The sequence below is a fragment of the Bacillus sp. UNC322MFChir4.1 genome, assembly GCF_000746135.1.
In the GTDB taxonomy this organism is placed as follows: domain Bacteria; phylum Bacillota; class Bacilli; order Bacillales; family Bacillaceae_G; genus Bacillus_A.
Genome location: NZ_KN050814.1, coordinates 1 through 57,671, shown reverse-complemented (window position 1 = coordinate 57,671; position 57,671 = coordinate 1). Strand labels below are relative to the sequence as shown.

Genomic DNA, 57,671 nt, shown 5'->3' with positions numbered 1-57,671 from the left:
AATTCAACGTAACCTTTCTTGCCAGGCGAGAATGCTTTTGGCTCCGCTGCATCATGAATGGAAAGGTCAGTATCTAAAACTTCTGCGATACGTTGTGCGGATACAGAAGCACGTGGAACCATAATCGATACAAAAGAGATCATTAAGAAGGCCATGATAATTTGCATTGTATATTGCATAAATGCCATCATATCACCAACTTGCATATGTCCCATATCTACTTGGTGTGATCCAACCCAAATAATGAGTAACATCACAGCATTCATGATAAACATCATCATTGGCATCATAAATGACATTAAACGGCTTACAAATAAATTTGTTTTTGTTAAATCTTGATTTCCTTTTTCAAATTTCTTTTCTTCATGTTTTTGATTGTTAAACGCACGAATGACAAGCATACCTGTTAACGATTCACGCGTGATTAAGTTAATTTTATCGACTAACTTTTGAATCATTTTAAATTTAGGGATGGCCACGCTAAATAAACCAATGACTAAGCTTAAAATTGCGATAACCGCAACGCCGATAATCCATCCCATGGAAAGGTCAGTACTTAGTACTTTAATGATGCCGCCTATACCTAAAATTGGTGCATAGAAGACGATTCGAAGCATCATCACCATCAGTGTTTGCACTTGCTGGATATCATTTGTACTTCTTGTGATTAACGAGGCAGTAGAAAACTTATCAAACTCAGCATTCGAGAAATTTGTCACTTTCCGGAACACTTTCTTTCGCAAATCTCTGCCAAGCCCAGCTGATACTTTTGCTGCCAGTAAACTCACGATCACGGTAGCTGCCATACTTACTAATGATAAAAGCAGCATTTTCCCGCCAGAAGTAAGAATATAATTGGATTGAAGTTTATCTGTATCGATACCAATCTTTTTATATTCATTCTCAATGAATGAAACAGCCGCCTGTGTTACCATGCTGCCTGGCATCTTTTTAAACTTTTCATCCGCTTTTTCTTTCATCGCATCGATTTGATCTTGAGGGAGTTTCGCAATGACTGTGAAAGGATCTGTATTTGGCGGAAGCTTCATTTCTGTTTTGCTGTCATTACCGCCTTTTTCAATTCCTTGTGTTATTAACATCGGTTTCCCAAAGATATCATTCAGTTCACTGATTGTATTTTTATCCGTTGTATGTAGCTTATAAAGTGGTTCTTTATCAAGCTTTGGATAATCTTTTAAGTCATTTTTCAGTTCACTTCGGGAAAGATTGTTCTTATCTAACAGAACATAGTTGTCAGTTACTGTTTTCTTCTCTTTGTCATTCATAAAGAGCGTAAGTTTATCCATCTCACTTTTACGAATAACTTCAGGTACTGCGTTTTCGACACCTTTTTGTTGAATCCCTACATTGACAATGTTAGACATGTAGTCTGGCAGTGATAGATCGCATACTGCCTGCACAGTTAAAAGACATACAACCGCAATGATGGAAGTAACAAATGGTTTTAAATGTTTGATGATCTTTAACATTCAATGCATCTCTCCATTTTCCGTTTCTAATTTTGAATTTTTTCTTTTTTCTTCAGTTTACTCGCTCTTTATCTATTTTCGAACACAGATTAATTTTATGACTACATTAAGAGGTAATGCAAATTTTAGAGCTTAAAATATAAAGATAAATTGAAAACTTGAGGAGAGAGGATTTGGTCATGCGTGTTGATTAACGAAAAATAGATAGTTCTCTCTCGCCGTGCAAGTTCACTGAAAAGGGATGAGAAAGAAGTTGGTGAAGAACCCCCACTGATTAAGGTTTCACTTTATAACGACAATTTCATACGTGATGTATCTCACAACATAAATGGCTATATAACTTTACAATGAGGATATAAATTGATAGGAGGGTTTAATTGTGATTAACCGTGATTTTAACAAAAATCCATTTATTGTGATATGGGAGTTAACGAGAGCATGCCAATTAAAATGTCTTCATTGTCGTGCGGAAGCTCAGTATCATCGTCATCCTCTTGAGCTAACATTTGAAGAAGGTAAAAAATTAATTGATGATATATATGAAATGAATAATCCGATGCTTGTTTTTACTGGGGGTGATCCGTTAATGCGCCCGGACGTATATGATATTGCGGATTATGCGATAAAAAAAGGTGTTCGAGTATCTATGACACCAAGTGCTACTCCAAATGTTACGAAAGAAACAATTCAAAAAGCAGAAGAAGTAGGGCTTGCAAGATGGGCATTTAGTTTAGATGGGCCAACAGCTGAAATACATGATCATTTTAGGGGAACAGAGGGATCATTTGAATTAACAATGAATGCGATTCGTTATTTGCATGAATTGAAAATTCCTATTCAAATTAATACGGTTATTTCTACTTATAATGTGAATGTACTTGAAGATATGGCAAAGTTAGTAGAGGAATTAGAGTGTGTGCTTTGGAGTGTATTTTTCTTAGTTCCAACTGGGCGCGGCAAGGAAACAGATATGATTTCACCAGCCGAGCATGAAAGAGTATTCCAATGGCTATATCAATTAAGTAAAAAGGTTTCTTTTGATATTAAAACAACGGCTGCTCAGCACTACAGACGCGTTGTTATTCAACAAAAAATGAGAGAGAATAAAAAAGCAAATCAGGCTATTCAATATCAAGATGTATTGATGAATGGAATGACGGGGCAAATTGATGGACTTGGTCGTGCTCCAAAAGGGGTAAATGATGGAAATGGCTTTGTATTTATCTCTCATATTGGAGATGTGTATCCAAGTGGGTTATTACCTATCAAAGCCGGGAATGTTCGAACAACACCACTAGCTGATATTTATCGAAACTCTCCGATCTTCCAAGACTTGCGTAACCCGGACAAGTATAAAGGAAAGTGTGGGGTTTGTGAGTTCCGATATGTTTGCGGAGGATCTCGTTCTAGAGCCTTTGCGATGACTGGAGATTACATGGAAAGTGAACCTTTCTGTGTATACATTCCAAAAGCATTACGAAAACAGAAACAAAACGTATAAAAATGGGACATGAGTACTTTTTACTCACGTCCCATTTTTTGAATGAGCATTTAGAGGGAAGTAAAACATATTGAAATCCTATTAATAGCCCCTTATAAACCCCTACCAAGCCCCTTGCAAGTAATAAATCATTACAAAAACAAAAGAATTACTGCTACAAGAATCTTAAAAAAACAAAAACAAAAAAACTACTACAAGAATTTAAAAAATAAAAACAAAAGAACTACTACTACAAGAATTTCAAAAAAAATAAAAATCAAATTACCAAATTCCCGCTTTTCTCCTTATATATAGTAAGGAACAGCATTTTAAAAACGGGAGGAATATAGATGGCGGTATATCGAAATGTGCAGGTGAATTTTTGGCAAGATGAGTTTGTGCTCGACTTAACGCCGGAGGAACGCTATTTTTACATATATTTGCTGACATGTTCGAAAACGACGCAGTGCGGAATGTATCCGTTGCCACAGCGTTTAGCAGAGATGGAAACGGGCTACAACAGGGAGACTGTTGATAAATTGTTGCAGCGGTTTATCGAATATGGAAAGATCTTATACGATGCGAAAACGAAGGAGTTATATATCATAAATTGGCTTCGTTATAACCCAATTACAAATCCGAACGTTGAGAAATGTGTACTTCGGGAGTTAAAGACTGTGAAAAGTAAACAATTTGTTCAGATGTTTCTTCAAAAGTGCTTGGAGGAAGAGATGAATATTCCGCTGTTGGTAGCGCATTTCGGTATTCCGGTTGAAACGCCAGAAGAAGAGCCTGAAAGCTGCGGGGCAGAGAAGGAAATAGAACCGGGCACGAATGTATTTGCGTTTTATGAACAAAACTTTGGCAGCTTGTCACCGTATACGGCTGAGGAACTGACTGCGTGGATAGAAGATTTGTCAGAGGAACTCGTCATAAAAGCACTCCAAATTGCCCATGAAAACAATAAGCGGACGCTTGCGTATGTGAAGGGAATTTTGCGAGATTGGCACGGAAAGGGATTTACGAGAGTCAGCGAAGTAGAGGAGGCGGCGGTGAAGTTTCGGAAGAAAGGGTCGTCCATTGTTTTGGAGACTGAGCAGTTTCTAGAGGAATGCGAGGAGTGGAAGAAAAACGTGCCATCTGAAGATGAACTGCAGAAGTTCTTAACAGAAAAGGGGTGGCGTCCATGAGCATTCAAAACGTCGAAGCGGAACAAACGGTATTGGGTTCACTCCTCCTTGATGGAGAGCTTATTAAAGAGTGCAGGTTGACGGAACACCACTTTTCTACTGCTTTGCATCAAGCGATATTTAAGCTAATACGGGAAGTAGAGGAAGACGGCCAGCCGCTTGATCTCGTTACGCTCGTTTCGAAAATAGATCCTTCTTTTTTAGCGCAAATTGGCGGGATTGAGTACTTTGTTAACATCATCGAAAGTGTACCGACGACTGCCAACTTCACTTATTACGAGGGGCTAGTTCGAAGTGCCTGGAAAATGCGCCGTGCAGGAATGGTCGGGCACAGTATGAGTGAACGACTTTTGGCGGAGAAGGATGAGAAAATCATCGGCGAGGCGATTACGGCTCTTTGTGAACTAGAAGAGGAAGAGTGTACGTTAGATTTTGACTTAAAGGATACGCTAGTTGGCTTATATGAAGAGTTTCACCAAGACGTAGAAGAACTAACAGGTATTGAAACTGGTTTTTCCGCTTTAAACAAGATGACGTGTGGTCTGCAAGATGGTGAATTTGTTGTAATTGGAGCGCGGCCTTCGATGGGGAAAACAGCGTTCGCTTTAAACATTGCCTTTCATGCAGCTAGATCGGGCGTTGCAGTTGGATTGTTTTCTTTAGAGATGAGTGACAAGCAACTGTTAAAACGGATGGTTTCCTGCGCCGGCGGAGTATCAGGGAAGAGGCTGAAAAATCCGAAGCATCGTTTCACGATCGAAGACTGGGAAAAAACGAGTTATGCCTTCGCGGAAATTGGCGATCTCTCGCTAGAGATTTATGATAAAGCAGGTGTGACAACACAGGAAATTTGGGTGCAGGTTCGCAAGCTAAAAAGAAAGCATCCTAATAAAAAACTGCTCGTCATTATAGATTACTTACAGCTCATTACAGGCGATGCGAAATATAGAGGAAATAGGTTTCAAGAAATGAGCGAAATCTCCCGCAAACTGAAGTTGCTAGCTCGCGATTTAAACGTGTGCGTCGTAGCACTGTCGCAGCTATCCCGCGCGGTTGAGTCGCGCCAAGATAAACGTCCGCTTTTATCTGACTTAAGAGAAACAGGACAAATTGAACAAGATGCCGACATCATAATGTTCATGTACCGAGACGATTATTATGATAAGGAAACAGAGCATAGAGATGTGACAGAAATTCATGTGGCGAAGCATCGGAACGGGCCAGTTGGGGTAGTGAAACTTTGGTTTTTGAAGGAGTATGGGCGATTTGTAGAGTGATGTATCTATTGAAGGAACACGAAGTTATTGATATGCGATGATTTTGGTCGTCTATCCCGCTATTCGCGGGCAGTAAGACTCCCGCCTCAAAATTCAGCGAAAGCAAAGAATGTAGGTGGGGGATAAACTGCTGGCATGCGCCCGATTGGTGATAGAAGTTTCACTTTATATTTTACTATTTTTTGTGTTATTTACTTTTGTATTAAATGCTGTTACTATATTGATATCATTTTCATAGCTTAATGCATACTCTTTTGGAAGCGCTTAATTGAAAAATTATATGCATTTCAAATGTATGATCTGTTGTAAATGTATCTAAATACAAGCAGTTTCTCTGTCACATGTTATTGGAGAAGAGGAATTGCTTTTTATCGTTAAAACTATGAAAAAATGAATGTATGATGTGAGGAGGTATCGTTGTGAAAAACAGTTTTGTTTTTCACAAGAATATATATGGGGAATGTTGGATTATTACTTTCTGGTGCAGCGCTCTTTTTAAATAGCTTTGTGATGCTAGGAAAAGCGGACGAAAAGAGTGTAGGTGTTTTTAATTTATTTGTAGGTGTACTGCAAATTATTATTCCTTTCTATTTAATTGTAGTATCTGATCAAAGTAATTGGACAGTTTATTTATATGCAGCTACTTTTTTATTTGGTTTCACTTATTTATATGTAGGAATTACTTTCATTGCAGGATTGAAGGGTGATGGATTAGGCTGGTTTTCTCTTTGGGTAGCGATTATTGCAATACTCTACATGATTGTAGCTATTATACATTTTCATGATATCGTTAATGCGTTAACTTGGTTGATGTGGGCATTTCTATGGTTCTTATTTTTTATTTCGAATGCACAGAAAAAGAACATCAATTATTATGTTGGAAAAATAGCTTTTGTACAGTCATGGGTTACACTAACTGGCCCTGCTCTTCTTTCCCTTATAGGTGTATGGGAAACTTCTTATGTATATAACTTATGGATATGTATATCTATTCTTTCGATTATATATTTCTGTGTTTGTACATTTAAGTTGAAAGGGAATGTAAATGCTGTTCATAAAAATATAGATACGCACACCGTTGAAAAGTGTGGAAACACGAAGTGAAGTTAATTTATTAAGCTAGGATTGATCACAATCCTAGTTTAGCTGAATAAGAGAATGGAGCATCATCAAAAATGATTTTGATGATGCTTTTTTTGTAGAAATAAAACTTTTGAGCGGCCTCGTTTTTGGCATGAAAATAAAGTGAAACTTTAATCAGTGGGAGTATTACTGCCCACGAGTAGCGGGATAAAGAATGGTCTTTATGTCCGAAAGATGAAATAGATCATTCTTGCTAACTACAGAATAATGATCATGGAGTCCATACGAAAAATCCCTCGATACTATAGAAAGTATTGAGGGATTTTGATTGATAAAGAGGGGGGAGTTGCTAAAATTTGCAAGATGCTAGTTTTTCAAGCTAATACCTCAATTATAGATGTGTGTGATCGTTTATAAGATTATCATAATGTAGAAGCTGTAGGGTGTTGTATTTTTTCTTTGTTAGATGAAAAAAATAAACGTTTAAAATGTTTGTTTTGTGAGATTATTTTATAGGTAGTGTATAATATCCTCTCTGCTTAGAGGTTGCCCAAAAGTTTCACTTTTCGATATGATTCAGCTCAGCGAATCGACTACTTACATGTCGAATATCGTCGAGTGGTCTTTAAAACGTGTCGAAGCGCCGATATATTGCAAAGAGTGGTCGATAACGAAAAAGAGATGATTAACAACGAGCAGATTGCATGAAATAGAGAATAGAAATACTTATTTCATTATTTCGCTTTGCGTTGCTTGTCCACTTACGATTGGTGTATATCGTAATATATTTCTTAATTATTAAATTGATTATCACCAGCAAAAAAAGTAAAATAATAGTAGAGATGTAATGAAAGGGGAATTGAAATTCTACATGTGGCAAATCTTGTAATGATTACGAAATGAAATGAATAGCGTGCTTTTCCTATCTATACGGGTGGAGTGTGTCTATTTATTGAGATGATAATCATACAAGGGATGCATGGTGTGGAGTGATCATTCCATTTACTAGGCGGATACCTGTGTGTATCGGCTTTTTATTTGTTATGAGAATAATACATCTCTACTTATACATATCATCGTGTCCCTATTTAATAGGGGGAATATGAAATGACACATTTACAAAATAAAGTTGCACTTATAACAGGAGTAAGTAGTCCAAGAGGGATTGGCGCGGCTATATGCCGCGAATTCGCTTCTCAAGGTATCGATATTTTCTTTACGCATTGGCAGTCTGAAATTGGTTGGCCAGAGACATTTGAAAAAGAGATTTTGGAATTAGGAGTTCGCTGTGACAGCTTAGAAATGGATCTGTCAGATGCAAATGCTGCCTTTGCAATAATGGATACTGTTTCAAAGCAGTTTGGTTCTCTTTCGATTTTAGTGAATAATGCAGCATATTCAACGAGTGATGGATATGAAGAGTTAGATGCTCATACACTTGATAACCATTATGCTGTTAATATGAGGTCGACTTTTCTTCTTTGTACGGAATTTGCTCGTCGTTTTGAGAAATCGAATAGAGGCGAAGGAAGAATTATTAATATGACATCTGGACAAGAGCTCGGGCCAATGATTGGGGAATTGGCCTATGCTGCAACGAAAGGAGCAATTGTTGCTTTTACGAAGTCGTTATCGGCAGAACTTGCACCTTTAGGGATTACGGTTAATGCGGTAAACCCAGGACCAACAGATTCAACGTGGATGACGGATGAAATTAGAAAACATCTGTTACCTAAATTTTTAATGGGACGCATTGGTATGCCGGAAGATGCAGCGCGCATCGTGGCATTTCTTGCTAGTTGTGATGCAAGGTGGGTCACGGGTCAAGTGATTAACTCAGAAGGTGGGTTTTTGCGAAGTTAAATGAAGTAACATTGATAAGTGTATTTATATTAATGTTAAATAAGAAAAGACATCCAAAAGGATGTCTTTTCTTATTTTTTAGATCTACATATTAATTGGGTTTGATAGAGTTGGGTTTTTACTGTAAAGATTGAAGAAAAAAATGTGTTATAACTCTATGTCATTGTAACATTATTTTAGAAGAGGTATTTATGCAATTTTACATACATGGAATGTTTAATATGGTGATTCTTAACTCGAAAATTTAATTACTCGAAAATTCTCTCCTTGTATATTTCTAATATCTAAAGCTTCTCTATCGTTAGTATGTCCTGTTAAATAAACAGTTTCTGAATCCTTTTTTACTACAAACATTGCATGATAATAACTTCCGCCTGATTTTTTTTGAAGTTGTATAACATCCCCAACTTCAATATCCCTCATAATATTTAATTTATCTGGAGTAATTACTCTTTGAGTTTTACTCCAAAAAGTATAAAAATCTTCGACGTTTATCCATGTACTAGATTCAGTAAAAATATTATCACCTTGTTTTTTGCTGTACCAGTAATTTTTATTTGTATCAATTCCTGAAGGTTTTATAGTTGATGGAAGTGTTTCTTGTATTCCGCCAGCTTTTAGAATTTGAGAGACATAATTCATACAATCGTTTGGATCCCATTTTGCATACTCAGGATTCCTCTTGTTCCACCAGTTATTCACATAATCTAATGCATTTTTTATATTAATTTGTTGAGTTCCGATTAAATTATCAGTCACTAATTCATCTTGGTTTTTTTGATAGTTATCTGTTGTTGATGCTAAAGCAATTGTATTGTCTAGTGTATTTTGAGTAACCAAAATGCCCAAAAATAATGTTGTGCATATAATTTTTTTCTTAAATTTCATACAAACCTCTCCTTACTATTGTTTTTTGAATTTAATTATATTGTTTTGGTGATATCGCGTACATTTTACATAAATTAAGAGATTCCTTTGTTTTATTTTTTTAATAGGGTATTTATGTTAATCCGAAATAAATCTTATTAAACTCGGATTATTTTTATACACTATCAAAAACCTAATATTGTAAAAATTTCCACAAACTAATGAAGAAACCTTTTAAAAAAAATTGAGAAACATTTGTTATAAATAAGAAACCATTTCATGCTATTATGATTCCTCCTAAACATTATTTGGCAGTCTAGGGATCTGTGGCGGTATCCCATACCCATCAACCCTCAAATACAAAAAACGTTATCCTTTCTAATAGTTTAGCTTGTTTAGAAAGAATAACGTTTTTTTAATTCATCACAAATAAATGCTGCGTTATTGGCGACTGTCGCTGAGTCAAATCGTCTTGTTTACGAATACAGTATTATCATGGTACAATATGGATATTAACGACGGAAAGGATGATGGGTGGACGATGATTAACTAATCTTATTTTTACATGTTGAAATTTGATATTTCAATTAATAAAAAATAGGATTAGTCTGCCCATTTTCCATAAGAACGTATTGCTATTCCATACAATAGCTTATTTGGGTATAAATAATATAACGACTAATCCTGCCAAATATAATTGGGAGGATTTTTTTGTTCTCCTTTTATCGGAAGGGATCGATAGTATGAAGGAACTTTTAAAATTAAAAGATGTTTATGTAGAAATAATGGAACATTCTTTGTTAGAACAAATGAAAGTTACAGTGAAGCAAGGAGATGTTATTGGAGTTATAGGGCGAAACGGTGCTGGGAAATCAACTGTTTTGCAATTGATAAATGGAAAAATAGAACCGACAAAAGGGCAGCTAGAATGGCAACAGATGAATGTAACGATGGCATATGTTGAACAAGAGAAAGAGGTCTTTACATCTAATGAAGTAACGACAGTAGAAGCGGAACTTCTTGCGAAATGGGACGTACCAACGAACGATTTTCATACGTTAAGTGGTGGCGAAAAACTGAAAATTCGACTTGCGAAAGGATTTGCGCAAAATTCAACCCTTTTAATGTTAGATGAACCGACAAATCACTTAGACGAACATGGTACAGAACTTTTGATTGAACAGATAAAAAGCTATCGTGGAACAATCATTGTTGTATCACATGATCGGTATTTCTTAGATGTTGTTGCGACGAAAATTTGGTCGATAGAAGATAGACAGTTAATTGAGCATAAGGGGAATTACACGAGTTATATGAAATTTCGAGAACAAAAAAGGCTTACGCAGCAGCGCGAATATGAAAAGCAACAAAAAAACATTGAACGTATAGAATCGCAAATAAAAGAATTAACATCATGGTCACAAAAAGCACATGCACAGTCAACGAAACAAGAGGGATATAAAGAATATTATCGTGTTAAGGCGAAGCGAACGGATGCACAAGTGAAGTCAAAACAAAAACGTCTGGAAAAGGAGCTTGAAAAAGAGAAAATAGAGCGTGTTAAGCCAGACCAAGTTGTAGAGTTTTCCATTCAAACGAATAAAAAGGTAGGGAAGCGTTTTTTAGAAGTGAAGCAATTAGGAAAATGTCTTGAGGGAAGAACATTATTTGAGAAAGTGAATTTCACAATTCAACATGGCGAGAAAATAGCAATCGTTGGTCCGAATGGCTGCGGGAAAACAACGTTATTGAAGATGATTATGGGGCATGAAGTGGCCCGAGGAGAAGTATGGGTTTCACCATCTGCAAACATTGGTTATTTAACACAAGAAGTATTTGATTTACCACTTGAAAAAAGACCAGAACAATTATTTTATAAAGAGACTTTTGAAGAAAGAGGAAAAGTCCAAAATTTAATGAGACATTTAGGGTTTACATCTTCACAATGGAAAGAGCCAATTAAGCACATGAGTATGGGTGAGCGTGTAAAGTGTAAGCTCATGAAGTATATTTTAGATGAAAAAGATGTGCTGATTTTAGATGAACCGACCAATCATCTTGATTTACCTTCCCGCGAACAGCTTGAAGCTACATTAGCAGATTATAATGGCACATTGCTTATTGTTTCGCATGATCGGTACTTCCTTGAAAAAACGACTAACAGTAAACTAGTGTTTTCAAACAATCATATACAAAAGCAATTGAAAGAACCATCTCAAAAAATAGATAATCTCACCGAATTACGTTTAAAGCTTGAAACAGAAAGACAAGAAGTTTTAGGGAAACTTAGCTTTTTAACTCCTAAAGATGAAGCGTACACGGAGCTTGATAAAAGATTCAATGAACTTACAAAGCAAATAAAGGAGCTTTAATACTCGGATAAGAATGTATGAGTTGCTTAGAAAAAAGAAAAGCTGCTTTCTCTTAGTGTAGAGGAAAGCAGCTTTTCTTTTTCATTTGCTTCGTACGTCATCGTGATCTTTATCAACAATCATTTCTCTTCATTATAAAAGCATGAGTTCAATACCAAACTCATGCCTAGGAATTAGTCAAATTTCAAGAATTAAGACAGATAGAAGTGTTGCTACCAAAACTAAGCCAATCGTTAAAGCTTTAGTAACTGCAATAAACGCTGATATAGATTTATTGGAAAAGAATATCAGGGCTTATCTCATTTGAAAAGGGAAAATTAGTTTCATTTATCTTAACCTCATCAATCAATTCTCGAAAATGACAGGATTTTTGCAGCGAAATAGAAAAAAATAGGGACAGCCGAGATGCGTATCTCGGTTGTCCCTATTTCTATACTGCGGTAACTATTCAGCCGTACATTTCATTTTTCAGCACATAGATTGCTGCCATGAAGATAAAAACGCCCTACACACCTTGCTACCTTTTTTTTGTTTTCAAACTTTGCGCGTGGCAGGAAAAGGCACTGACCGCTCCTATACATAGCCAGTCTCTCTTGACCACTTAAAAAATGCTTTTCCGTCTTTTTTCATAGAGTGACTGAATAGTTACATACTGCGCGGAGTTTGTCCGCTATTTAACAATCAGAACATGAGGAAAGTAATTGATAATCTATATAACTAGGATCATAGTAAATGAATTGGTTTCCTCCTAAATTTAACCATCCATTTTGTTCGTAATATACTTTATAAGCTTCATTTTGATATAATGTACGAATCACATTACCATTCAAAGAAGGTTGATCTCTTAAATTCACATTATCACCTGTAATTGTAGCAACACCTATATAGTTGCAATAACAAATATAGCTAGGATCATAATAAACAAATTCATTTCCTCCTAAGTTTAACCATCCATTTTGTTCGTAATATACTTTATAGGATTCATTACGATTTAATTTTCCAATGACATTGCCACTCAAAGAAGGTTGATCTCTTAAATTTACATTATCACCTGCGATTGTAGCGACTCCTATAAATGCGCTGCTAGGTCCGTTGTTATTATTACCGGTATCCAAATCTACATAGGATATATTCAAATCGACATCCCCGTTAATGCCTTCTATACTTCCGGTATCTGTGTATTGCCAAATATCACAATCCATTCCAGGGCCGCTTGTACTATAACGTGCAACCCATAACAAGGTGTTTTGTAAACGTGAAATGTTTAGGCTATTTTTGAAGAAATATAGATTGCTATAAACGCCAGTACTAGAATACCCCGCATTTTTTAATTCTGTTAAAAATGCATTCACAGCATCTGTTAACGTATTCGGATCTAAATTTCCATCATTGACTTCTACATCGACAAATACAGGGGCAGTTAACGTGACGCTCTGTAAATTTTTAATAAAGAAAGCAGCCTCTTGTCTTGCATCATTAATAGAGATTGCTCGAAAAAAGTGGTAAGCTCCTGTCAGAATACCAACATTGTTCGCACCGTTTATATTGTATTGAAAAGTTGGATCTACAAAATTGCTACCTTGCTCAGAGCCTTCTGTTACTTTTGCAATCATAAAGGTTACTTGATTCGGATCATTCTTTACTTGATTCCAATCAATTCTACCTTCATGGTGACTCACGTCAATTCCAAATGACATAATATAACACTCCAAAAAAAATATTTAATCTTTTGAGGGATTATACTATTTTATATTCTGAATATCTTAAAATGTTAATAAATATGTAAGGGAATTTGTATTATTTCTCATTTAAATTATGATAGGATTCGACTAAGACATATGTATTGCAGTCGAACCCTATGACCATCAAGCTCATGTTATAAACAAAAATCTTGTTTTCATTTGGATAGAAAAATGCTTGCTTTTATCATTTGAGAGATTATTTGTTTCGTAAGCTGTTCTTTATATTTACCAAACAGGTTTTACGCTCGATGATAATTTCCCTTCATTTGCTTCATACACTAATTTTGTTAAATCTTCTTTGAGCATTTGCATTCGTTCAGCACCTATGTTTTCAATCCAGCGCCCCTCAATTTTATCTAGTATCTCATCTTTTGCTTTTACTGCTAACCAACCTCGTTCGGTTAAAACAATAATTTTCCCTCTTTTATCTGTGGGATGACTCTGACGCATTACATAACCACCTTTTTCAAGATGATCGACCATTTTACTCACAGCTTGCTTTGTAATTCCTAAGTATTCAGCTAGTTCTATCCCTGTTGCTCCGTCAGGGATGATGCGTTTAAACATAAAACCATGTGCAGGTCTAATATCTCCAAAACCTAATTCATTCATTCTGTTATTTAGTTCATCAATCAATGTACTAAAGGATAATGACAAAAGTGATGTAAGATCTAATTCACGAATTACTTGATGATTCATCTATAATTCCTCCTTAAATAAGGTCAATTAAGTTGACTTTATTTGAATTTTATTGTACTATGCGTAATGTGGTCAATCAAGTTGACTATATTTTAAGAGAAATGGGATATCCTTTTTAACATATTTCGAAAAGAATTCCCCTTCCTCAAGGAATGAGAAGGGTGAAGCCCAATGAGTAGGGAGGGGATGAATTTTGGTTGGCGTAAGCCAAAAGGTTGAAAAAGGCATTTCCTCAAATTAGATAGAATGTATGTAAAGAATGCTTTTGATCTCAAGGTTATTGTTTGCTGGCTGTGGGCAGTTCGCTATTAGAAATGCTAAAACAATACATCGAAACTTAAGGACAAAACTAACGGGGGGTGATGACAATGTTGTTGAATCAAAAATATGAAATCTTCCCAACAGAAGCACAAAAAGAAGTGTTAGACCGTTGGTTGCAATATTGTCGTCAAACCTATAATTCTGCCTTGCTAGACAAAGAACGGAAATATAAGCAAAACAAAGAAAATTACGATCGTTATGATATGCAAAGACAACTTACATTGGACAAGAAGGCGTATCCTTTTCTAAAAGAAATGCCTTCTCAGCCTTTGCAAGAAGTGTTTGCACGTCTGAAAAAAGCCTTTGATCATTTCTTTCGTAAAGATGCAAAGTATCCAAAACAGAAAAAGTATAAAGACTACAATAGTATGACATTTTCGCAATTTGGATTCAAACCAAACGGAAAGCATCGTTATGCGATGTCTTTTTCTGATCACGGTAAGTTATACAATAAAAAATTGGGAGAAATAGAGATCCTACTTCATAGACCGCTTGAAGGAGCAATTAAGCAACTGATTCTCAAACGTCAAGGAAAAAGATGGTACGCTATTTTCAGTGTCGAAAGACAAGTGGTACCATCTGATATCGATACTAATCGTGCGATAGGAATTGACGTGGGATTACATAAGTATGCCGTTCTTTCTAATGGTTCAGAGTTTGAAAACCCTAGATTTCTCCGTGAAAAAGAAAAGCAACTACAGAAAGCACAGCGAAAACTTTCTAAGAAGAAAAAAGGTTCTGCTAACTTCATAAAACAAGCCCGGCGTGTTCGCAAGCTACATGAAAAAGTAGCGAACCAGCGCAGAGATTTTCTTCATAAACTCAGTTACAATCTAGCGAAAGAGTATTCCGTTATCGTTGTAGAAAATTTGAACATTCGTAACATGGTTAGAAATAGGAAGTTATCGAAGTCTATTTCTGATGCTGGGTGGGGAATGTTTCGAAACATGCTTGCTTACAAATGCGAAAATCATGGCGGTGTACTCATTAAGGTAGAACCAAAGTATACTTCACAAGACTGTTCTGTTTGTGGGAATCGTGTGAAGAAGTCTCTCTCTATTCGAACTCACATTTGTACAAAATGTGGAACGGTATTGGATAGAGACTATAATGCGAGCTGGAACATCTTACAAAAAGGATTAGAAGAATTGCTTGCCACAAACTAGAGTCTACAAACTGTAGGGCAAGGTTATGTCCGAACAGTATAATCTACGCCTGTGGAGACTGTGTAAGACGCAGTGGGACCCCCTACTATGCAACGGTCTATGAAACAGGAAGCCCCTTCTTCAATCAGACCGTAAGGTGGATAAGGAGGGGTTATTCACCGAGTCAACATAGAACAACGTAAGAGTGAATAACAGGAGGAAAACAGAATGACAACAGTTTTATTTGTAAAAGCAAACAATCGTCCAGCGAACCAAGCGGTGAGTGTGAAATTATACGAGGCTTTTTTAGCGAGCTATAAAGAATCACATCCAAATGATACAGTGGTAGAGCTTGATTTATACAATGAGGAATTGCCGTATGTAGGCGTAGATATGATTAACGGTACATTTAAGGCGGGGAGAGGACTTGATTTAACAGAAAAGGAAGCAAAAGCAGTAGCTGTTGCTGATAAATATTTAGATCAATTCCTTGCAGCTGATAAAGTTGTATTTGGTTTCCCATTATGGAATTTAACAATCCCAGCTGTACTACACACATATATTGATTACTTAAACCGCGCGGGCAAAACATTTAAATATACGCCAGAAGGTCCAGTAGGTCTGATTGGAGATAAGAAAATTGCATTATTAAACGCAAGTGGCGGTGTATATTCGAAAGGACCAGCAGCTGAAATGGAAATGGCTGTTAAATATGTAGCAAGTATGATGGGCTTCTTCGGTGCAAAAGATATCGAGAAAGTAGTGATTGAAGGCCACAACCAATTTCCTGATAAGGCAGAAGAAATTATTGCTGCAGGGCTTGAAAAGGCTGTTAAAGTAGCAAGTACGTTCTAATTAACAAAACACTATGGCAGTACCACCAGGTGGTACTGCTTTTTTATTCGCTTATCTGTAAAATATGAAACGATAGAAAGAAGGATTACATTATAATGGAACGTTTATGGACAAAAAACTATATAATGCTGACAATTACAGCGTTATTACTATTTAGTGGCTTTTATTTACTCATGCCAACACTACCTATGTTTATTAAACAATTAGGTGGAAGTGAATCTCAAGTTGGATTTATTATTGGAGTGTTTACCATATCGGCAGTCATTTTACGTCCGATTGTTGGAGGATTAATGGATCGATATGGCAGGCGTGTATTTATAATAAGCGGACTATTATTTTTTGCAATGACAATGTATTTTTACGATTGGATAACAGGAGTTATATTTTTAGTGGTATTACGTATCCTCCATGGAATGAGCTGGGCAATTGCTACAACTTCGATCGGAACGGCTGTGACTGATGTTATTCCACCATCTCGTCGCGGAGAAGGAATGGGATGGTATGGACTTGCAATGACTTTAGGCATGGCTTTAGGACCAATATTAGGTCTTTGGGTAGCAAAATCATTTTCATTTCATTATCTATTTCTTCTATGTACAGCATTAGCACTTATTGCATTCATACTTGCATTTGGTACGAAAATTCCAGTAGTTCAAAGTACAGAAAAAAAACCAATATCATTTTTTGAAAAAACTGTTTTGCCAATCGCTGTTGTTACATTTTTTCTATCCCTTACTTTTGGTGGCATTACAACATTTTTACCACTGTTTGCGGCAAAAATTCAAGTTAATGCTGGTACTTTTTTCTTAGTGTATGCTGTTACACTTACAGTAATTAGACCACTTGCCGGGAAGATATCCGATAAACATGGAGAAGGAGTTATTATTGTTCCTGCACTTTGTACACTGATAGTCGCACTATTCGTCCTAACAATGACAAAAGGGCTTGTTGGACTCGTTATTACAGCTATTTTGTACGGAATTGGATTTGGAGCAGCGCAACCTGCTCTTCAAATAGTAACGTTACGATTAGCTTCACCAGAGAAAAGAGGAGTAGCGAACGCTACATTTTTTACTGCTTTTGATTTAGGAATTGGTTTAGGATCTATTATTCTAGGATTTGTTTCACAAATCATGGGATATCAAATGCTATTTACTGTTTGTGCTGTATCTGGGTTTATTAGTCTGCTAATTTTTATTTTGTTTGTAAAAAAGACATTACTATAATGTTTTAATTTATGAAAAAGCCCATTAGAAAATGGGCTTTTTTCTTAGAGGTTAATGTTAACTAACCACTAAGACGGTTTGATGGAACATTTATTGTAACACGATAGTGGTTATCTGAAAATGGAAATAACATATGCAATATTGCATTTTATCCAAATATTTCTTCATGCTATATTAATAGAGAACCTGTGGGGGGGGAAGAGTGTATGCAAAAACTTTTTAAGGGGAGTTTAGTGGCATTAGCGATGGTAACGTGTATGTCTCTAGTACGTAACGAGGTCGCAAAGAATCCCGAAGAAGAAACTGAAGAAGTGGATTTAATGTCTATCTTGCCTTTTGAGTATTAATAAAAAAGAAACAATCGCTTATAACAAAAGTGATTGTTTCTTTTTTATTGATTATATATATCTGAGATAATTGAATATGAATTTATTATGAAAAAGCCTCATTAATCCACGTTTAGCGTAATTAACGTATCCACTCTTCAAGGATCATTACGGTTTTATTTGTTGCATCCATCTCTATTTTCATACCAAGTGGAACGGTTAACATCGGGTGTGTATGGCAACAATCAAAGTCCGCAATAAAGGGTATGTTAATGCCGTCCAAAACTTCTAATAAAATCTCATATGGTTTTTTGTTTGTACCACTATCATGAAATTGCTCATGTTTTCCAAGAATCAAACCAGAAATTTTATGAAATACGCCATTGAGTTTTAGTAATGAAAAACTTCTTTCAATAGTAGCAGCATCTTTTGTCGTATCCTCGATAAAAAGGATATCTCCGCCTTTTATTTCTGGCATATACTCGCTGCCCCAAATGCCAGTTAAAGTATCTAAATTTCCTCCAATTAACCTTCCTGTTGCTTTTCCGCTATTTACACAAATCCAATCATTCTTTATACGTTGTTTTTCCTTCGTTTTTTCTTCCCAATTGATAAACTCATCCGTCCAATACGGCGGCTTTTTAATCGCATATGGTAATGTTTGTTTCTCTTCTAACATGTCACTAAAATATTCGTATGTAAAGTGAACAAATGGTTCAAACTCACCAAATGAAGGGATTAATGCAGGGCCATAAAATGTATGGATTCCCGTTTTGGCGTATATCCCAAGTAAGATTGCAGTAACATCGGAATAACCGATCATGATTTTCGGGTTTTTTATAAAAGCTTCATAATCAATATAAGGCAATATTGAATTAGAATTCATCCCACCAATGGTTGACATGATACATTTGATGTTAGGGTTTCGTATTAACTCGTTCAGTTCTTCTGCCCGTTCTTTAATGCTTCCAGAGCGATAGTTGTCATGTTTTCCAGTTAAATTTCCTTCTATTATTTTGAACCCCTTGTTCTCTAGGAATTTTTTTGCTCGCTCAAATCTTTTCGGTGCAGTATAAGTTGCGGGTGATGAAGGGGAGTAAATCCCAATTAAATCTCCTTTTTGTAATCTGCTAAGTTTCATAGTTTTCTCTCTCCCCTAAAAAGTGTTTTCTGTACAACGGTTCCTTCTTTTTGGCTATTTTTTGAAAATTCCTTTTTATCCAATGTATAATAAATGAAAAAGTGCTGCAATATGAGATTCGTAACTATTCCGAGATCATCAAGCCAATGATTAAAGGATTGGCTGAAAGTGGCGATTTATTTTTCAAACTTTATTTGCAAAGTAAAGTAGAAATCACTGATTCTCACGTTTCACCGCTGCTATCAGATCAGTTAAGCAACATGCCGCCAACATTAATTGTAACTGCCGAATTTGATTATTTAAAAGTAGAGTGCGAAGCATACGCAGCAAAACTTGCACGAAGCGGCGTTCCTACAAAGCTGATTCAATACAACGGTACAAACCATGTATTTATGGACAAAATCGGTTTATATCCGCAAGCAGAAGATTTGATGAGTGAAATTGCGAAAGAAATGAAAAGAGTGTTTGTTTAATTAGAAAGAAGCTGGCTTCAAAAGGCACATAAATTCCTTTTGAAGCCAGTCTGTTTTGTTATCGACCGTTCTTTGCAATATATCGGCGCTTCGAAACGATTTAAAGACCATTCGACGATATTCGACACATGAATAGCACTAGATCATACCGAAAAGAAGAAGAGAAATTATGGGATCATGATCTCTCTTCTTTTTTATGTTTCCATTGTTTATGACAGTCAAAACATTGAGAAAAGGCGTTATCGCTACATTGTTCTGGATCACGTTCACATGGGTTAAAGCTAGGATTAGGTAGAACCTCGTACGGTCTCATCATATCGTAATCTTCATGTTCAAGAATGTGGCAGTGCCACGGATAGATTCCTGTAAATGGACCAAAACGTGCAATAATTCGGGTTACTTCTCCGGGATTAGCACGAACCGTATCTTTCCATCCTCTCTCGTTTGGATCGGGTGGTATAGGCGGTCCGACTTTGAGATTAGAACCATTTGGATCGCCAGTAAATACGGCGCGATTCAAAATTTGAAAATGGACAAGGTGCAAGTGAATTGGGTGAGTGTCTGGTGTCGTATTGTACAGCTCCCAAATCTCTATCGTTCCATTATACGGTGTTTCTGTAATTGGTTCACTCCACTCCATGTTATTTAATAATGGCATAGGGCGCCCAAAATTATCGGTAGCTTCAAGTAAAGTGTTTTTTCGTGTTATTACAGCATACTGCGGGTTCAGGTGTTCCAAACAACTCAACTTTTTTGGAATTTTGCTTTTGTCAGTTCTGCAGCATGTTTGTTTCACGCGAAATTGCATAATCTGCCTCAAATCTTCAGAGGGACTTTCGCCGTCAGGGAATGGGGTTGGTGCGTCATTTGTTAAAATAATACTCTGACCGTTATGGTTTGAAAAATCAACAATGACATCGGCGCGTTCCGCAGGTGCAAGGATGATTTCGGATACTTGGACTGGTTGTTCCAAAAATCCTCCATCCGTACCAATTTGGATAAACTTTTGCCCAGAGCTCAGCCGCACACGATAAAAACGAGAATTGGAGCCGTTTAGGATGCGGAACCGGTATTTACGTGGCTCCACCTCAAGATAAGGCCATACTTTTCCGTTTACTAAAATTGTGTTGCCGAAAAATTCAGGTGTGACTGACGGATTTGGTAATGTAGGGTCGATTGGCGGAGGTGGCTGCGGTGCTGGTGGTGCCATATTTCCTGGTTGGGATGGATAGAATAGTTCACCATTGGCATAGAACGAACGATCTTGGATGACGAGTGGAATTTCAAATTTTCCACTCGGAAGATTCAATTGTTTCTCTTCTTCATCTCTGAGAAGATAGAAGCCTGCAAGACCGGCATAAACGTTCAAACGGGTGATTCCAAGGGCGTGATCATGATACCAAAGTGTTGCCGGACGTTGACAGTTTGGATAATAGTAGACTTCAGTCACAAATTTCGGCCCAACATTTCTAAAATCTCTTGTGAACCATGCTTCAGGATATCCGTCATCTTCTGGACGAACCCGAGCGCCATGTAAATGGACAACGGTCCTAACAGAAGGCATGGACGATTGCGCACCATGAACCGTTTGGTCGACAGGCAGCAGGTGTTCAAAGGGCAATTTATTTTTCCATTTCACAAGAATAGGGTGATTTCTTTCTACTTCGAATGTAGGGCCCGGGTACATACCGTTGTACCCCCAGACGGTAGTTGGCGACAAATCACGATGTAATTTTTGTTTGACTTGCTTCATTGTTACTTCATAGAATGGGATTCCATTATAGCTACTTTCTGGTTTTAAGACAGGAGGAATGGGTAAGGCATCGACAAATTTTTTTAAAGACAATTCAGTGCCTCCTTTTAAACAATTAAATGTTGTATGTCATATATCATATGAATTTCATTTATGATGGTATAGACGAATTTCTAATAGGCTGAAGTGATAAAAACCGTACCACAATAAGGGATACGGTTTTTGTTCTTTCAAAATCCTTGTATTGTCTACTTCCTACAACCCACATATCCCCAGAACGAAGGTGATTATACAATTCTGAAAAGACACCGAACTCATAGTAATGGCGATCAATACCATTTTCTTTGATCACATGTTTGAACCATTTCGATTTAAGAAAATCCATCGGAGCTGTTTCAGGAATTTTTCTTTTTCCTATTAGGTTTATTTCTTTTAATATTTCTAGAGCTTGAAATAAAGTATGGCTCGCCTTAGAGGCTTTAAAATCTGGGTGCAAATTTGCGAAAGTGTCCATAATGATTATCCAGTAGTTCTAAATAATCAAACTCTGCTGGTCTAGCTAATTCTTCTGCCTGTTCTACTGATTGTACAAATTGTTCCTATGAAATGATAGATTGTAATGATTCAAAAGGGCCTTGTTCTAATTCTTTTGCTTGGTACTTACTAGTTCGTTGCACAAAACCAACATCTCTAGCAAGATCTCGTAAGATGTTTGGGGGATAAGAGGCTTTGAATTTCTTGAGCAAATAGCTGTAATTCATCAGATACAGAAATAGACATACAAAAACGCCATCCTTTCCTATGATTCTACAAAAAGAATAGCGTATTTTTTCATTTTAGGGGATATTTTGTTTTGTTAGCTTGATAGTGATGGGCATGCGTGTCAGGCCTTATAGAATATTATTCGAACATTTTGTGAAAAACAACAAAAAACACCACAAACTACTAGGAGTAGGTATTAATTTCCTGGTGTCCATTCGAAACGCTATGTTACACTAAGGGAGCTTTAACGATCCATTCTAAAAACAGTAATGAAATGGGGTATTTACTTGAACTTTCCACAGTTAAAAATCGGTCATATGATGCCAAAGGTTCCAATTATGCAGGGAGGTATGGGCGTAGGTATTTCATTAAGCAAACTTGCATCTGCTGTTGCAAATGCTGGAGGAATTGGAATTATATCAGGAACTGGAATTTCTATCGACGAAATGAGACTACATATAAGGAAGGCGAAGGAAAAGGTCCAGAATGCCGGCTATATTGGAGTAAACGTTCTTTTCGCGATGAATGATTTTGCTGAAAAAATGAAAGCGGCCATTGAAGAAAAAGTTGATTTCATCATATCAGGTGCTGGGATTTCAAGAGATATGTATACTTGGGGCAAAAAGGCCGGCATACCAGTTATTTCAATTGTTTCTTCAGCAAAGCTTGCTAAATTATCTGAACGTCTGGGTGCATCTGCAGTTGTTGTAGAAGGTCATGAAGCCGGGGGACACCTCGGAACCGAAAGACCTTTATTCGATATATTACCTGAAGTAGTTGCAGCGGTTAAAATCCCGGTAATTGCTGCTGGAGGAATTATGACCGGAAAAGATCTTGCTCGTGCCTTAAGTATGGGGGCCTCTGGAGTACAGATGGGGACGAGATTTGTTGCAAGTGATGAGTGTGACGCACCCTTATCATTTAAAGAAAAGTATGTACATGCTCGAACGAAAGATACTATGCTGCTCAAAACAACTGTAGGTCTCCAAGGTCGTGCAATTAAGAATAACTTCACTGAGCTGATAGCTGATGATAAAAAGATAAAAATAAAGAAGTGCATGAATTGCCTAAAAAATTGTTCTTATCGTTTTTGTACGCTAGATTCTTTGATAACATCAATGGATGGTGATTGTGAGAATGGTCTTGTTTTTGCTGGCGCAAGAGTGCATGAAATCAAGGAAATTCTACCAGTTAAAACAATCATCAACAATATCATGACAGAATATAAAGCCTGTATGTAAGTAAGAATTAATGTCGATCCTCTTATATTCATCTGAAGAAGGTACTAGAAAATCTTATAACAAATGCTATAAAATATTCACCGAATTCAATGAATATAAATATCGATTTAGTAGAAGAGCAAGATCAATATGTTTTTAGCATAGAAAATGAAGGTGCTCATATACCAGATGAGGATGTAAAGAATATTTTTAAAGAGTTTTACAGGGTTGATAAATTAAGAAATAAAAAAACAGGTGGAAATGGTTTAGGCTTGGTAATAGTAAAAGTTATATTGGAAGCCCACCATATTCAATATGATATAGAGAATAATAAAAAAGGCGTAAAATTTACAATTTATTTACCTGGAAATGAGTGAATTATTTTAGTATTAATTATAATGAACCGTATCACAAGTGATAGCAAAGCGGAAGTTTGAGTTAGACGTCGTAGAAGAGTGGTTTTAAGAGTCATGAAAACAAGCCTAACGTATTTAGTTAAGCTTGTTTTTTGTATAATGTATTAAAGATTTCTAATATAATTATGTACAAGAAGAAAGTAATTAATTAAAGTGGCATATTAAGTAGTAAAAATTAAGTAGCGCGGAGAATCATATTATATGATATTAACGATATTTTTCCGTATAAATAATAATTAGTACTATATTTTTAATATTAAAGAGCAATCGCATGAGTGGTTACTCTTTTATTTAGAATTTTTAAATGCGGTAAATAACTTGTTGAAGGGTTATTTAGGTTCTATAATTTTTGCAGATAAGGGGAATGATAATTTGTTTAGTACGAGGGAGTATGGCATTATATTATGGTTAAGCATTATCATTATTTTTGCTCTATTTAAAAATGGAAAGCAGATTGGGCTTAGTTTGTTGATTGCTTACTTATTTCTCATAGTTTATTTGTTATTTTATTTAAAAATAATGGAATTAGAAATGATAAAGGATTATGTTATTTGGATATCCTCAGCCTTTTTTCCTGCGATGTATAAAGTTGTTATACATCGGAATGTTAGTATATTTAAAATGTTTAAGGACTTATTCAAATTTAGTATATTCTATATGTTTATTATAAGCGAGTACACCTTTAACTTTTGGTTAGAGTCAATAATAATAGTCCCGATTTCTTTTATATTAATACTTATATCATCTTTTATAGATATTGAAAATAAAGCAGAATATAAGCAGCTTAAGAAAGTAATAAATGTTTTATTGGCACTTCTAGGATTTATTATCCTATATTATGCTATGATTTCATTTATCGGTTCTATTAAAGATGTAGAAAAGATCATTTTTTGGAAAAAATTATTTTTTGAAATTATTATATTCTGTTTACATATACCTATTTTATACTTTAGTCAGATTGTTTCGGTCACCGAGCAAATTATATTAAAAACGAATTTAATATGGGATTCTAAAAAGAAGAATAAGGCAATGATTTTGCTATTATTAAAATCTAGATTTAAGAAAGAAAGATTAAATGATTTTTATGAAATAATCTTAGCCAATAATCGTGTGAATAATATGAGAGAGTTAAAAGAATTAATTAATAATTAAGTTTCATGCTATGCAAAGTCCATTTAAATATTTGTAGAATGTATGCTATTTCTCTTCAGGATATGTAATGACTATCAAAAGATGCCAAAACTATGGGCTATAAGCTTGTTTCCAGTTCTGATTATCATCCAGCTAATTTTAGTCCTGTTTGGACAACGACCGGATAGCCTTATTCGTGTGTTCCTTGAAACAAGTTCTTTCAACTATTCGAATATCCCTGCGCCAAAACCAGAAATAGTGCCAGGTGACGGGCATTATTTGTGTACGGTCTCTGCTAAAGGACATAAAAAATTGGTCAAGCCAGTCAGGGCAGGTATCAGAGGTGGGGCAAGAATTCCTGTGAACCGCCAGCTATTAATTGCCAATGCATTTGAGAACATTCTTGAACAATATGTTCCAAACTTGCATAGAGCCATTCGTAACTTCTATGACAAGTATGGCTACCCAATCAGCAGGCACATCAATTCAAAATGGTCCGCAGAAATCGTCTATCTTATAATGAACCCTTTGGAATGGTTATTCCTTGTTGTGTTGTATACGGTAGACAAAAAACCAGAAAACAGAATTCATATGCAGTATAGTGAGTTGAGGAAGTGAAATAATCAAGGGCGGTTGATATGGTGACAAAAGGTGATTCTTCAAAAAAGTAAAACGGGTCATTTATCCCGTATTAACGGGCAGTAAGACCCCCACTGACGGAAGTTTCACTTTATCGGCGCTTTTTGAAATATATCGGCGGAAATAGTACATTTATCGGCGCTTTTCATAATATATCGGCGCTTCGACACGATATAAAGATACCTTGACAATATTCGACATCTTGGTTAGTTCAAATACAAAAGAACTTCATCCTAGAAAGGATAACGATTTTGGATGAAGAGATGATTGATCTCGGTTTATTTTTAAGTGTAGTACAAGTTATTTAAATGATCAGTTTGTGCAATTTTTAAATATGAGGGTAGACGAATAGCCCGTGAAGAAAGTCTTCATGGGCTATTTACTTATAAAGATTGGAACAGATAGTTTATTTCTCTTTCAGTTCTTGCTGCTTCCCTAATAGTAAATTCCTGAGCACGTGCGCTCGGTAACTCTCCAACTTCCGCCCCTCATAATAATTTACGCCAAGCTTCTTCAACTCATACACGTACCAGCCTTTAGTTCCGTAATACATGACGAACCTTCTCCTTTTAAATTTTTTACAGTATATGCTCGAGTAGGAAAAGGAAAGCTTGTTTTACTTGCGAAAAATGTGGATTTTTCTGCATGCTATAATAATAGAAAAATATAGGAGGGATTCTAATGCCAATCTACAACAAATTAGTACGCGATTGTATCCCAAAAATGATTGAAAAGGCATGTACAACTAGAATTTTAGAGAATACATAGAAGAAATATGTAAAAAAACACAAGAAGAGTTAGCGGAGTACGTAGAAGCAGAAACACAGGAACATAAAATAGAGGAACTAGCGGATTTACTTGAGCTTGTTAACGCACTAGCACAGCATGAAGGCGTAACGCTTGAAGACGTGGAAAAAGTCCGCGTAGAAAAAGCTGAAAAGCGCGGTGGATTTGGGAAGAGAGTTTTCTTAATTGAAGTAAGTGATAATGAGGCAGAGTGATTACGTTAGGAAAAGAAAAAAGGCATTACTTATATAAGTGATGCCAAGTTATTTGTTAATTTTAAGCAATACACGAGTTCATCGTGATGACCTTTTTCAATCTCGCCAGTTGCCTCAAAACCGATTTTTTCATAAATTCGTTTTGCGCGTTCGTTATCGTGGATTACCGATAAATAAATTTCTTTACATTTGTATTGTGCGCTCATTTCGTCAATTACTATTTGTAATGCAGGAACGCCATACCCTTTCCCTTGATATTGATGCCCTAACATCATGCTGATTAATTCGTATCTTTCATGTTCTTTTCGGTAGCCATAGGAGGCAAATCCGATTAAAGTGTGATCGTCATAAATAGCTTTTGGGACAAAATTATAAGTTTGACAGACCCCAAGGAAAAAAGTGTTAGAACCGACCCATCTTTCGAATATTTGAATGCGTTCTTCTTGGTCTTTATCCGATTTCAAACTAATAATATCCCAAAAGTTTTCTTCTGTTACCGCTCCTAATTTTAGATTCATTCTTTTCTCCTTTTTTAACTTACTTTTCAAAGGGAAAAGCTCCTCCCGTACAAGAAGGAGCTTCCTTTTATTAAGCCGACTGTCTCCTTGCCTTCTCAAGTAGACTAGCTAAAATATGCGTACGAAATGACTCTAGTTTTCTTCCTTCATAAGTACGGATACCTAATTTTTTTAATTCGTGTACGTACCAACCTTTGCTACCGAAATGCATATAATCGCTTCCTCTCTTGTTTGGAGTAATTCTGATTGTCTTTTTTGTGGAATGATGAATTTCCATAGGAAAGTGGTTAACTTCTTTGTCAAAGACATATATACTAGAAGTAGTATATGTTGAGGTGGACTGAACAGCGTGATTATTGAAAAACACGAAATTCAAATTGATCAGATTACGAGTGGGAAGGTCAATATTATTACGTTTTATCGTAATAAGAAGCAAATTGACCACCAATTTTTACAATTGCAGGAGCCTTCTCTAACTGCGAATTATTTTTTTCATTTTCATCTAGATGCGGAAAGCTTGCGTCTCTTGCATGAAGAGTTTCCAAGTATTTATCCGTACAATCCAAAAGAGAGCATTCAGCAGTGGACGGATAAAATGAAGGATGAGTTAAAGCACCTTATTCAAACAGGTATGTGGAATAAGCGTGTTCGATTTGGTAATCGAATTGTAGAAGTTGTGTTTCTGTGGTGTGAAGAAGATATACTATGAAAAAGAAGCGGTGTAACGCTTCTTTTTTAACGCTGGAATAAGACAAGCTTTCCGCTTGAAGATGTGCAGCGGTGCGTGTGACCATACAATTGTTTGTCTTGTAAAAGGGCTTCGCCTTTTGATTTTGCTTCTGCTTCTGTCGTAGCCTCAAATGACTCGTCTAGTACTTTTGAACCGTCTTTTTCGAAAACTGTTAGTGTGTATACGCCCATGAAAATTCCCTCCAAAAAATAATCAGAATGTTATAACTATTGTGTCACAAAATACGCAATTATGCAAAAGAAATATGTGACAATATTTGTAAAGATTAAGATGACTTTTGTATCTATTTTTTTGGGGGGAGAAAAAGGGTTAGGTTCTTTTTGGGTTTTTTCCGACAAAATATGACATAACAAAGACATTTCCTTTGTTGTGATATTTTTGCATAATTAGAGAAACATGGAATTATGAAAGTTGAATTCACTAAAAAGAATAATAAATGAAGATTTGTTAGAAACGATAAAAACCGTCAGCTAACAACTTTAGATTGGTTTTCAATAGCGAAAAGTTATGCGACATTTAGCGATGTGAGGAAGGAATTTGATAAAGTACCATAGGTTGAAATAGAAAGTAAGGGTAGGGATAAGCCAGATGATAAAAAGCATCTGGCTTATTTTTGTTTAGATGTGGGGTGCATTATTTCTGAAGTTATAGTAGTAACTGTTTTTTAGAAACGGGAGATATAGAACTATTTTCAACAAGATAAATGAGGTTTTGCTCTGAAGCGAAACCTCTCTTTATCTTGGATTTTTATATGGTAGTTGAGTAGTTACGTTAAATTTATGTTTAACAGTTTAGAAGTAAAAAGGTATAATCTTAAAGGATGTCTTTACAAACAGGGGAAAATTTTCATGAAAAAGGGGTAATGAGATTAGATGATAATAGGGATCATATGTTTAATTTTAGGAATAGATTTAATTTGGTGGAGTAACGGGAATTTATGGTTATTGATACCTGGCATTCTATTTACAGCTGTGGGTGCTATATTAAGCGTGACGTTTATTTGGTTGAAGAAAGAAGTAAGAAAATCAGAGAAGAATAGTTAGAAGTTATATAAATGCAAAAGTGAAACCTCCATTAGTGGAAGTTTTTTTGAAAGAATAGTTTTGTAAATGCCGTACCGTAGTCTAGTAAACAATTACTTCGAAGTGATAAAAAATCCTGAGAAATTTCTCAGGATTCTTTTTTATCCCGCATTTATATATCTTTAGCGTAATGCCGAACTTCCATATCAAAACAGTTTCTATTTGTTCTCTAAAGCAATTTCTTCTTATTTCAAGAAATGTAATATGATTTAACTCAAATCTTTAAGTAGATTATTTTCCCATGGAACAATACTTAATAGAGTTTTTTTATAATTAAACAAGTGCAATACGTAATTAATATTATACTTATCTTTATTTATAAATTCTATATCATTTGCGTTAAAGTGGCTGCCGATACGAAAGGCGTTAAAATACTCGTGCCAATCTGAATAAGAATGTTGTGAAAGTCGTGCAGCCTGTATCATAAAGTTCTTTGCTTCCTGTTTTGATAAATAACCGAGTCTTCTACCGACCCGACATAAACAAATGCACCATGCATAATCAAACGCTGCAATTCCGGAATCCGTCAAAATATGTAATCCGTAATTAGCAATATAAAGTTTTTCATAGTCAGGGTGGTCTTTCGATAATTGCTTTCGCGCTGCCTCGGAAAGAGGAGTCAATTGCTGGCGTATACGATTAAATTCCTGCCGTGTTCCTTCTTCTAAAAACCAATTGATTTTCTCTTTTAACTCCGTCGAATTTTCAATCTTCCATGTCCATAACACGTTCTTCAAAAAACGTTTCCCAATAAGGCGGTCTCTAATAAGGGTGAATTCATATCGGGTAAAGTAGTTTGTAAGATAAACACAATTCAAACAAACGGAAGACAAACAGCGGAAATATAGTTCGAGCTGTTTCTCTTGTTTTCTTTTAGATAAAATAGGCATTCTGTCTCCTCCTTATGCCCATGTTTTAAGCCTAACAAATTTCCATGCTTCCCAAATAAGAGGGAGTAGGAGAAGTAATGCATATTTAGATGGTAATGGGGTTAAAACAATAAGAATCATAAAGATCAAATAAACCCAGGTGCGGCTAATAGATATAAATAACAAGTATAGCGCATAGTGGATAATAAACTTCATATTTATTTCTTGTTTCTGTCTCTTCTCTGGAATTTCGGTGTGAGCTCGAACACTGTATGAACGAAATTCTAAGCGTTCCGGATAACGATTTATCACATCCAGCGCCTTAGTGGCTACAGTTTCTATATCACCTGATTCGAGCGAATATTTCACTAATAAGAACAGTGCGTCCATATGCTCCGGCTGAATCGAAAGTAGATGCTCACAGTCCTTGATGGCATCGGTAACTTGGTCACGGCTATAATAAATTTCAGCGCGGTACAGTAAACCATCCGGATTATCTGGATCAATAGAAAGTAAGTCGTTAAAGGATTGTAGCGCACGCTCTTTATTTTCTATACGTAAATAATAAACGCCTTGCATGCGTAAAAGTTCTGGGTCTTCTTGATAAAGATCGTATGCAAAATCCAACGCACTTTTTGCTGCTTCTAAGCTATTGTTCATAAGTGCGTGCTGGGCTTTCTCACGTAAGTATAAATATGCTTCGAAATATAAATCGTCACTTTTCTTGAAAATATCGTAACGCATTTCCCCTGCGCCGCTAATTCTTTCTAGTAAAAATTGTACTGTTTCTTCACCGTACTCAAACTCTAATTCCTGTTTTTGTTCACTAAAGCGAAAAACATTGTCGATAAGTTCCCAAATCGAACTAGAGAAATGGTAATGATATTCTAAAAAATCTATTAATCTATCTCGAATCACTTCGGCATATTCTACATTCCATATTACATCGGAACTTAATAGGTCTTCCCAGTTTTTCAGTTCTATTCGTGCAAAGAAATCGTCATACAGTGTCTCGACTTTTTCCATAAATGCGTGAACAGGATGCTCTGAAACGAGAGTGGAAGCAAGTTCAGGGTTATTGTCAATCCAAGTAGGGAATACAGGATTGACATATGAACCTTCTTCGTTTTCATCTATTTCTTGCAATTCTGCTTGCATTTGTTTTGCGTTTTTTATTGCCCTATCAAACGCTTCTCTTAGTCGCTGATATCCTTCTGGGTCATCTTCTGGATGGTAGACTTTTAGAAGTTTTGCGTAAGCTTTTTTAATAGCAGCAATATTGTCAGTAGGTTCAATCTCTAATGTTTTCCAAATACTCATTAATGAGTAATCCACCTTTCTATACTTTCTAAATGCTCTTTCAATGCAATAGCAGCCTCTTTAATTTTTTTATCATTTTGTGAAGTGAGCACAGTTTCGAATTGTTGTAACAAGATGGAAACTTTCTTACGTTCGTCACCGAGTAACTCTTCATAGAGACGTTCGCCTTTTGCGAGCAACAAGCGATTTTCAGTCCGGTCGCGGGGATGAATTTTAATTTCTTTCAATTCTAGTAGTCTAGCTTCAATTTCTTTTTCTGTAAGATTTCCGGCATTTTGTTGGATAATTGCTCTTTTTTTCTCTCCAGTCGTTGTACTTATTACCTCGACTTCGAGAATGCCGTTAATGTCATATGTATAACGAATGTCAATTGCCTCTTGCCCGGCAGGAGCAGGAGGGACTTTAATTTTGAGTTCGCCAAGTTTTAAGTTATTTTTAACCAAGCGGTTTTCTCCTTGATAAACATCAACAAGTATGGATTGTTGTCGATCATTGACAGTATAAAGTCGTTCCACTCGGCTCACAGGAATCGGTGTATTTCGTTCAATAATCGGGAAGAAGTATCCGAATTCTTTTTGTCCATTTCCTAACTCTTGAACAACACTAGTTCCTAACGTATAAGGACAAACGTCCGTTAAGATAACTTCTTCTAGCGCTTTGTTTCGTTCTTTTAAAGCAACTTGAATCGCAGCGCCTAAAGCAACTGTTTCATCAGGATTAATATTTGCATAAGGCATACGTCCAAAAATTTTAGAAATGATGGATTTGATAAGCGGCATTCTTGTCGCTCCGCCAATTAGAATTACAGCATCTAAATCATTGGGATTTAACGATGCATCACGAAGTGCCCGTTCAATAGGGTAGCGAAGCCGTAAAAGAAGCGGGGTTACTATTTTTTCAAATTCATTTCTGTTAATAGGAGTTTCATATGTCTCATTATGAATTGTGACTCTCATACCTGCGCTATGTTCATTACATAGTGTGAGCTTACAACGTTCTGCTTGCGTATAAATTAACGATTGAGTTTTCGAATCAAGTGAATTCAAATCAAGTTGGTGTGACTCTAAGAAATAGGACATTAAGCTTTTTGTGAAGTCTTCGCCCCCAAGGTAATTATCGCCGGCGATGGATTTAACATCCATTACTCCTTCAAATAATTCCAGAATAGAAACATCGAATGTACCACCACCTAAATCAAATACAAGGAATTTTGTTTCTGTTTCCTCCTGGCATAGTCCGTAAGCGATCGCAGCAGCTGTTGGTTCGCTAATGAGTCGTTCAACTTTTAATCCGGCAATTTCTGCAGCGTGTTTCGTGGCTTTGCGCTGAGCATCATTGAAATAAGCAGGTACGCTAATTACAGCACCAGTAACCGGTTCATTTAAATATGCTTCTGCATCTTGTTTTAAAGACTTGATGACAAAAGATGAAAGTTCTTCAGAAGAAAAAGTATACATACCTAATTCATATTTTTTCTCTGTTCCCATAAATCGTTTAAACGTTGATGCTGTAAAATGCGGATGGGTAATCAGCCGTTCTTTTGCAATACGTCCGACTAAAATCTCACCGTTTTCTTCAACGCTGACGACCGATGGTGTAAGATATTCGTCAAGTGCATTAGGGATAAGGATTGCGCCATCATCTGTCCAATAAGCCGCCAAACTATTTGTTGTTCCTAAGTCAATTCCGATCGTTGCCATACTGATCACCTTTCTTTTTTATATTTTCTATATTTTCTATATTTTACTATATCATTGTAGTAGGGAAAAGTATCTAAAAAATAGCATAGAAAAGCTGTAATGGGATATTCAAAAAATGTAAAGCAGATGGAGATTAGGAGTGAAATAGGAGATAAACCTTTCAAGAATTATATATAGATTATATGTAATTACTCAGTCACTCTATGAAAAAAGGCAGAAAAGCACTTTTTTCTTATTTCGACGAGATATGACAAATCAAAAAAGTTTTATTTGTTATAATATTTTTGCATAATTAGAGGAATGTGGAATTATGGAAGTTGAATCATAATTAAATCGCAAAGGTAATCTCTTTTGATAGAGAACAAAGTAGAACGTAAGGGTAGGGATAGGCCAGATGATGGAAGATAATCTTAGAAGAATTCGAGATTTACTGAAGGTTGGCGATGCTGATCAGGCAAGGAAAGAAGCGGAAATGCTTATAAAGGAAGACCCAAAAGACGCTTCCGGATACTTTTGTTTAAGTCATGTTTATTTTTATGGATTTAGTGATAAGAATAATGCAAGTAAGTATTTAGAAGAGGCGCTTAAACTGGATCGTTTAAACGAGCAAGAACCTGCGGTAGTTTCAACAACGAAATTATCACCAGAAGAAATTGAACCACCATTATTGAGCACTGAAGCTGTGTTGGAGAAACAGCTGACGGAAGAAGTAGCTGCAGCCGAACAACCGCAGTTATCACTGAAAGAACATAAAAAAATTCAATCGGATTCAAAGGATGAATCTCCTTGGTATAAAAAATGGCAAATCTATATGGCCATTACGCTGTCTATTATTCTCGTTTATCGTGCTGGGAAATTATATAACGTTTATCATAAATCAAATGAAAATACGATGCCAAATATAAGCCAAGAAGAGAAGAAGGTTATTACTGAGTCTGCAGATAAGATACTTAAAATAAAACAAAAGAATTTCAATGTGCATACAGCTGTACTCAAATTATATGGATTAAAAATAAGTGACTTTAGCGAGAATTCGCTTCGTGAATATGTATCCGATCAGTATGTACCAATTGTCATGGAAAAGGCTGGGCAACCGAGTGTAGAGAACTTAAAGAATTCACATCCTGCTAAATTTTATGAAGAAGAGACAAGTATGTACTTGTCAGTGAAAAGTGATGATAGTACTTTTATATTGGAAATTGCAGGGGATAGAATTAATCATATTTACGGAGAAACCTGGGATAATAGTGAGCAAGAAATGCAAAGGTATCATGAATTACTGAATAAGTTGGAAACGCAAGGTGTGGAAGCGAAAGGTAAAAAAGACTGAAGTATAAGCAGAACAACAAAAATAAGCTGGATGTTTTTTCGCATCTGGCTTATTTTTGTTGTTTGCATCAAGCCGCTTCCGGCGTATCCTCAATTCGAAAAAAAGTGTTAAAATAAAGTGAAACTTTCCTACCTGTGTGTCGAATATAGCCGAGGAATCTTTAAATCATGTCGAAGCGCCGATAAATGATACATTTGCGCCGATATATTGTGAGTCTCGGCTGACCAAGCAAAGTAGGACGGAGAAAGGACGTTACAGTGTGAAAAAAGTAAAGTTTATTCATGCGGCAGATTTGCATTTAGATAGTCCGTTTAAAGGGATGGAACTGAATGTACCCTTCTTTATATGGGAAAGAATGAAGGAAAGTACATTTCGTTCGTTTCTGCGCATTGTGGATAAAGCGATTCAAGAGCAAGTTGATTTTGTTTTGCTTGCGGGGGATTTGTATGATGCAGAGACGAGAAGTTTGCGGGCGCAGGTGTTTGTTCGTGAGCAAATGAAGCGTCTGGCGCAGTATGATATTCCGGTATATGTGATTCACGGCAATCATGATCATTTAGGCGGGAGCTGGGCGGCCATTGAGTTTCCAAGTAATGTGCATGTTTTTACAGAGCCTTATATAGAAGAAAAATCATTTTATAAAGACGAGGAGCTGCTTGCCTCTATTTACGGATTTAGTTATCAGCAGCAAGCTGTGACGGATAATATGACAGCGCAATATAAAAAGATGACGGGTGCACCGTTTCATATCGGTATGCTGCACGGAAGTGTGGAAGGGGATTCGGATCATAACCGGTATGCGCCGTTTCAAATTCGTGAACTGAAGGAGAAGGGGTTTGATTACTGGGCGCTTGGTCATATACATAAACGTGAAGTGTTAGCAGAAGAACCGTGCATTGTATATTCTGGCAATATTCAAGGGAGACACCGAAAGGAAACGGGAGAGAAAGGTGCGTACGTAGTTTCCTTGTCTTCGCAAGGGACAGAACTAACATTTTTTAGTACGAATGATGTGATTTGGGATGAGATTTCGATTCCGATTGATGAGTTAGAAACGGTTGATGATTTGATTCACGCCTGTACGGAGAGCATGAACGGTGTGCGAAGAGAAGAGGAAGGTTTGCTTGTGACGATGACGTTTACAGGGCAATCTGCGCTTGCTTCTTATTTGCGTGATGAAAAGCGCGTGGAAGAAATCTTGCAAATTGTCTCATCAGGCGAGGAGCGCAGCAATTTTGTTTATGTTGTGAAATGGAAGAATGAAACGATTTCGTTTGCGGAAATTGAGAAGTTGAAGAACGAGAACCATTTTATCGGGAATGTGCTGCAAGAGCTTGAGTCGTTTTCGAGTATGGATGAGGTGCTGCGAACCATTTGGACATCACCTGTTGCGAGGAAGGTACTTCACTCATTTTCTGAGGAAGAAAAGAAAGAGATTCAAAAGTCAGCTGAGAATATTATTTTAGAGCAATTACTAGAGCAAGAGAGGAGTAAAGCATGAGAATAGAAAAGCTTCATATTTACGGATATGGAAAATTAGAAAATGCTGAGCTGAGTCTTTCCATGCTTACGGTATTGTACGGAGAAAATGAAGCTGGCAAGTCGACGATTCGTTCGTTTATGAAGAGCATATTGTTTGGCTTTCCGACAAGGGGCCAGCGCCGTTATGAGCCGAAAGAAGGCGGGAAATACGGCGGTGCGCTTACGGTTTTTACTGAGGAGTATGGACGATTAAAAATTGAACGTCTTCCCAAAACAGCGGCCGGTGAGGTGACGGTTTATTTTGCGGATGGAAAAACAGGCGGTGAGGAAATTTTAAAGCAACTGTTAAACGGAATGAATGAGCAGTTGTTTGATTCTGTGTTTTCTTTTGACATGCATGGGTTGCAAAATATTCACCATATCGGCGAAGGGGATATTGGTAACTACTTATTTTCAGCAAGTGCAGTTGGCAGCGACGGGTTGTTACGCCTAGAAAAGACGCTTGAGAAAGAAATGGAGCAGCGCTTTAAACCAAATGGCCGCAAGCCGGAAATTAATGTGGCGCTGCATGAGTTGAAAAATCTGCAAGACCAGCTCGCAGATTGGCAAGGGAAAATTGCTGCGTATGAAGAGCTTGTCGGAAAGAAAAAGAGTATGGAAGAGCGCCTTTCTATTATTCGCACCGAGCAGCAAGAAGCGGGAAAGCGAAAGCAAGATTATGAAGTGCTAGAAGCGCTGCAGCCGCTTTTTTTAGAAAAGCGTGCGTGTGAACGGTTTTTACAGCAACATGCAGAGCATAAGTTTCCTGTTGATGGTTTGCAGCGTTATGGAGGGATAAAAGCACGGCTTGAACCGCTTCAGCTCCAAGAAGAGGGGCTGCAAAAGAAAATAGCTGGTGCAAAGTTTGAAATAGAAGCATTACGAGTAAATGAAGAATTGCTTCAACAAGATATGTACGTAGAAGAGCTTCGTTTGCAGCATATGTCTTATGAAGCAGCGCTACAGGAAGTGCGGGATTTGACGGGGCGCATTTTACATATCGAAGAAGAAATACAAGATTTGCAGCAGCAAATCGGCGCTACATTTGCGCGCGAGGACGTTCTTTCTTTTAATGTGAGCCTAGCGATGAAGGAAACGATTACGCAAATGGTGCAGCAAGCAAAAGAGGTAGAAAAGCGAAAAGGGCAGTTAGATGAACGATTTAAAACAGCGCAGGAGCAGTTAGAGGAACAAGAAGAAGCCGTGAAAAAGCTGCAGTCGCAAACATTGCCAGACCAGGAGCGGGAGAACTATTTGCCAAAGGTGCAAAGTGCCGCATCTCGCCAAAAGCGAAATCGCAAAGCACCGCAGATGAATAAAACGGTGCTGATTGTATTCGGTATGGATGTTTTACTGCTGCTTGCCGGTGTTTTTATGGATAATCGTAAGTTGTTGTTTGCAGGAGTCTTTTTGTTAATTGGCCTTGTAGTTTTTTATGTGATGTATATGAAAGGGTCAGATGAACAAGAAGGCAATGAAGCGCTTGAACTTCAGTATCGCCTTGAGAAAGATGATGAGGTGCGGAAGTTATTAGAGCGCGAGGAATTTAAGTTAAAGCAAATTGAGCGTGGGTATGAACGTGTTCTTTCTGAATATGACGAGTGGGAACGCGATCTGTTTAGTGTGAATGAACAGGTGAAATTGTATAAAGAGGAGTATACGTTGCCACATAATTTTACGCACGCACACATATTGCCGGCGTTTGAACGGATCGAAAAGATACAGCAACTGTACCGAGATTTAACGAAGCAGCAAGAACGAAAAGAATTACAGGCAGACATGATTTCCGGGTTTGAACATAAACTAATGAAACTAACGGTTGTTACAGAAAGAAGCGCCGAGACACCGTCGTTATTTTTGTATGGGTTAAGTAAAGATGTGCAGAAAGAAAAGGAAAAGCAATTACGGAAAAAGCAGCTGCTAGAAAAGAGTGCGGCGTGGGAAGAAGAGTATGCTGCATATCATCAGAAGATTCATCATCTATTAGAAGAACGTCAGCATATTTTGGACATTGCTGCGGCAACTGATGAAGAGGCGTTTTTAACGGCGGCAAAGCAAGCGGAGCAAATAGAAGAGAAAAAGCAGCAGCTGAGCCGGTTAATTCCGCAAATGGACGTACTAGAAGGGCGACTCATGACGTCAGCGCTAGAGAATGGGTATCGTCTAGAAGGATATGAAGAGGAGCGGAAGAAAGAGCAGGAACAAATAGACAGGCTAATGCAGGAGGAAAAAGAGTTGACGCATACACTTGCCGCTCTTCGTCTTGATATCACCCAGTTAGAAGAAGGCCGGACGTACGGTGATGTCCTTCATGAATGGGAGCTGAAAAAATCACAAGTGCGTGAACAGGTGAAAAAATGGGCAGCTTATGCAGCGGCAAAGGCGGTATTAACGAAAACGAAGAAGTATTACCATGAAGTGCAGCTGCCGCGTATTTTGCAAAAAGCAGAAGAGTATTTTATATATTTAACAAGTGGAAATTATGTAAAAGTCTTTTCGCCAGATGCAGAAGAGCCGTTTATAGTAGAACGACAAGATGGACTGCGTTTTTATAGCCATGAATTAAGCCAAGCGACAGCGGAGCAGCTCTATTTATCGCTGCGGTTTGCGCTCGCGCATACGTTTGAAGGGCAGTATCCGTTTATTATTGATGATAGCTTCGTACACTTTGACGTGCTGCGAACGGAGCGAACTGTGCATCTGATGAAGGAATTAGCGAAGGAACGACAAGTGATTTTCTTTACTTGTCATAAGCATCTTTTAGATTTCTTTGTAGAAGATGAGATTCAGCGATTAACGCAGTAAATTGAGAAGACGACATAAAGCCCTCTCTTTTTTTAGATGGTCGAGAGCGTCTGGCCATGCTTGGAGCGGTTAGGGCCTATTTCTGCCACGGGCGATGTTAAAACAAAGTGAGAAAGAAAGTAGCAGGTTACTTTGAATATATAAATAAACACAAATTGAAAACCCACTTTTTTTAGATGGTCGAGAGCGTCTGGCCATGCTTGGAGCGGTTAGGGTCTATTTCTGCCACGGGCGATGTTAAAACAAAGTGAGAAAACGAGTGTAGGTTACTTTTGTGTTACATAATAATAACTTGGATGTTGAAAAATCAAAATGGATATATATATGCTATACTAACTATATCGATGACGGTGGAGGAAAGTATATGAAAAAGAAAATTGCACAGTACGAAGTTGGTGAGCAAGTCGAGTTATTTTTAATGATAAAATCGGCAACAAAAGGGATTGCAAGTAATGGGAAACCATTTTTAACAGTCATCTTGCAAGATCAAAGCGGAGATATTGAAGCGAAGCTATGGGATGTGTCACCTGAAGTAGAGCAGCAATATGTAGCAGAAACAATTGTGAAAGTAGCAGGAGATATTCAAAATTATAAAGGCCGCATTCAACTTCGCGTTAAGCAAATTCGTGTGGCAAATTCAAATGAAGTAACTGATATCTCTGATTTTGTGGAAAAAGCACCGCTGAAAAAAGAAGATATGGTCGAGAAAATTACACAATACATATTTGAAATGCGTAACCCAAATATTCAGCGCATTACAAGACATTTACTAAATAAGTATCAAGGGGAATTTTTAGATTACCCAGCCGCAACAAAAAATCACCATGAGTTTGTCTCAGGGCTGGCATATCACGTTGTATCGATGCTTGACTTAGCAAAAGCAATTGCAGCGCTATATCCGTCTCTTGATAAAGACTTATTGTATGCAGGCGTAATTTTACACGACCTCGGTAAAGTCATTGAATTATCAGGCCCAATTTCTACAACGTATACGTTAGAAGGAAACCTACTAGGTCACATTTCTATCATGGTAAACGAAATTGGAAAAGCGGCAGACGAACTGCAAATTGAAGCAGAAGAAATCTTAATTCTTCAGCACATCGTCTTATCACATCACGGTAAAGCAGAATGGGGCAGTCCGAAACCGCCTCTTGTAAAAGAAGCAGAAATCCTTCATTACATTGATAATTTAGATGCGAAGATGAATATGATGGACCGTGCACTAGGTCGCACAAAACCAGGTGAATATACTGAGCGTGTCTTTGCGCTTGATAATCGTTCGTTTTATAAACCGACGTTTCATAATTAAAAAGGAGAAGCTAACCAAAAGTAGACTTTTGGTTAGCTTCTTTTATTTTTTGGTATGATTTAGTGTTATTTATGTGACGAATATCGTCGAGTAATCTTTAAATTGTGTCGAAGCGCCGATATATCTTTCGGTTTATTTTTGAGGGACGTCATCATAACTAAAAAGATTTCACTCCAGAAAAATTATTGTAATAAAATAAACTGCATTTAATTTTCGATATATTACAAAAATATTGAAAATTACACCAATCGATAATAATATATAAATATCGACAAAAAGGGAAGAGTCGATAACTTATACATAATAGGGGAGGGACTACGTTGAAAAAGAACAGAAAATTAAAAACTTTTTCAGTGTTGGCAACTGGGGCTATGCTAAGTTCTATGTTTGCTTTCGGTGGTCATGCTGCTTATGCAGAATCACCAACAGCGTCATCTAGTTTCATAGATGAGCATTTAATACCCGAGGATCGCTTGGCAAATGCGTTGAAGGAGCGCGGGGTTATTGATCCTTCTGCATCACAAGCAGAAACGGCAAAGGCTGTAGAGAAATATATAGAGAAGAAGAAAGGCGAAAATCCTGGAAAGGAAACAACGCCAGAAGACAGCCTTACACAAGAAGCTACTGACTTTATGAAAAAAGTAAAAGATGAAAAGATGAAAGAAAAAGCGCAGCAAGTAGAGAATGGTCCAGCAAATGGAGAAGCATCTGGATTTACTGCTGGAAAATTGAATGGGAAAGTTCCGACATCTCCAGCGAAGCAGGCTGAATATAATGGGGCAGTTCGCAAAGATAAAGTTCTTGTGCTACTTGTAGAATATAGTGATTTTAAACATAATAATGTCGATCAAGATCCAGGATATATGTATGCGAATGATTTTAATCGTGATCATTATCAAAATATGTTATTTGGTGATGAGCCATTTACATTATTCAATGGCACGAACATTAAAACATTTAAGCAATATTATGAAGAGCAATCAGGGGGCAGCTATACAGTTGACGGTACTGTAACAGAATGGCTGACTGTTCCAGGGAAAGCGGCAGATTACGGCGCTGATGCTGGTACTGGCCACGATAATAAAGGACCTCTAGGACCACGTGATTTAGTAAAAGATGCGTTAAAAGCAGCTGTAGAAAAAGGAATTAATTTAGCTGATTATGACCAATTTGATCAATACGATTACAACAATGACGGTAATAAAAATGAGCCAGATGGAATTATTGATCATTTAATGGTTGTTCACGCTGGTGTTGGCCAAGAGGCTGGCGGTGGAAAATTGAAAGATAATGCAATTTGGTCTCACCGTTCAAAACTTGGTGCAAAGCCTTATGCAATTGATGGAACGAAATCATCTGTACAAAGATGGGATGGAAAGATGGCTGCATACGATTACACAATCGAGCCTGAAGACGGTGCAGTTGGTGTATTTGCTCATGAATTTGGTCATGACTTAGGTTTACCAGATGAGTACGATACAAAGTATTCAGGACAAGGTGAGCCGATTGAAGCTTGGTCTATTATGAGTGGCGGCAGCTGGGCTGGAAGAATTGCTGGGACAGAACCAACAAGTTTCTCTCCGCAAAATAAAGAGTTCTTCCAAAAAAATATGAAGGGTAACTGGGCGAATATTACTGAGGTAGACTATGATAAGCTTCGCGGCGTTGGGGCGGCGACGTATTTAGATCAAAGTGTTACGAAATCAAAGCGTCCAGGAATTGTTCGTGTGAACTTACCTGATAAAGAAGTGAAAAACATTGAACCTGGTTTTGGAAAGAAATTTTACTATAGTACAAAAGGAAATGACATCCACACAACATTAGAAACACCATTATTTGATTTAACAAATGCAACGAATGCGAAATTTGATTACAAAGCATTCTATGAATTAGAAGCAAAGTATGATTTCCTAGATGTATATGCGATTGCAGAAGATGGAACGAAAACAAAGATTGATAGAATGGGTGACAAAGACATCAAGAATGGTGCGGACACAACGAACGATAAGTGGATTGATAAATCCTATGATTTAAGTCAATTCAAAGGTAAAAAAGTAAAATTACAATTTGACTATTTAACAGATATTGCTGTAGCATACAGAGGATTTGCGCTTGATAATGCGACTTTAACAGTAGATGGTAAAGTTGTGTTCTCTGATGATGCAGAGGGACAACCAAGCTTTACGTTAAAAGGCTTTACGGCTTCTAATGGATTGGAATATAAGAAAAACAACTACTATTTAGAGTGGAGAAACTACGCTGGCTCTGATGAAGCACTGCAATATGGACGCGGTCCAGTTTACAATACAGGACTTGTTGTATGGTATGCAGACCAAAGCTTTACAGATAACTGGGTTGGTGTACATCCAGGCGAAGGATTCCTTGGAGTAGTAGATTCTCATCCAGAAGCGATTGTAGGATCATTAAATGGTCAGCCATCTGTGAAAAGTAGCACGCGTTATCAAATTGCAGATGCTGCGTTCTCATTTGATCAAACACCGGCGTGGAAAGTAAATTCACCGTCACGCGGAGTATTTGATTATAAAGGGTTACCAGGTGTAGCTAAATTTGATGACTCTAAAGTATATATGAACAAGTTAATTCCAGATGCAGGACGCAAACTTCCAAACCTTGGCCTGAAATTTGAAGTAGTAGGTCAAGCTGATGATAAGTCTGCAGGAGCAGTTTGGATTCATCGTTAAGTAAAATAAAAGAGTCATAAAACCTTCCTTCCTTTCATACAGTAAAACTAACAAAGCTTGTCTGATGAAAGGAAGGAACTTTAATGGAAAATTTACCATGGTGGATTTATCTCATTATTGTTGGAATTGTTGTGAGCGGTTATATGGTCTTATTTACGTCGAAACAAGAACAAGAAATTGATAATGAGTTTATTGAAAAAGAAGGCGAAGTCTATATGAAACGCCTCGCTGAAGAACGGGAGCGACGCCATCAAGATAAGGATAAGGATTCCGTTTTGCTTTAATAGTATGAAAAGAGGATGCGTAGCCGAATGGTTGCCATCTTTTTTTGTTGTGGTGTTTTGGAATGTAATTCGACCGAAATATCCGGTAGTTCATTAACGTTTTGAATCTTTAGCAACATTAGGTCTTGAGATTCTTTTCCCGTCTTTATAGTCAAGGCAAGAAACCTCAATCATCAACCCATTAAATACTGTAAAGTAGAAGCCATAACTACTACCTCTCATCATATAAGGTTCTTTATCTATTTCGATACCTCCATCGATTAAGCGGCTATATACTTGATCAACTTCATTAGGTTCTTCTACTAAGAAACCAATATGAAACGCTTCTGGGTACATCGCATCTTTACCATCTTTAAACGCTTTTGGATCACTTAATACGAGAATGAATCCATCATTATCACTCATTACTACAAGAGCTTTTCCTTTCGCTTCTAAAAATTGAAAATCAAAAAATGTTTCAAAGAAATTTCTCGCTGCCGATAAATCATTCACACATAAATTTAAATGGTTCAGTTTCATTTACTCAACTCCTTTTCATTATATTTCTATTTCTATTTCAGGAATTCCCCCCTTTAGAACAGTTTCATGTGTAAGCTAAAGAATGCCATACTTCAAGAAGGAAGTATGGATACTATCATTTCGTGAATTTTGTACGTTAAGGTTAGGGAGTACCATACGTGCCTATCAACTAGAGAAAATTCACTGTCTCCAAATGTAAAAAAATGAACAATAATTTGTAAAAAAGTTTGATCAAAAGTATTGTGTAGGTATGTAGGGTTCTTATGTTTAACATACGGGCCAAATTGTTAAATGAAATCAAATCCATGTCCCTGTTGAACATTGTTGATGAACGGTATTTGAAATCAGATAATGAGGAGAATGAGAAAATGGGCGTAACGATTAAAAAATTCACAGAAGAAGACCTGGATTATTCTGTCATCATCAATGATCGATTCACAGTAGAATCGATTCTTTTGTTAACGGCAACGGAGCATTCCATCCAGTATACGGTGAAGAAAGTCCGTCCCTATGAAAAACAGTATTCAGATGATCCAGATGATCTACTTTGCTTACAAGAATACATTGATCATCCAGATCAGGCGCTATTCTTGGCAATTGAAGGAAATGATATTGTTGGCTTGGTCATAGTAAGGCGAAACTGGAATGAGTTTGCTTACATTGAAGACATCAAAGTAGCCCAAAAATATCGGCGACATGGTATCGGCCGCCTACTTATGGATAAGGTCAAAAATTGGGCTCAAGATAACCGAATGGCTGGTATGATGTTAGAGACACAAAATAACAATGTGGGTGCATGTAAGTTTTATGAACGCTATGGTTTCTTTATTGGTGGCTTTGACAAATATGTCTACAAAGGTATCAATCAGCTGAGTGACGAAATAGCGATATACTGGTATTTTACATTTGAGTAGACCTCTACAATAAGCTCATTACTTTTACAATAACGATGTTTCATAAAAGAAGAACCTAGGCTAGATTCTTCTTTTATAAAACCAGAATTGATTATTTGTAATAAATTAAAAATTATATGGCTCTTTTATCAAAATTTGAAACTGGTGATTCCAGTAAGTCGCTTTGATCATATAAGTTTAGTAAGTGTTTTTCTATTCCCATACAAATTTCTTCTAATGGAAGGTCATTTGAATCTTGACCAAATGGATCTTCAATTTCAACTCCTATTGCTTCAATTCCTAAAAATGCAAAACTAATAAACATAGTTGCCATAATCGTAAACCATCCCATACTATCAACAAGCCCAATTGATAAAGTCCCGCAAAAAATGATAAGTAAACTTTTAATATGTGCATAATATGCAAAGGGAATAGGTGTTGCTTTAATGCGATCACAGCCGCCTATAGAATTTAACAGATTATCCAATTCATCTTCCATATTCATTAAGGTATTTGGAGGAAGTTGCCCGGATTTCAATCCCTTTGTTATGACAGCTTTTAACATGAAAATTATGGTGAGAGGTAAATAGTTGGATCTCACCAACATTTCCTTATCTTTATCCGAACATAGTTCTAATAGATCTTTTATTTCGGATAGATTTTTTTCATCTCTCAAATGTTGTTTAGCTAGTTTTGGAAAAGCAATTAATAAATGTAGAAACTTTAATTTCTCTTTATCCATAGTATTTCCTTTAGAATCCCAGTAACATAAAAAGCTTACTGCTAAATTTCTAGTCGAATTACCGACTCCTCCAAATAGTTTTCTTCCTTCCCAATATCGATCATATGCAGTATTTGTTCGAAATACTAATAATAAACCTAAAGCTCCCCCTACAATAACCCACGGAGTCGAATTTATATGTATTCCAAAGTAGTAGTTAATAAGAACAATACAAATAGAAATACATGTATAAACAATGATCTGTTTAAAGATGTTTTTTATAATTGTTCCCTTTAACGTAAAGATTTGTTTTAAACTTTCTTGATTGTCGTAACGAATCATATGTGAATAAACCTCTTTTCTTCTATAAGCTGTTTGCAATTGTGCGATAGTGTTAATTTCTCTATCCTCTATCATAACTGTGAATCTAACAGACTTAATATATGTATTTATTAGATGGAGTTACATGGATAAAACATGGAAATTATATTCTAATACATTTCCCGGAAGAACAATGCTAACTTTCTTACGCTAATCAATAGATTAATATTTTTATCATAGCTAGAGTCTTATTGTCAATTACTATTTTTATATACTAAGAGAAAAGAATTTAACTGTATTGTTGACCTCATGAAAGAGTGGGTTATATGAGTTTGAAATTATTCTATGATAGCAATCGTTATGGTTAGCTCGGGGATATCAACACAAATTCTGTTAACCAAACACAACAACAATATGAAGCTTCCCAGTATAATGGTTACGGAAGATGTACAATTGCAGGTATGATTGGTAGTTTATCTGTCATTAGTTAGTATCTTATGAAATGACCAGCAAGCAGGCGTCTACAAAAATGAAGATGGTGCTATGATTTGGAATTTGCTTAGCAGGAAATTCGAGTGGATTCACATAAAAGATGTCGATTTTTTTCATAGCACAAATGATTCCATAAACAGATCATATATGATAAAATGATAGAAACGTATGTTCTGTTTCTTGTTTACATATGTTAAACATTTTAGAAAGAGGTGCTTGTGATGATTTTAGGTATTAATCCGTATGTAGTGACAAATGGTAATGGGCAAGAGGCTATTAAGTTTTATGAACATGCATTGGATGCAAAAGTTGTAAGTCTTCAAACGTTTGGAGACATGCCTGAAAACCCGGAATTCAAGGTTCCTGCTGAGGCGAAAGACCTTGTGTTACATGCTCATTTAAAAGTGGGTGATACGAATCTAATGATCTCTGATACATTTCCAGGTCAGCCATACCAAATTGGATCGCAAGTGACTATCGCTATTCACATACAAAATGCAGACAAATCAAAAGAAGTGTTTGAAAAGTTACAAGATGGTGGTCAAGTCGTGATGCCGCTTCAAGAAACGTTCTGGAGTCCATTATATGGCCAAGTCAAAGACAAATTCGGCGTAGAGTGGCAAGTTTCAACGGAAGGCGCTAATATGTAAGTCATTGTACGGGACTGATGATCAGTCCCGTTTTTTGTGTCCACCGATATCGGCGCCTTTCGCAATATATCGGCGCTTCGACACGATTTAAAGATTCTTCAACGTTATTCGACGCATGAATCATGGAACCCATTTGGAATGAAGGTCCCATCTTTTCTTTTTCCTTAATTTGTGTACTATAAGAAGTAGAAAGATATAAAAAAGGGGACTTTCGAATGGAATTTCATGAACAAAAAATATTACCAGCGGTTCGGCAAATTAAAGATTTAGAGAAGCTATTACATAGCTCCTATGAATATATCGTTATTCTTGATATTCATGTCGGTCAGTTGAAAAGTGTTGTGGCATTAGCGAAGCAGTATTGTAAAAAGGTCTTTTTGCATGTGGATTTAATTCATGGTTTGCAAAGTGATGCGTATGCGACGGAATATGTATGCCAAGAGTTTCGTCCGTACGGGGTGTTATCTACGAGGTCTAGTGTGATTATAAAAGCGAAGCAAAAAGGCGTTGTGGCGATTCAACGCGTTTTCTTAATTGATTCTAGTGCAATGGAAAAGAGTTGTGCTCTTTTAGAAAAGACACAGCCCGATTATATTGAGGTGCTTCCAGGTGCTTTAACAGGCGTAATTGCGGAAGTGAAGGAGCGGACTGGATTATCTATTTTAGCAGGCGGATTTATTCGCACTGTGGATGATGTGGAAAGGGCTCTGGCAGCTGGTGCAACGGCGATTACAACGTCGAAGAAAGAATTATGGAAACATTTTCATGAAAAGTGACAAAAATATGAAAAAACCAATTGACAACGCTTTCAAATGAGTTTAACATTATAAATAAGTTAATAAACGTGACGGAGAAAAGTAGAGATCCACATTTCATTGCTTCTATGATTCTATAGAAGCGTGCATTTGTGGGTTTTTTTCATTTGGAAATGAATGGACATTCAATTTGTCTCTTTCACTGAAAGCGTTTTAATTTGATTATGGAGGGGTTATATGTCACCATTTTTAGGGGAGTTAATAGGGACAGCATTACTAATCATTCTTGGCGGCGGCGTTTGTGCTGGTGTTAGTTTGAAGAAATCATTTGCACAAAATTCAGGATGGATCGTCATTACGATGGGATGGGGCTTAGCGGTTTCGGTAGCTGCTTATGCAGTTGGATCGATTAGCGGAGCGCATTTAAATCCAGCGGTAACAATTGGACTTGCGTTTAAAGGAGCATTTCCTTGGAGCGACGTACCAGGCTATATTGCAGCACAAATGATTGGGGCAATGATTGGGGCATGTATTGTATACTTACATTACTTACCACATTGGAAAGAGACAGAAGATGCAGGGACAAAATTAGGTGTATTTGCAACAGGACCAGCAATTCCAAACACATTTGCAAACCTTTTAAGTGAAATGATTGGGACTTTTATTCTAGTATTTGGTATTTTAGCAATTGGAGCAAATAAGTTTGCAGACGGTTTAAATCCGTTCATTGTAGGTTTCTTAATCGTAAGTATTGGTTTATCATTAGGAGGGACAACTGGTTACGCAATTAATCCAGCACGTGATTTAGGACCTCGTATTGCACATTTCCTTCTTCCGATTCCAGGAAAAGGCGGATCGAACTGGAAATATGCATGGATTCCAGTAGTAGGACCGATTTTAGGCGGATCATTAGCGGGATTATTCCATCAAGTTGTATTTGAAGGAAAGCAAAACTCAGCACTTATTTATGTAGCGATTGCAACGGTAATTGTTCTAGCAATCTCTTATATGACAAGCAAACAGAGCGGAAAAAATACAAATAGTAGAAAAGTAGCATAAGGGGGAAATAAACATGGAAAAATTTATTCTTTCATTAGACCAAGGAACAACGAGTTCACGTGCGATTCTTTTTAATAAAGAAGGTAAAATTGTACATGTTGCGCAAAAAGAGTTTACACAGCATTTTCCAAAGCCAGGCTGGGTTGAGCATAACCCGCAAGAAATTTGGGGATCGATTTTAGCGGTTATTGCAACTTGTTTAAGTGAAGCAGAAGTAAAACCTGAACAAATCGCAAGTATCGGGATTACAAACCAACGTGAAACGACAGTTGTATGGGACAAAGAAACAGGCAAACCTGTATACAATGCAATCGTATGGCAATCTCGTCAAACAGCGGAAATTTGTGACGAGTTAAAAGAAAAAGGCTATGGCGATATGGTTCGCGAAAAAACAGGTCTTTTAATTGACGCATATTTCTCTGGAACGAAAGTAAAATGGATTTTAGATAACGTAGAAGGCGCAAGAGAGAAAGCAGAGCGCGGCGAGTTATTATTCGGAACAATTGATACGTGGCTTGTATGGAAATTATCTGGCGGCAACGTTCATGTAACAGATTATTCGAATGCATCTCGTACATTAATGTATAACATTCATGAGTTAAAATGGGACGAAGAGCTTCTTGAAATGTTAACAGTACCAGCAAGCATGCTTCCAGAAGTACGTCCATCTTCTGAAGTATATGGTCATACAGTTGATTATCATTTCTTCGGTCAAACCGTACCGATTGCAGGGGTTGCAGGTGACCAACAAGCGGCATTATTCGGCCAAGCTTGCTTCGGTGAAGGTATGGCGAAAAATACATACGGAACAGGCTGCTTTATGTTAATGAATACAGGTGAAAAAGCAGTTGCATCTGAGCATGGTTTATTAACAACAATCGCATGGGGCTTAAATGGAAAAGTAGAATACGCATTAGAAGGTAGTATTTTCGTAGCGGGATCTGCGATTCAGTGGCTTCGTGATGGACTGCGTATGTTCCAAGATGCAAGTGATAGTGAAGCGTATGCAGCGCGCGTTGAGTCAACTGACGGCGTCTATGTTGTACCGGCATTTGTTGGACTTGGAACACCATATTGGGATAGTGAAGTACGCGGCGCGGTATTCGGTTTAACACGCGGTACGACGAAAGAGCATTTTGTTCGTGCAACGCTTGAATCGTTAGCATATCAAACAAAAGATGTATTATGTGCGATGGAAGCAGATTCCGGCATCGAGTTAAAAACATTACGCGTAGATGGCGGCGCAGTGAAAAATAACTTCTTAATGCAGTTCCAAGGTGACATTTTAGGTGTGCCAGTAGAGCGTCCAGAAGTGAACGAAACAACAGCTTTAGGAGCGGCATATTTAGCTGGTCTTGCGGTTGGTTATTGGAAAGATCAAGAAGAAATCGCAGCGCAGTGGAATATGGATAAGAGCTTTGCACCAGCAATGGAAGCGGGTACAAGTGAAGAGCTATATGCTGGCTGGAAAAAGGCAATTGAAGCAACGAAAGCTTTTAAATAAGTATAAACAGTGTTATAATGTTGATAAGTTAATATTTCGGTAGGAGATTTGGAGAGACCACAGCACGCTATAGAAGCAATTCTATGGTGATGTTTGTGGTCTCTTTTTTTCGTAATGAAAGGGAGGAATTACTATGAAATTCTCAAGTAACGGGCGTCAAAATGTTTTAAATGAAGTAAATAAACAAGAAGTAGATGTGGTTGTCATTGGCGGTGGGATCACAGGAGCGGGTATTGCGCTAGACGGAGCAAAACGCGGATTATCAACAGTTGTGTTTGAAATGCAAGACTTTGCAGCAGGTACATCAAGTCGTTCTACAAAGCTTGTTCACGGCGGTTTACGTTATTTAAAACAGTTTGAAGTGAAAATGGTAGCTGAAGTTGGGAAGGAACGTGCCATTGTATATGAAAACGGTCCTCACGTAACAACGCCAGAGTGGATGCTGCTACCGTTCCATACAGGCGGTACGTTCGGTGCATTTAGTACATCAATTGGACTTCGCGTATACGACTTTTTAGCAGGCGTTAAGAAAAGCGAGCGCAGAAAAATGTTTAGCCGCGAAGAAACGATGAAGAGAGAGCCGCTTGTGAAACAAGAAGGGTTAAAAGGCGGCGGTTACTACGTAGAATATCGTACAGATGACGCGCGTTTAACAATTGAAGTCATGAAAGAAGCGATCAAACATGGTGCAAAAGCAGTCAACTATGCGAAAGTAGACGGCTTCTTATATAAAGATGGAAAAGTATGCGGCGTTCGTGTAGTCGACTTATTAGACGGAAACGTATATGAAGTGTACGGTAAAAAGATCGTCAACGCGTCAGGCCCTTGGGTCGATACACTTCGTGAAAAAGATAATTCGAAAAAAGGAAAAGTCTTGCAGTTATCAAAAGGTGTGCACCTTGTCATCGATCAAAAGCGTTTCCCACTAGGGCAAGCAATTTACTTTGATACGCCAGACGGACGGATGGTATTTGCGATTCCGCGCGGAGGTAAAACATACGTAGGCACAACAGATACATTCTATGATAAAGATGCAGCAGTACCAAAAATGACAACAGAAGATCGCACATACATTATTAACGCGATTAACTACATGTTCCCGAGCGTAAAAATTACAGAGAAGGACATTGAATCAAGCTGGGCCGGCGTTCGTCCATTAATTTATGAAGAAGGAAAGAGCGCATCTGAAATTTCTCGTAAAGATGAAATTTGGACTTCTGAATCTGGTCTAATTACAATTGCTGGCGGAAAATTAACAGGATACCGCAAAATGGCAGAGATGGTCCTAGATTATGTCACATCGTTAATGCAAAAAGAAGGTCAAGGTTCATATCCAAAAAGTACAACGAAACATATGCCAATCTCTGGCGGTCATGTTGGCGGTTCGAAAAACTTCCCAACATTTATTGCGAAAAAAGCACAAGAAGGGAAAAAATACGGTTTAACAGTAGAACAAGCAGAGCAGTTCGCAAAATTCTACGGTTCAAACGTCGATGTACTCTTCGAATTAGCGAAAGAGTATAAAGGAGATGCAGAGCGTCATAACATGCCGCTTGACGTCATTCTTCCACTCGTATACGCAATGGAGTTCGAAATGACAACAAAACCAGTCGACTTCTTTGTACGCCGCACAGGAGCAGTATTCTTCAACATTCACTGGGTATATCAATGGAAAGACGCTGTGATCAACTACATGGCAGAGGCCTTAAACTGGAGCGGAGAAGAGAAGCGGAAGTATACAGCTGAATTAGACGCAGCATTAACAGATGCAGTTGTACCAGTCGATCAACAAGATCAGGCATCTGCGCTGGCATAAAAATGAAAACCACACTGTTTCTAAAAGTTTAGAGATGGTGTGGTTTTGTTTTGAAAAGATTTTTGAATAAAAACGAAATAAGTCGTTTAATATTCTGGAATTAAAAAGCTTTAAATGTTAATAGGGGTACCGTCCATGTCCATTAACTTAAGAAATTAATTGTTTCCCAAAACAAAAAAATGAGCCGAATTCTCATAAATAACTGTGAAAAGGTGAATTTTTCGTTATGGGAGGTTTCTCAAATGTTAGCTTGATGGGTATGGAACGATCCCCCTAAGAGCATTCTTTTTGAGAAGAAAATAGAATTTTAATGATTTGCTGAAGATGTGAGTTTAAAAAAGTTTTGGTATAATGTGGATATAAATATTTAGATAGATGGGAATGAATTGATGGAAGGAAAATTATTGGTAAAATATATTTTTTACTTTTTTTCTTATTTACTTGTTTATATACCCTCATTTCCAGTTATAGTTGTTCTTGGTTTAGCTGGTGCTTCTCCAGATGTAGAACATACTGTACTGGAATGGATAATTGCTATTTTTGAGATTTTAGTTACAATGTTGGGAGCTTGGGTTTTTAACTTTATTTTCAAGAGTATTATAGGAATAAAGAAGAACACAAAAATCACTTGGACTATCTGTATTCTTCATTTAATTCTAATCCCTTTGACATGGAGACTTCTTCTTTATTTTTAAATTATTCATTTATAACTCTGTATTTAATCAATCCTTTTTTCAAAGTAACATAAAGAGGAAGATAATGTACTTAATAAATTTTATAATTTAAATAAAGAAAAGAATCCCTTTAAATGATCTAAAAGACTTCTTTTTTTGTATATTTGATATAATCAATATTGATAACTAACTTGTCAAAACAGAAATTTCACTTCACCTATAGTATCAGCCCCACCTACGCTAGATACCTTGATAGCCACACTTGCCATCCAACCCATTATCATTATAATAGAAAGCGCTTACAAAGTAAATGATTTCCTCTTAGAAAACATTATTTTTCTATGCAATTAAACTTTGTTTTAAACAGTACAACTTTCTTTCAAAATCACAATTAGCGGTTTTATGTGTAATTGCAGCGTTATTTGCATTTATATGGGTGAAGCAAAATGAGCATACTTTTCAGATGTTAGAAGAGTAGCTGTTTTGCCTTTTTTATTTGTTCTTATTCAACTAAAACACAGGAATCTTTTTTCATTGTATTTTTTGTTTTGATTTTGTCCTTTGGTTTTCCATTGTTTTTTGTTTGGAGTGTTGGCTCGTCGTGTGGGGGTGAGACCCCACGGTTTGAAAAGTAGCGATATAGCGGATAAGAGAAAGTCTGGGACGAATGATCTGGCGGTACTTCTAATAGAAGATTAATTAATATATGCAATTTTGCATATATTAATTAATGTATCTACAAACTCAACATTAGATGTTAAAATTACGTTTGCCGATGGTAGGATCAATTGTGAAAATAAGGAGGAATTAAGACATGTTTATGAAAAGAAAACTCCCAATACTTACACTCTTAGCATTAATATTTAGTTTGATAGTTACTGTTTTTCCGACAAATGCTGCTTTTGCAGATGAGGAAGATCGTATACTTGATATTTATGGTGATCCAGTTACCACAAATAAAGACTATATGTTAGTAAATAAGTATTGGGACGTGGTGGGGGTTCATCCTTCAGAACGTATAGCAGCTGTAGGTCAGAACAAATTTGGATTATCTTATGAGAAGTACGCTGGTTGGCATTATGCAATTCAGTATAGACAAGCATCTTATTATGGATCAGCAGAAATGCATAAAGATACAAAAGGTAATCAGTACTATGGTACACCTATAAATTTTGAAACTCCAGATGGATTAAACAGTGATGGATATGTAAGACATAATACGCCAGTTACAATGTCAATGTGGATTGGTGGGCCAAACGCTGATGCCGGAGGAACAAAAAAATATATAAATGCCAAGGATGCTGGATGGATTTATTTTAGCGACCAATCAAAAAGCAAGCTAATCGTTCAGAAAAGAAATTCGAAGGAAATAGACTTAGCAACAGGCACTACCGAGATTCTTAGGGATAAATTTGGTAGACCTTGTGATTGGTATAGTGCAGATCCAAAGAACTCTTATTATGGGGTTACATCAACTTTCCAAGTACAGATCGCACAATATTTAGGCTCAGATCATCAGAAAATGTGGGCAATTTCTGCTCCTAAAAGTGTTGCTGGCTACGAATTAGTACCTTTGCAGTGAAACTATATATTAAATGGAGGAATGTAGTATGAAAAGAAAAATTTTAGCTATAGCTTCTGTAATTGCTTTAACAGCTCCTATTCAAAGTGTGGCGTTCGCACATGAAGATGACGGGCAAGTTGAGCCACCTATCGCTCAAAAATGGTCAGCAGAATCGATACATAGTGAAGGAGTAAGTTCTCATTTATGGATTGTAAACAGAGCCATTGATATTATGTCCCAAAATGAAACTGTTGTGAAGAAAAATGAGACAGCTCTATTAAATGAGTGGCGTACTGATCTAGAGAAAGGTATTTACAATGCGGATTATAAAAACCCATACTATGATAATTCCACATTCGCTTCACACTTTTATGATCCTGATTCAGGAAAGACGTATATTCCATTTGCTAAACAAGCAAAACAAACAGGAGCGAAATATTTTAAACTAGCTGGTGAAGCTTATCAAAATAAAGATATGCAAAATGCATTCTATTATTTAGGATTATCACTTCATTATTTAGGGGATGTTAACCAACCAATGCATGCTGCAAACTTTACTAACATTTCGCATCCATTTGGCTTCCACTCAAAATATGAAAACTTCGTCGATACAGTGAAGGATAATTATAGAGTAACGGATGGAAATGGTTATTGGAACTGGAAAAGTGCAAATCCAGAAGAGTGGGTTCATGCTTCAGCAGCTGCAGCAAAAGCTGATTATCCATCAATTGTTAATGGTAGTACGAAAAATTGGTTCCTAAAAGCAGCTGTATCACAAGACTCTGCTGATAAATGGCGTGCGGCAGTAACACCGGTAACAGGAAAACGTTTAATAGAAGCACAGCGTATTACAGCTGGATATATTCATTTATGGTTTGATACGTACGTAAATCATCAATAATAACTGCACTTACTTATGTCATAAAGTAAAATGGAAACGACTATTGGGTTCATGTTTCATCATATGGAGATAAAATCCAGACTATGCCCCACCAATGCATGTGTCTCGGCTGAATCCCAATTATATGTTGGAGAAACATCACATCCATTAATTTGTAAATTGACATAAATAACAATGATAAAATAAGAAAAAACGTTGCATCAATTGATTGCAACGTTTTTTCTTATTTTATTTACTTTGCACTTAATAGCCATTAAATCTGAATGATTTTAAGAAATTCATTGCCAAATATACGAGAAGAACAATTACTTATATAATGAAAACGAGAAAGGGGGAAATGGAAGCATGCCAAAACATATCGTAGATCTATCAAAATACAATGATAATATCGATTGGGATATAGCGGCGCCGCAACTAGATTTGGCAATCTGTCGCGTTCAATATGGCTCAAGGAAGATAGACCAACTATACAATGAACACGTCCAAAATTTAGAAGCATATGGAGTTCCTCATGCGGCTTATGCTTACGGTTGTTATGTAAGCATTACAGATGCTATTGTGGAGGCCGAAGATTTTCTGGCACGTGTAAACCCAAATGCGAAATTTCTTGTGTTAGATGTTGAAGAGGACACGCTAGCAAGCTGCGGAGCTACGAATCTAGCAGAAGCAGCACAAACATTTATTACTACTTGCAAAGATGTTGGTTGGAAAGTTGGCTTATATGTAGCACATCATATGTATGGATCTTATGGGTTACAAAATGTACAAGCTGATTTCTTATGGATTCCACGATATGGAGGCAGAAAACCTAAATATGAATGCGATTTATGGCAATATGCAGATGGTGAAACAGGTGGATGGATTGATGGAATTGGAAAAGTAGATTTAAATGTTTTAAACGGAGATAAGCCGCTCGAATGGTTCACAAATGTTCAGGAACTTTATCGCATCTTTGTAGGAGACTTCAATTCAGTTGAATGGATGGAAGATGTATATCAGACAATCAAAGTTATTTTTCCAGACTACGGGATATGGACGCAATCTCTTGATGATGGAAATCAGCGTATCATTATTGGTGATTTCAACTCCAAAGCGTGGTGTGATGAAACGTTTGCGAAGTTGCAAGAAGCTTTCCCGTCATATGGTATGTGGGCCCGGCGAATTTAGCTATTTACGTCCAAAGTTATTTTCAAAAATATGTTAATGTAATGTATAAATATTTATGAAAAAATTATACAAGAGGAAAAGGAGTCAGCCCCGCAGCTTAAAAGCTGTGAGGACTGACTCCAAAGTTCCTTCATATTATTATCTTTGTTATTGTTTGATAGTAAGTCTTTTTCAATTATATGATTAATATTGCAAAAAGAACCTGCTACATCCTCATATGCAACATTGCATATGAAGATGTATTGATAAAAACATAGGCGCTTACTATAATAAGAGCATAAAGATAAATCACATCGTAGCAAAAAAAGAGGAGGAAATACTATGACAATCGCAATGGCAATTTTAAAATTTTTAGGTGGAGTACTTCCATTCGTTCAAGAACTTTTAAAAGCATTTATGTAAGTTCACTATTTAGCAATTATTGATAAATAATTTATCCTTAATACGAAAAAAGGAAGGGGTTGAGTTTTTTGAAAATTACAAAAAATACAAAAAGCACAAAAGGAATCAAATTACTAGCGTGTTTATCAATTGGCTTATGCACTTTTACTTATTCTTCTATTTCCTTCGCTGAAACACCTAAAAGTAATTCAGCTGATCAAGTAAAAAAAGCTATTGACATTGATACTGGTATAGGAAATCTAAAGTATAATAATCAAGAGGTTTTAGCAGTAAATGGTGATAAAGTAGAGAGTTTTGTTCCAAAAGAAAGTACAAATTCAAATGGTAAATTTGTAGTGGTTGAACGTGAGAAAAAGTCACTTACAACTTCACCAGTTGATATTTCGATTATTGATTCTGTGGCTAACCGTACTTATCCAGGAGCAGTACAACTTGCAAATAAAGCTTTTGCAGACAATCAACCTGATTTATTAGTGGCTAAGAGAAAACCTTTGAATATTAGTATCGACTTACCTGGTATGAAAAAAGAAAATACAGTTACTGTCCAAAATCCTACATATGGTAATGTGTCTGGAGCAGTAGATGAGTTAGTATCTACTTGGAATGACAAGTATTCAAACACACATACGTTACCTGCAAGAATGCAGTATACAGAATCTATGGTGTATAGTAAATCTCAAATCGCAAGTGCTCTTAATGTTAATGCTAAATATCTTGATAATTCACTGAATATTGACTTTAAAGCAGTTGCTGATGGCGAGAAAAAAGTGATGGTTGCGGCATATAAGCAAATCTTCTATACAGTAAGTGCAGAACTGCCTAACAATCCATCAGACCTTTTTGATAAGAGTGTTACGTTTGACGAATTAAATCGTAAAGGGGTAAGTAATGCAGCTCCACCTGTTATGGTGTCAAATGTAGCTTATGGTAGAACAGTTTATGTAAAATTAGAAACATCATCTAAGAGCAAAGATGTACAAGCTGCTTTTAAAGCCTTAATTAAGGGCCAAGGTGTTGAAGCAAGTGGACAGTACAAAGATATTTTTGAAGACAGTACCTTTACTGCTGTAGTATTAGGCGGAGATGCAAAAGAGCATAACAAAGTTGTGACAAAAGATTTCAATGAAATCCGAAATATCATTAAAGATAATGCAGAATTAAGTTCTAAAAATCCAGCATACCCAATTTCATATACAAGCACTTTCTTAAAAGATAACGCAACTGCTGCTGTTCATAACAATACAGATTATATCGAGACTAAAACTACAGAATATTCTAGTGCTAAGATGACGCTTGATCATACTGGTGGATATGTTGCTCAATTTGATGTATCTTGGGATGAAGTCTCATATGATCAAAATGGAAAAGAAGTATTAACTCATAAAACTTGGGATGGAAACGGTAGAGACAGAACTGCCCATTTCAATACAGTGATCCCACTTCCAGCGAATGCGAAAAATGTAAAAGTTATGGCGAAAGAATGTACAGGTCTTGCATGGGAATGGTGGAGAACAATTATTAATGAACAAAATGTTCCATTAACAAATGAAATAAAAGTTTCAATTGGAGG

Annotated in this window: 48 protein-coding genes and 3 pseudogenes (1 of these 51 running past the window's edge); 35 read left to right on the top strand and 16 right to left on the bottom strand. The window is 36.8% G+C overall.

From position 1 onward, the window contains the following. A protein-coding gene (locus tag BR72_RS23950) for an ABC transporter ATP-binding protein (RefSeq protein ID WP_035437875.1) crosses the window boundary here: on the bottom strand, positions 1 to 1,490 show its 5' portion. Its footprint begins 730 nt before the window's first position; only the first 1,490 of its 2,220 coding nucleotides appear in the window; it begins with the start codon at positions 1,488 to 1,490; its stop codon lies beyond the left edge, outside the window. Between the two features lie 379 nt (positions 1,491 to 1,869). Here BR72_RS23950 and BR72_RS23945 point away from each other — a divergent pair, with 379 nt between their 5' ends. The 5 genes from BR72_RS23945 to BR72_RS23925 all read left to right on the top strand — a co-directional run bounded on the left by BR72_RS23945 (position 1,870) and on the right by BR72_RS23925 (position 8,383). After that, positions 1,870 to 2,991 carry a TIGR04053 family radical SAM/SPASM domain-containing protein gene (locus BR72_RS23945; protein ID WP_035437873.1) on the top strand — a complete coding sequence of 374 codons (1,122 nt, stop codon included), beginning with the start codon at positions 1,870 to 1,872 and terminating at the stop codon, positions 2,989 to 2,991. A 329-nt stretch (positions 2,992 to 3,320) separates the two neighbouring features. Beyond that, complete coding sequence (locus tag BR72_RS23940) at positions 3,321 to 4,160, top strand: DnaD domain-containing protein (RefSeq protein ID WP_035437871.1); 840 nt, start codon at positions 3,321 to 3,323, stop codon at positions 4,158 to 4,160. Further along, on the top strand, positions 4,157 to 5,437 hold the full coding sequence (dnaB, locus tag BR72_RS23935) for a replicative DNA helicase (RefSeq protein WP_035437870.1): 1,281 nt from the start codon (positions 4,157 to 4,159) through the stop codon (positions 5,435 to 5,437). The genes BR72_RS23940 and dnaB overlap by 4 nt, the downstream gene beginning before the upstream one ends. A 453-nt stretch (positions 5,438 to 5,890) precedes the next feature. Next, positions 5,891 to 6,541, top strand: coding sequence for an AmiS/UreI family transporter (locus BR72_RS23930; RefSeq protein WP_231559763.1), 651 nt, complete (start codon positions 5,891 to 5,893; stop codon positions 6,539 to 6,541). A 1,086-nt stretch (positions 6,542 to 7,627) separates the two neighbouring features. Next, positions 7,628 to 8,383: an SDR family oxidoreductase gene (locus BR72_RS23925; RefSeq protein WP_035437867.1), complete on the top strand. Its 756-nt coding sequence runs from the start codon at positions 7,628 to 7,630 to the stop codon at positions 8,381 to 8,383. A 231-nt stretch (positions 8,384 to 8,614) separates the two neighbouring features. Here BR72_RS23925 and BR72_RS23920 read toward each other — a convergent pair whose 3' ends face one another. After that, positions 8,615 to 9,271, bottom strand: coding sequence for an amidase domain-containing protein (locus tag BR72_RS23920; protein WP_035437866.1), 657 nt, complete (start codon positions 9,269 to 9,271; stop codon positions 8,615 to 8,617). Positions 9,272 to 9,993: 722 nt separating this feature from the next. On the opposite strand from BR72_RS23920, the gene abc-f reads away from it, so the two are divergent. Next, positions 9,994 to 11,622 carry a ribosomal protection-like ABC-F family protein gene (gene abc-f / locus BR72_RS23915; protein ID WP_035437864.1) on the top strand — a complete coding sequence of 543 codons (1,629 nt, stop codon included), beginning with the start codon at positions 9,994 to 9,996 and terminating at the stop codon, positions 11,620 to 11,622. A 674-nt stretch (positions 11,623 to 12,296) separates the two neighbouring features. On the opposite strand, the gene BR72_RS23910 is transcribed toward abc-f, so the two are convergent. Beyond that, entirely contained in the window at positions 12,297 to 13,319 is a 1,023-nt protein-coding gene (locus tag BR72_RS23910; protein ID WP_035437862.1) for a GH25 family lysozyme, read from the bottom strand. Between the two features lie 270 nt (positions 13,320 to 13,589). After that, on the bottom strand, positions 13,590 to 14,063 hold the full coding sequence (locus tag BR72_RS23905; protein ID WP_035437860.1) for a MarR family winged helix-turn-helix transcriptional regulator: 474 nt from the start codon (positions 14,061 to 14,063) through the stop codon (positions 13,590 to 13,592). Positions 14,064 to 14,425: 362 nt separating this feature from the next. On the opposite strand from BR72_RS23905, the gene BR72_RS23900 reads away from it, so the two are divergent. The 4 genes from BR72_RS23900 to BR72_RS26575 all read left to right on the top strand — a co-directional run bounded on the left by BR72_RS23900 (position 14,426) and on the right by BR72_RS26575 (position 17,957). Beyond that, positions 14,426 to 15,550: an RNA-guided endonuclease InsQ/TnpB family protein gene (locus BR72_RS23900; RefSeq protein ID WP_081904991.1), complete on the top strand. Its 1,125-nt coding sequence runs from the start codon at positions 14,426 to 14,428 to the stop codon at positions 15,548 to 15,550. A 207-nt stretch (positions 15,551 to 15,757) separates the two neighbouring features. Further along, positions 15,758 to 16,384 (top strand): FMN-dependent NADH-azoreductase, encoded by a 627-nt coding sequence (locus tag BR72_RS23895; RefSeq protein WP_035437855.1) that lies wholly within the window; start codon positions 15,758 to 15,760, stop codon positions 16,382 to 16,384. A 95-nt stretch (positions 16,385 to 16,479) separates the two neighbouring features. After that, the gene (locus tag BR72_RS23890) at positions 16,480 to 17,610 is read left to right on the top strand and encodes an MFS transporter (protein ID WP_035437853.1); all 1,131 of its coding nucleotides are present in this window, start codon (positions 16,480 to 16,482) and stop codon (positions 17,608 to 17,610) included. 206 nt (positions 17,611 to 17,816) lie between these two features. After that, positions 17,817 to 17,957 carry a hypothetical protein gene (locus BR72_RS26575; RefSeq protein WP_141771678.1) on the top strand — a complete coding sequence of 47 codons (141 nt, stop codon included), beginning with the start codon at positions 17,817 to 17,819 and terminating at the stop codon, positions 17,955 to 17,957. Positions 17,958 to 18,078: 121 nt separating this feature from the next. Here the strand turns inward: BR72_RS26575 and BR72_RS23885 are convergent, their stop codons facing one another. Then, positions 18,079 to 19,077, bottom strand: a complete 999-nt coding sequence (locus BR72_RS23885) for a S66 family peptidase (protein WP_035437851.1) — start codon at positions 19,075 to 19,077, stop codon at positions 18,079 to 18,081. A 146-nt stretch (positions 19,078 to 19,223) separates the two neighbouring features. Here BR72_RS23885 and BR72_RS23880 point away from each other — a divergent pair, with 146 nt between their 5' ends. Continuing rightward, a complete protein-coding gene (locus BR72_RS23880) occupies positions 19,224 to 19,550 on the top strand; it encodes an alpha/beta hydrolase fold domain-containing protein (protein ID WP_035437848.1) in 327 nt (108 codons plus the stop codon). A 175-nt stretch (positions 19,551 to 19,725) separates the two neighbouring features. Here BR72_RS23880 and BR72_RS23875 read toward each other — a convergent pair whose 3' ends face one another. Next, positions 19,726 to 21,396 (bottom strand): multicopper oxidase family protein, encoded by a 1,671-nt coding sequence (locus BR72_RS23875; RefSeq protein ID WP_035437846.1) that lies wholly within the window; start codon positions 21,394 to 21,396, stop codon positions 19,726 to 19,728. A 136-nt stretch (positions 21,397 to 21,532) separates the two neighbouring features. Then, positions 21,533 to 21,959, bottom strand: a pseudogene (locus tag BR72_RS23870) (Tn3 family transposase); the annotation flags it as partial. A 375-nt stretch (positions 21,960 to 22,334) separates the two neighbouring features. Between BR72_RS23870 and BR72_RS23865 the strand changes: the two are divergent. The 4 genes and pseudogenes from BR72_RS23865 to BR72_RS23850 all read left to right on the top strand — a co-directional run. Further along, positions 22,335 to 23,306, top strand: a complete 972-nt coding sequence (locus tag BR72_RS23865) for an NAD(P)H-dependent flavin oxidoreductase (protein ID WP_177206970.1) — start codon at positions 22,335 to 22,337, stop codon at positions 23,304 to 23,306. A gap of 26 nt (positions 23,307 to 23,332) precedes the next feature. Next, positions 23,333 to 23,662 carry a sensor histidine kinase gene (locus BR72_RS23860; protein WP_081904990.1) on the top strand — a complete coding sequence of 110 codons (330 nt, stop codon included), beginning with the start codon at positions 23,333 to 23,335 and terminating at the stop codon, positions 23,660 to 23,662. Positions 23,663 to 24,073: 411 nt separating this feature from the next. Beyond that, complete coding sequence (locus tag BR72_RS23855) at positions 24,074 to 24,853, top strand: hypothetical protein (RefSeq protein WP_035437840.1); 780 nt, start codon at positions 24,074 to 24,076, stop codon at positions 24,851 to 24,853. 42 nt (positions 24,854 to 24,895) lie between these two features. Next, positions 24,896 to 25,450 (top strand): annotated as a pseudogene (locus BR72_RS23850) (DUF6688 domain-containing protein); the annotation flags it as partial. A 427-nt stretch (positions 25,451 to 25,877) separates the two neighbouring features. Here the strand turns inward: BR72_RS23850 and BR72_RS26095 are convergent. Continuing rightward, a complete protein-coding gene (locus tag BR72_RS26095; RefSeq protein WP_081904989.1) occupies positions 25,878 to 26,024 on the bottom strand; it encodes a DUF2639 domain-containing protein in 147 nt (48 codons plus the stop codon). 128 nt (positions 26,025 to 26,152) lie between these two features. Between BR72_RS26095 and BR72_RS23845 the strand changes: the two are divergent. Beyond that, a pseudogene (locus BR72_RS23845) lies at positions 26,153 to 26,472 on the top strand (nucleoside triphosphate pyrophosphohydrolase). A 29-nt stretch (positions 26,473 to 26,501) separates the two neighbouring features. Here BR72_RS23845 and BR72_RS23840 read toward each other — a convergent pair. Further along, positions 26,502 to 26,990 carry a GNAT family N-acetyltransferase gene (locus BR72_RS23840; protein ID WP_035437836.1) on the bottom strand — a complete coding sequence of 163 codons (489 nt, stop codon included), beginning with the start codon at positions 26,988 to 26,990 and terminating at the stop codon, positions 26,502 to 26,504. 70 nt (positions 26,991 to 27,060) lie between these two features. After that, positions 27,061 to 27,201 carry a YflJ family protein gene (locus tag BR72_RS26090; RefSeq protein ID WP_081904988.1) on the bottom strand — a complete coding sequence of 47 codons (141 nt, stop codon included), beginning with the start codon at positions 27,199 to 27,201 and terminating at the stop codon, positions 27,061 to 27,063. A 138-nt stretch (positions 27,202 to 27,339) separates the two neighbouring features. On the opposite strand from BR72_RS26090, the gene BR72_RS23835 reads away from it, so the two are divergent. Then, a complete protein-coding gene (locus BR72_RS23835; protein WP_035437834.1) occupies positions 27,340 to 27,699 on the top strand; it encodes a hypothetical protein in 360 nt (119 codons plus the stop codon). A 26-nt stretch (positions 27,700 to 27,725) separates the two neighbouring features. On the opposite strand, the gene BR72_RS23830 is transcribed toward BR72_RS23835, so the two are convergent. Further along, positions 27,726 to 27,911, bottom strand: a complete 186-nt coding sequence (locus BR72_RS23830; RefSeq protein WP_035437832.1) for a YhzD family protein — start codon at positions 27,909 to 27,911, stop codon at positions 27,726 to 27,728. Between the two features lie 702 nt (positions 27,912 to 28,613). Between BR72_RS23830 and BR72_RS26890 the strand changes: the two genes are divergently transcribed. Further along, positions 28,614 to 28,784: a hypothetical protein gene (locus BR72_RS26890; protein WP_177206971.1), complete on the top strand. Its 171-nt coding sequence runs from the start codon at positions 28,614 to 28,616 to the stop codon at positions 28,782 to 28,784. A 248-nt stretch (positions 28,785 to 29,032) separates the two neighbouring features. Here the strand turns inward: BR72_RS26890 and BR72_RS23825 are convergent, their stop codons facing one another. From BR72_RS23825 to BR72_RS23815, 3 genes are read right to left on the bottom strand one after another with little or no spacing between them, the layout of a single operon-like run. Next, a complete protein-coding gene (locus BR72_RS23825) occupies positions 29,033 to 29,713 on the bottom strand; it encodes a DUF1266 domain-containing protein (protein WP_035437830.1) in 681 nt (226 codons plus the stop codon). A 12-nt stretch (positions 29,714 to 29,725) separates the two neighbouring features. Further along, on the bottom strand, positions 29,726 to 31,012 hold the full coding sequence (locus tag BR72_RS23820; RefSeq protein ID WP_035437828.1) for a J domain-containing protein: 1,287 nt from the start codon (positions 31,010 to 31,012) through the stop codon (positions 29,726 to 29,728). Further along, complete coding sequence (locus tag BR72_RS23815; protein WP_035437826.1) at positions 31,012 to 32,712, bottom strand: molecular chaperone HscC; 1,701 nt, start codon at positions 32,710 to 32,712, stop codon at positions 31,012 to 31,014. The genes BR72_RS23820 and BR72_RS23815 overlap by 1 nt, the downstream gene beginning before the upstream one ends. A gap of 394 nt (positions 32,713 to 33,106) precedes the next feature. Here BR72_RS23815 and BR72_RS23810 point away from each other — a divergent pair, with 394 nt between their 5' ends. The 6 genes from BR72_RS23810 to BR72_RS23785 all read left to right on the top strand — a co-directional run bounded on the left by BR72_RS23810 (position 33,107) and on the right by BR72_RS23785 (position 42,663). Next, complete coding sequence (locus tag BR72_RS23810; RefSeq protein ID WP_051957414.1) at positions 33,107 to 34,042, top strand: tetratricopeptide repeat protein; 936 nt, start codon at positions 33,107 to 33,109, stop codon at positions 34,040 to 34,042. 259 nt (positions 34,043 to 34,301) lie between these two features. Further along, positions 34,302 to 35,543: a metallophosphoesterase family protein gene (locus tag BR72_RS23805; protein WP_035437824.1), complete on the top strand. Its 1,242-nt coding sequence runs from the start codon at positions 34,302 to 34,304 to the stop codon at positions 35,541 to 35,543. Beyond that, positions 35,540 to 38,368: an ATP-binding protein gene (locus BR72_RS23800; RefSeq protein ID WP_035437822.1), complete on the top strand. Its 2,829-nt coding sequence runs from the start codon at positions 35,540 to 35,542 to the stop codon at positions 38,366 to 38,368. The genes BR72_RS23805 and BR72_RS23800 overlap by 4 nt, the downstream gene beginning before the upstream one ends. Before the next feature lie 364 nt (positions 38,369 to 38,732). Then, positions 38,733 to 39,677 carry a 3'-5' exoribonuclease YhaM gene (gene yhaM, locus BR72_RS23795; RefSeq protein WP_035437819.1) on the top strand — a complete coding sequence of 315 codons (945 nt, stop codon included), beginning with the start codon at positions 38,733 to 38,735 and terminating at the stop codon, positions 39,675 to 39,677. Between the two features lie 320 nt (positions 39,678 to 39,997). Then, the gene (locus BR72_RS23790; RefSeq protein ID WP_051957413.1) at positions 39,998 to 42,379 is read left to right on the top strand and encodes an immune inhibitor A domain-containing protein; all 2,382 of its coding nucleotides are present in this window, start codon (positions 39,998 to 40,000) and stop codon (positions 42,377 to 42,379) included. A gap of 83 nt (positions 42,380 to 42,462) precedes the next feature. Next, positions 42,463 to 42,663: a sporulation YhaL family protein gene (locus BR72_RS23785; protein ID WP_035437816.1), complete on the top strand. Its 201-nt coding sequence runs from the start codon at positions 42,463 to 42,465 to the stop codon at positions 42,661 to 42,663. A 93-nt stretch (positions 42,664 to 42,756) separates the two neighbouring features. Here the strand turns inward: BR72_RS23785 and BR72_RS23780 are convergent, their stop codons facing one another. Further along, positions 42,757 to 43,182 (bottom strand): VOC family protein, encoded by a 426-nt coding sequence (locus tag BR72_RS23780; RefSeq protein WP_035437814.1) that lies wholly within the window; start codon positions 43,180 to 43,182, stop codon positions 42,757 to 42,759. Between the two features lie 305 nt (positions 43,183 to 43,487). Between BR72_RS23780 and BR72_RS23775 the strand changes: the two genes are divergently transcribed. Further along, positions 43,488 to 44,096, top strand: coding sequence for a GNAT family N-acetyltransferase (locus BR72_RS23775; RefSeq protein WP_331280410.1), 609 nt, complete (start codon positions 43,488 to 43,490; stop codon positions 44,094 to 44,096). Between the two features lie 112 nt (positions 44,097 to 44,208). On the opposite strand, the gene BR72_RS23770 is transcribed toward BR72_RS23775, so the two are convergent. Next, a complete protein-coding gene (locus BR72_RS23770) occupies positions 44,209 to 45,138 on the bottom strand; it encodes a bestrophin family protein (protein WP_035437810.1) in 930 nt (309 codons plus the stop codon). Positions 45,139 to 45,830: 692 nt separating this feature from the next. On the opposite strand from BR72_RS23770, the gene BR72_RS23765 reads away from it, so the two are divergent. The 10 genes from BR72_RS23765 to BR72_RS23715 form a co-directional block, all read left to right on the top strand. Then, on the top strand, positions 45,831 to 46,259 hold the full coding sequence (locus BR72_RS23765; protein ID WP_035437808.1) for a VOC family protein: 429 nt from the start codon (positions 45,831 to 45,833) through the stop codon (positions 46,257 to 46,259). A gap of 215 nt (positions 46,260 to 46,474) precedes the next feature. Next, complete coding sequence (locus tag BR72_RS23760; RefSeq protein WP_035437806.1) at positions 46,475 to 47,035, top strand: glycerol-3-phosphate responsive antiterminator; 561 nt, start codon at positions 46,475 to 46,477, stop codon at positions 47,033 to 47,035. A 216-nt stretch (positions 47,036 to 47,251) separates the two neighbouring features. Beyond that, positions 47,252 to 48,073 (top strand): MIP/aquaporin family protein, encoded by an 822-nt coding sequence (locus BR72_RS23755; protein ID WP_035437804.1) that lies wholly within the window; start codon positions 47,252 to 47,254, stop codon positions 48,071 to 48,073. A 13-nt stretch (positions 48,074 to 48,086) separates the two neighbouring features. Then, positions 48,087 to 49,577, top strand: coding sequence for a glycerol kinase GlpK (gene glpK / locus BR72_RS23750; RefSeq protein ID WP_035437803.1), 1,491 nt, complete (start codon positions 48,087 to 48,089; stop codon positions 49,575 to 49,577). A gap of 133 nt (positions 49,578 to 49,710) precedes the next feature. After that, positions 49,711 to 51,393 (top strand): glycerol-3-phosphate dehydrogenase/oxidase, encoded by a 1,683-nt coding sequence (locus BR72_RS23745; RefSeq protein WP_035437802.1) that lies wholly within the window; start codon positions 49,711 to 49,713, stop codon positions 51,391 to 51,393. A 389-nt stretch (positions 51,394 to 51,782) separates the two neighbouring features. Beyond that, positions 51,783 to 52,088, top strand: coding sequence for a hypothetical protein (locus BR72_RS23740; protein WP_035437799.1), 306 nt, complete (start codon positions 51,783 to 51,785; stop codon positions 52,086 to 52,088). A 793-nt stretch (positions 52,089 to 52,881) separates the two neighbouring features. Further along, the gene (locus tag BR72_RS23735) at positions 52,882 to 53,649 is read left to right on the top strand and encodes a hypothetical protein (protein WP_035437798.1); all 768 of its coding nucleotides are present in this window, start codon (positions 52,882 to 52,884) and stop codon (positions 53,647 to 53,649) included. 28 nt (positions 53,650 to 53,677) lie between these two features. Beyond that, positions 53,678 to 54,532, top strand: coding sequence for a phospholipase C (locus BR72_RS23730; protein ID WP_035437797.1), 855 nt, complete (start codon positions 53,678 to 53,680; stop codon positions 54,530 to 54,532). A gap of 345 nt (positions 54,533 to 54,877) precedes the next feature. Next, the gene (locus tag BR72_RS23725) at positions 54,878 to 55,699 is read left to right on the top strand and encodes a GH25 family lysozyme (RefSeq protein WP_035437796.1); all 822 of its coding nucleotides are present in this window, start codon (positions 54,878 to 54,880) and stop codon (positions 55,697 to 55,699) included. A 461-nt stretch (positions 55,700 to 56,160) separates the two neighbouring features. Continuing rightward, a partial coding sequence (locus BR72_RS23715; protein WP_035438007.1) for a thiol-activated cytolysin family protein occupies positions 56,161 to 57,671 on the top strand: 1,511 nt, incomplete at its 3' end.

Coding starts and splice junctions, on each gene's coding strand:
- BR72_RS23940 (WP_035437871.1), top strand. CDS start 3,321: ATGGCGGTATATCGAAATGTGCAGGTGAATTTTTGGCAAGATGAGTTT.
- dnaB (WP_035437870.1), top strand. CDS start 4,157: ATGAGCATTCAAAACGTCGAAGCGGAACAAACGGTATTGGGTTCACTC.
- BR72_RS23930 (WP_231559763.1), top strand. CDS start 5,891: ATGGGGAATGTTGGATTATTACTTTCTGGTGCAGCGCTCTTTTTAAAT.
- BR72_RS23925 (WP_035437867.1), top strand. CDS start 7,628: ATGACACATTTACAAAATAAAGTTGCACTTATAACAGGAGTAAGTAGT.
- BR72_RS23920 (WP_035437866.1), bottom strand. CDS start 9,271: ATGAAATTTAAGAAAAAAATTATATGCACAACATTATTTTTGGGCATT.
- abc-f (WP_035437864.1), top strand. CDS start 9,994: ATGAAGGAACTTTTAAAATTAAAAGATGTTTATGTAGAAATAATGGAA.
- BR72_RS23910 (WP_035437862.1), bottom strand. CDS start 13,319: ATGTCATTTGGAATTGACGTGAGTCACCATGAAGGTAGAATTGATTGG.
- BR72_RS23905 (WP_035437860.1), bottom strand. CDS start 14,063: ATGAATCATCAAGTAATTCGTGAATTAGATCTTACATCACTTTTGTCA.
- BR72_RS23900 (WP_081904991.1), top strand. CDS start 14,426: ATGACAATGTTGTTGAATCAAAAATATGAAATCTTCCCAACAGAAGCA.
- BR72_RS23895 (WP_035437855.1), top strand. CDS start 15,758: ATGACAACAGTTTTATTTGTAAAAGCAAACAATCGTCCAGCGAACCAA.
- BR72_RS23890 (WP_035437853.1), top strand. CDS start 16,480: ATGGAACGTTTATGGACAAAAAACTATATAATGCTGACAATTACAGCG.
- BR72_RS26575 (WP_141771678.1), top strand. CDS start 17,817: ATGCAAAAACTTTTTAAGGGGAGTTTAGTGGCATTAGCGATGGTAACG.
- BR72_RS23885 (WP_035437851.1), bottom strand. CDS start 19,077: ATGAAACTTAGCAGATTACAAAAAGGAGATTTAATTGGGATTTACTCC.
- BR72_RS23880 (WP_035437848.1), top strand. CDS start 19,224: ATGATTAAAGGATTGGCTGAAAGTGGCGATTTATTTTTCAAACTTTAT.
- BR72_RS23865 (WP_177206970.1), top strand. CDS start 22,335: ATGAAATGGGGTATTTACTTGAACTTTCCACAGTTAAAAATCGGTCAT.
- BR72_RS26095 (WP_081904989.1), bottom strand. CDS start 26,024: ATGTATTACGGAACTAAAGGCTGGTACGTGTATGAGTTGAAGAAGCTT.
- BR72_RS23840 (WP_035437836.1), bottom strand. CDS start 26,990: ATGAATCTAAAATTAGGAGCGGTAACAGAAGAAAACTTTTGGGATATT.
- BR72_RS26090 (WP_081904988.1), bottom strand. CDS start 27,201: ATGCATTTCGGTAGCAAAGGTTGGTACGTACACGAATTAAAAAAATTA.
- BR72_RS23830 (WP_035437832.1), bottom strand. CDS start 27,911: ATGGGCGTATACACACTAACAGTTTTCGAAAAAGACGGTTCAAAAGTA.
- BR72_RS26890 (WP_177206971.1), top strand. CDS start 28,614: ATGATAATAGGGATCATATGTTTAATTTTAGGAATAGATTTAATTTGG.
- BR72_RS23825 (WP_035437830.1), bottom strand. CDS start 29,713: ATGCCTATTTTATCTAAAAGAAAACAAGAGAAACAGCTCGAACTATAT.
- BR72_RS23820 (WP_035437828.1), bottom strand. CDS start 31,012: ATGAGTATTTGGAAAACATTAGAGATTGAACCTACTGACAATATTGCT.
- BR72_RS23815 (WP_035437826.1), bottom strand. CDS start 32,712: ATGGCAACGATCGGAATTGACTTAGGAACAACAAATAGTTTGGCGGCT.
- BR72_RS23810 (WP_051957414.1), top strand. CDS start 33,107: ATGATGGAAGATAATCTTAGAAGAATTCGAGATTTACTGAAGGTTGGC.
- BR72_RS23800 (WP_035437822.1), top strand. CDS start 35,540: ATGAGAATAGAAAAGCTTCATATTTACGGATATGGAAAATTAGAAAAT.
- yhaM (WP_035437819.1), top strand. CDS start 38,733: ATGAAAAAGAAAATTGCACAGTACGAAGTTGGTGAGCAAGTCGAGTTA.
- BR72_RS23785 (WP_035437816.1), top strand. CDS start 42,463: ATGGAAAATTTACCATGGTGGATTTATCTCATTATTGTTGGAATTGTT.
- BR72_RS23780 (WP_035437814.1), bottom strand. CDS start 43,182: ATGAAACTGAACCATTTAAATTTATGTGTGAATGATTTATCGGCAGCG.
- BR72_RS23775 (WP_331280410.1), top strand. CDS start 43,488: ATGTCCCTGTTGAACATTGTTGATGAACGGTATTTGAAATCAGATAAT.
- BR72_RS23770 (WP_035437810.1), bottom strand. CDS start 45,138: ATGATTCGTTACGACAATCAAGAAAGTTTAAAACAAATCTTTACGTTA.
- BR72_RS23765 (WP_035437808.1), top strand. CDS start 45,831: ATGATTTTAGGTATTAATCCGTATGTAGTGACAAATGGTAATGGGCAA.
- BR72_RS23760 (WP_035437806.1), top strand. CDS start 46,475: ATGGAATTTCATGAACAAAAAATATTACCAGCGGTTCGGCAAATTAAA.
- BR72_RS23755 (WP_035437804.1), top strand. CDS start 47,252: ATGTCACCATTTTTAGGGGAGTTAATAGGGACAGCATTACTAATCATT.
- glpK (WP_035437803.1), top strand. CDS start 48,087: ATGGAAAAATTTATTCTTTCATTAGACCAAGGAACAACGAGTTCACGT.
- BR72_RS23745 (WP_035437802.1), top strand. CDS start 49,711: ATGAAATTCTCAAGTAACGGGCGTCAAAATGTTTTAAATGAAGTAAAT.
- BR72_RS23740 (WP_035437799.1), top strand. CDS start 51,783: ATGGAAGGAAAATTATTGGTAAAATATATTTTTTACTTTTTTTCTTAT.
- BR72_RS23735 (WP_035437798.1), top strand. CDS start 52,882: ATGTTTATGAAAAGAAAACTCCCAATACTTACACTCTTAGCATTAATA.
- BR72_RS23730 (WP_035437797.1), top strand. CDS start 53,678: ATGAAAAGAAAAATTTTAGCTATAGCTTCTGTAATTGCTTTAACAGCT.
- BR72_RS23725 (WP_035437796.1), top strand. CDS start 54,878: ATGCCAAAACATATCGTAGATCTATCAAAATACAATGATAATATCGAT.